Source organism: Vibrio sp. Y51_MX_L26 (assembly GCF_024181935.1).
GTDB lineage: Bacteria > Pseudomonadota > Gammaproteobacteria > Enterobacterales > Vibrionaceae > Vibrio > Vibrio diabolicus.
The window spans coordinates 173,015-230,685 of the sequence record NZ_JAMZAS010000005.1; the positions used below are offsets into that span (position 1 = coordinate 173,015).

Consider the following 57,671-nt stretch of genomic DNA (forward strand, 5'->3'; position numbering starts at 1 on the left):
GGTTTTGAATAATTCGACCTTCATGCTCGGTAATTGAACAGAAAGAACAACCACCAAAACAACCACGCATGATGTTCACAGACGTTTTGATCATGTCATACGCTGGAATTTTTGCTTTGCCGTACATAGGATGAGGAACACGCGCGTAAGGCAGGCCAAACACAAAGTCCATTTCTTCGGTCGTCAATGGGATTGGGGCTTGGTTTACCCAAAGTTCACGATCACCATGGCTTTGAAGTAACGCTCGACCTGAGTACGGGTTCGTTTCTAAATGCAATACACGACTTGCATGAGCATAAAGAATGCGATCGTTTCTTAGCTTTTCAAACGAAGGCAGGCGAACCGCAGTTGTCGCAGCATCGTGGCGTGATGGGCGAATCGTGATTGGTTGTGCAACTGGCTCATCTTTTTTAGTTTCACACTGAGTTTCTACTTCGTATGGGTTCTTTGGTACGAACGCTTCCTTACGAGGTTTTTCAATGCGAGAAGAATCGATAACTGTGTAGCCTTCTGGCGCGGCTGGCAAGTTCACGGCAGTACCACGAATATTGGTCATGGTGCTGATGTCTTCTCCATTTGCAATGCGATGCGCTACTTCTACAAGTGCGCGTTCTGCGTTACCGAAAAGTAGGATGTCTGCTTTTGCATCAAATAGTACCGAACGGCGAACTTTATCTGACCAGTAATCGTAGTGCGCAACACGGCGTAGGCTGGCTTCGATACCACCTAAAACAATAGGCACTTCTTTATAGGCTTCACGACAACGCTGAGAGTAAACCAAAGTCGCGCGGTCTGGGCGTTTGCCACCTTCGTTATGGGGGGTGTACGCGTCATCGTGACGAAGTTTTTTATCCGCGGTGTAACGGTTGATCATGGAGTCCATGTTACCCGCAGTGATCCCGAAGAACAGATTTGGCTTACCAAGCTGCATGAATGCATCTTTGTTTTGCCATTCTGGTTGAGCAATGATACCGACACGGAAACCTTGTGCTTCTAGCAGACGGCCAATGATAGCCATACCAAAGCTTGGGTGATCCACGTAAGCATCACCGGTTACGATGATAATGTCACAGCTATCCCATCCTAGGGCGTCCATTTCTTTGCGACTGGTCGGCAAGAAAGGTGCCGTACCAAAACACTCTGCCCAGTATTTTTTGTACTCATGAATAGGAGTGATGTTATTGGTCATATTTTGCTCTCTGTTCCAGGGAGCGCGAATTATAGCGATTTGAGGATCAGGTATCTATACCAAACTCATCTATTCAAGCTTAGTTCATCGAGTTTTATTTGGTTTGCAAAAATATCAAGGCTATATCGGCGATTTTATGTCTAATATCACCTTGAAAGCCTCATGGTTATAGGTCGAGTCGTGAAAAATGTCGCAATGTTAATACAACCAATAAGCAATGGTGTGCTTATTAAAAACAACGCCTATAATCAAATTAATGCATAGGAAAATGCAAAAAGCCGAACAAGCTCTGAAAAGGTTCTAAGTCGATTGGCTTACGTTGCCAGAATCTATTTTACAAGAGGATCAGCAGGTCCCAAATGGAATAAGGCACGTTGACTACGAACCCTGAGCATGAGGCTAATTAAAAAGGGGGCTAGGGAATGAGTGACTCAACAACAATAGCACATGAAAAAGTGCAACCGACATCCAATCCGACTCCAGTGATTGAATGGTCTTACAAGATTGATACTCGCGAGTTCGAATGCGACCAGCTAGGAATGGCAAATGCTTTTGGGTTAAATACGCCAGTCACCTGCTTAGATGATTTGTTTGAGCACATGCTGATGGGGCAACAGGAAACACTAAGACAACGAATTTTAGAAGTGGAGCTCCTAGGTGGGCAAGGTCGTTTTTCTTGTTGCATGATGCTTAATGAAGCTCGCTTAATACATGTTACAATTAGCTTTGAAAAGCTCAATGAGCGTATTGTTCAAGGCTCTATCATCCCGCAATTGACGATCACTGGCTGCGAAGAGTTAGCGAAAATTCTCGAAACGATTTTTGATTTACCGAATGTAGGGGTTTTAGTCGCGGACGAAGACACCCGAATCTTAGGTTGTAACCGTGCCTTTGAATTGCAAATGGGTTATCAAAACCGTGATTTGGTTGGACTTAAAACCTATATCTTTAGCACATCTCACCATAGTCAGGCGTTTTACGACCAGCTCTGGCAACATATTGATGATGAAGGATACTGGAGCGGTAATTTATTGAGTAGAACTGCAAATGGTAGTAATCAGGCGCATCATCTTTGTATCTATCGGCTAACATTTCATTCTGGACGGATTCTTTATCTCGGCTTCTCTACTGACATTTCGGCTTCCTTGTTGTGGATGAAAAATCGCTGTGAACAACAACATGATTGGTCAGCTTTTTTGCCTTCTAGAGAAGAGTTCGAACTGCAATTAGCTAATTTGGCGAACGAAAGTGGGAGTAAAGAACTCAATATCGTCATGACTCTCAGACCAAATTTTTCTGAAAAATGCTTACTTGAACAGCAACTAGGCTTCGCCGATTTTATTATGCGAAGCCGCTACACCAGTATAGCGGGTCAACTTTCTAGGGATGTGTTTGTTGTCTGTTTACAAACTCCTCACTGTCAATGGCTAAGTCCTTTACGTTTGATTCAAATTGCAATGAAAGGGTTCTTCACTGAGCTTAGGAATGAAATGGGAACAAAAATGCATACCACTATCGTCGAGGGACAAACGGGTGTGTCAATCCTCGGCTATGATACAAACAGGCCAAAGCAAGCGTTAGCGCATGCAGCCCAGGCGATGTTGTCCTCACTTTCTGGAGAAGGTGGCTATTTTAATTTTTATAATAGTGAGCTTCATTCTGAGTTAGTAAAACGCCAGCATTTAGAGGCGTTTTTGGAAGCGCAAATAGACAGTGGGCTGGTGGATGTTCATTTTCAACCAATCATTGACAGCCGAACTGGTAAAGTCGTTAAGTTCGAGGCCTTAGCGCGCTTTTATCATGAAAGTGATGCCTATAGCACTCAAGAGATGATTACTGTTATTGAAGATTTAGAGTTGATTGCGGCTCTGGATGATGAGGTTTGTCAAGCCGCGCTCAAGCACTTTCCGCGCTTGCAAGACATATATGGCGAGGAAATAGGGTTAACCATCAATCGCTCACTGAATACTAAATTGGATTCGCTCCAGGTTCTTCAGCGTTCGCATGACCTAATTAAAGCCAGTGGTGTCGATCCTAAACGAGTCACGATTGAGCTGACGGAAACTGCGTATTTTGAGCAAGACGAAGAGCATACGCAAGCGCTAGAGCAAGTGCGCAAAGAGGGCATTAAAATTGCGATTGATGACTTCGGTACAGGGTATTCTTCTTTTTCATACCTAGAGAAAGGGCAGTTTGATTTACTGAAAATCGACCGAAAATTCGTTAAGAACATTCAGCATGGCAATACCAGTTATAATATTGTCAAAATGGTCACTGATCTTGCTCAGCAAATGAATGTAAAAGTGGTTGCCGAGGGCGTGGAGTCAGAACAGGAGCTTAAAACATTGGCTGAAATAGGTGTGGATTACATGCAAGGCTTTTTGTTCTCTCGTGCTCGGCCTGTCGATTTGATGGAGAAAGCGGAAAGTTACGAACATTTGTTTTCGGGTGTTGCTGTCAAACCAAAACAAGATGATGTATTGCAATCACTGAGCCATGAAGAGGTAAGGCACCTTGATCCCGGGGAGCCATTATCGTTGGCGGTGGAATATATGAATTTAAGTCCAAGTTCGCCGTTGGTTGTCATTAACGAAAAGCGCTGTGTTGGCTTAGTTACCAAAGAGCAAGTTAACTTACACCTAACGCCTTCCATGGGGACAGAATTAGAGACTGAGCGAGAAAATTGGATTTGGAAACGCCCGGTGAACCAGATAATGAGCACGGAATTTGTGCTCGTCAATGCGCATTTGTCCGTCGCTGCTATTCGAGAGCTAATCAAAACAGGCATTCGCTTCCCGTGGGTTTTATGTGATGAAAAAGAAGAATACAGAGGCGTGTTAACTCAAGAAGATGCGTTGAAGTATCTCGCTTCTTGTTGAATAAAAAGTCTCGCTGTTCTAGTACATTTGGGGATAGACTTTCGGTGGTTTGACGATAGGTGATTTGCTATTATCGCCACCCCAAAATGACTTTTAAGCGTGCATTTAACATGATTCAACAATTGCTGGTTACTTTTCCTCCGATGCTATTTGGCGCGCAAGCGCTACTGACTTTGCTTCTCATCAAGGGCGATATTTGTCCGGGTCAGAGAGGCCGTCTTCATAAAATGTTGCCAGCAGTGGCGTTATTGTGGCTTGCGGTTGCTTCTCTTCGCATTGAAGCATTTATGATCGTGTTCGCTATTTTCTATTTCTACTCTCAGGTTCAAACCAAGAAAACGCGTGAAAAAGGCCCTCTTTGGGCGATGCATTTAGCGAATGGTTTGGCTTTTGCGTATGTAAGTATTCAAGCATTTGAACAGCCAAGCTGGCCTGCGTCTATTGCGATGGCAATAATGATATTTTTCCTTGGGGCGTCATTTTCTCAATTGCTTCTGACTATCGCTCGTAGCAGATTGCAGGCATTTCACCGCATTTTGCCCGTTACGGGCATTGTGTCTGGAATGCTGCTGGTAATCGCAACTCTATTTGCTTCTTACCAGTTAAATGAAGCGACATTGAGCGCCGCAACACAACCAATTTTATTGTCTTTAGCCATGCTCATTTCTTCAATCATTGTTTGGTGCTGGCATATCTTCACACATAAAAAACCGGAAAAGGTTCAACTGAGCGTCGCCCTGTTGCTCGCGCTTGCGTCAATGACGAGCCTACAAGGTTTATTCTCTCTGGCGGCTTAATCGCGAGTCGAGAAACAGAGCAATACTGCTTGTACTCAAGTCCTTTCTAGGTTGCTTGAGTATAAGGCACTCACGTTTTGGATCGCGCTCACTTTAAATTCACGTGATTACGTCTACGCTTGTTTATATACCTTGTCGAAGAGGAGAGTCGCGATGGATTTAAGCAATGTAGGTAATTTGGACAGCATTATTTTGCTAGGTATCGTCAATGAAAAGCTACGTTTAGAGTGCGACAGTTTTGACGAGTTAGTATCGGTGTATGAAATGGATGTAGAGTCCGTTGTAGGCAAGCTTGATATGCTTGGTTATCAGTACGATCCATTGACCAACCAATTTAAAGCATATCAACGCTAAACCTTTCTTAATCCATATCCCTAAGCCATCTTGATTCCGTCAAGGTGGCTTTTACATTGTAGCCTTGCGGTTGCGAAAAAGGCTTGTAAGTAACGTTTATCTTTCTCTGAGTGACGCGTTGCAGCAAATAAGCGACGCCATAAGCCTTGGCCAAAAGGTTTACTGGTAATAAGGCCTTGGCGAGAAAATTCAGAAATCGCCCAATTTGGCAGTGCTGCAACCCCTAATCCTGCGGAGACCATTTGCACTAACATCAGAGTATTGTCGGCTTGCTTCCATTTGGCGGGCTCTACACCCGCTGGCTGCAAGAAGTGTTTTACGACGTCTAGCCTTTGTTTTTGAACCGGATAAGAGAGCATGGTTTGATCTGCGAGATCTTGCGGATCAATAACTTCTTTTTCCGCCAATGGGTGGTTGGTCGCGGTAATTAAGCGCATTTCAAAGTCGAATAAAGGTTCATAATGTACTTCAGAACGAGGTTGAATATCTGACGTGATAACGAGATCTAACTCGCCAGCCAACAATGCGGGTAGGGGCTCAAACCCAAAGCCGGACGAAAAATCCAGTGTTACGCTAGGCCAGGCAAGTTGATATTCCCTAAGAGCAGGCATGAGCCATTGGAAACATGAGTGACATTCAATCGCCATATGCAACCGACCATTGACGTCTTCTTTCAAGCTTGCCAAATCATTTTCTGCTCTTGCGAGTTTGGGAAGAATATCTTCTGCAAGACGCAATAGGATTTCTCCCTCTGAAGTGAACTTCACCGGACGAGTTTTTCTAAGGAATAATTGTCCCCCAATCCGTGCCTCTAAATCTTTGATCTGGTGAGACAAGGCCGATTGAGTGAGATGCAACGCGGTCGCGGTCGCGGTTAGAGAGCCGGTGTCTCGAAGCGAAGTGAGTGTCCGCAAATGTTTTAGCTCTATCATGAATTCCTTTCATCCTTTGTTGCTCGCTATGAACAGAATAGCAATCGTATAAATAACTTAACGACAAAAAATGGATATGTAAACGTCTAGACGTCTATTTGTTGTATTTATTTGCGAATCATGTCGCCTCATGATGAATTTTTTTAATAAACAAGTTGAATAAATGGACGTTGTTCAAACCGCAGATGAGAGCGATAGTTTAGCCATCCAGACATCTTTTATGACGAAAGATACTCTGACCCAAACAAATTGAACAAGATTGAAAAAGGAATAGGGACATGGCTACAACAACGCACGTACTAGGTTATCCACGCATCGGTGAAAAACGAGAATTAAAATTCGCTCAGGAAAAATACTGGCGCGGAGAAATTGATCAAGCAGAGCTTAAAAAGGTTGGGGAAGATCTGCGCGCTAAAAACTGGCAAACGCAAACAGATGCTGGCTTGAGTTTTACCACCGCTGGCGATTTTGCTTGGTACGATCATGTACTGACGACCACGTTGTTACTGGGTCACGTGCCAAAACGTCACGCAGACGGTTTCCCTGATTTGGATACGCTATTCAAAGTGGGTCGCGGTCAATCTCAAGCGGGTTGCGGCTGTGCGGGCGCTGCAGCGTCGGATATGACTAAATGGTTCAACACAAACTACCACTACATCGTACCTGAATTTAGCAAGGACGATACATTTGAAGTGAGCTGGCCTCAACTGTTTGAAGAAGTCAACGAAGCAACCCAAGCTGGGCATAAAGTGAAGCCAGTTTTGCTTGGCCCAGTCAGTTACCTTTACTTAGGTAAAGAGGTAGAAGAAGGGTTCGATCGCCTGACGCTACTGCCGCGATTGCTTACGGCTTACCAAGCTATTTTGGCAAAGCTCGCGAGTCAAGGTGTTGAGTGGGTTCAGATTGATGAGCCAATTTTGTCACTAGAGCTTGAAAGTCAGTGGGCTGATGCGTTCAAGCTAGCGTACCAAGTGATTCGAAGCGATGTAAAAGTGCTGCTAACAACGTATTTTGACTCTATAAGCGATACGCTAGACAAAATTGTAAAGCTACCAGTGGATGGTTTACATATCGATTTATCTGCCGCGCCTCAACAGCTTGATGACGTGGTTGCCAAACTACCGGAGGGGTGGGTGCTGTCTGCTGGCGTGGTCAACGGTCGTAACGTGTGGCGCTCGGATTTGAGTGCGCAACTTGAACGTCTACAGCCAGTAAAAGAAAAACTGGGCGACAACCTTTGGGTTGCGAGCTCATGCTCTTTGCTACATAGCCCGGTTGATCTGGAACTGGAAACAGAGCTAAGTGAAGAAGTGAAAAGCTGGTTTGCGTTTGCAAAACAAAAAGTAACAGAAGTCGCCTTGCTTGGCCGAGCACTCGATGGTGATCAAGATGCGATTCTCGCTTGTGATACCTACAGCCAGCCAATCAAAGCACGTAAAACGGCAACGCATGTGAATAAGCCACAAGTTCAAGCACGTTTAAACAGTATTACTGCGTCACTTGCCGAGCGCAGCGCACCTTACGCGGAGCGTGCTGCGCATCAAGCTGAAGTATTGGGCTTGCCTCTGTTGCCAACCACGACAATCGGTTCTTTCCCTCAAACGGGTGAAATTCGTGTTCAGCGCAGTGCTTATCGCACTGGCCAGTTATCTGAGTCCGACTATATCCAAGCACTAAAAGGACATATTGCGGATGCCGTAAAACGTCAAGAAGCCCTTGACCTAGATGTGCTTGTGCATGGTGAAGCAGAACGTAACGACATGGTGGAATACTTCGCGGAGAACTTGGCGGGCTTCCAAACGACGAAATTTGGTTGGGTACAGAGTTATGGCTCTCGCTGTGTGAAACCAGCCATTGTGGTTGCCGACATTGAGCGTGAAAAGCCGATTACGGTGGAATGGTCGACGTACGCACAATCGCTAACCAGCAAGCAGATGAAAGGTATGCTGACGGGCCCGGTAACGATTTTATGTTGGACATTCCCGCGTGAAGACATTACTCGTCAAGAAATCGCCCAGCAACTGGCACTGGCACTGCGTGATGAGGTTTCTGATCTGCAAGATGCAGGCATCAATATCATTCAAATCGATGAGCCTGCGATTCGTGAAGGTCTGCCGTTGAAAAAGCGCGATCACAAAGCGTATTTAGAATGGGCGGTGGATGCATTTAAGATCTCGGCAGCGGGTGCAAAACCAGAGACTCAGATTCACACTCACATGTGTTACAGCGAGTTCAATGAAATCATCGATTCAGTCGCGGCGCTCGATGCGGATGTGATTACCATTGAAACGTCACGCTCAAATATGGAACTGCTTAAAGCGTTTGAAGAGTTCAATTACCCGAACGAAATCGGTCCAGGTGTTTATGACATTCACTCTCCAAACATTCCGACGGAAGAGTGGATTGAAGGCTTAATCAAGAAAGCGGCAGAAAAGATTCCGGTACAACGTTTGTGGGTGAACCCAGACTGTGGTCTGAAAACACGTAACTGGGCAGAGACAGAAGCGGCATTGGCGAACCTCGTGTCAGCGGCGAAGAAACTTCGTGCTGAGCTTGCGTAAGGCACCTTTTTAGCAAATAAAAACGGAGACCGTTGTCTCCGTTTTTCTATTCTTAGCCGTTCATTTTCGTCGTTATACTATCCCGCAATAGCGGATGAATTGCTCGTATCGAAAACAACGCACTCACTGTGACTATTTCATTTGAGTACAAGTTTGCTCGGAAACCAACTCATCTGCCATCAACTGGCCGCGAGAGTTACGCACTTTAATACGGTACATTAAGCCCATATCAATTTGCTTACGAATTTCCGGGTTACTGCAATAGGTGTAGATACTGGTATTCAGTACTTGATTTAACGGCTTTGCACCGAGTGCGTCATCGTTATAAATCATCATCATTTCAACAACATTTTTATTGGATGAGACACGCATTATCTGCAGTGGACCGTATTCCAAAGGGAGACCTGCGGACAAGACTCCCGCTCGGTTTGATGCCAATAGCTCAAGCTGGCGTTGATTATCATCAGTAGATGAACAGCCAGCTAACGCACCAAATGCCAAGAAAAGACACAGTAATTTTTTCATAAATTAAAACACTTTTTTGAACGGTTTCACGATGACATTATCGTAAACACCAGCCGCTACGTAAGGATCGGCTTCTGCCCACGCTTTAGCGTCTTCTAGAGAGGCGAACTCAGCGATGACAGTCGAGCCCGTAAATCCAGCTTCTCCTGGGTTGTCAGAGTCTATCGCAGGCATAGGGCCAGCAGTAAGAAGGCGACCTTCGTCTTGAAGCTTTTGTAAGCGCTCCAAGTGTTGCGGGCGAACGCTCATGCGTTTTTCCAGCGAGTTCTCGACGTCCTGAGAAAAGATGACATACCACATAGCATAGTTCCTTAATTGGTAGGGTAAAGTGTTAATTTAACGCCTTTTTTGTGTCTCTCACAAGTGAACAACAGAAAATGTGAGATCCTTTCTAACTGTTAGTGCTGTAGGTTGACTAATTCTGAACCGGGCGTGGCTTGCCTTCACTGTCAATGGCTACGTAGTTGAAAGTCGCATCACAAACCATGAAGCGCTCGCCGACACCGTGTGCTTTTACCGGCTTGACCCATACTTCCAGATCGACACTCATTGAGGTGCGACCAATCTTAGTGCATTCGCCATAGCAGCAAACGACATCGCCAACACCTACAGGCTTCTTGAAGGTAATGCTGGACACTGAAACGGTAACAACGCGACCAGAAGAGATCTCTTTGGCTAGAATCGCACCTGCTAGGTCGAGCTGAGACATAATCCAACCACCAAAAATATCGCCATTGGCATTAGTATCGGCAGGCATTGCAAGGGTACGAAGCAGCAGTTGACCTCTCGGAGAGCTAATTTCTTGACTCATTGTGACATCCTAAATCTTAAAGGCGCTCAAACTAAGCGCCAACATAGTAAATACCTAGAACCAAAAGTCCTTAAAAAAACCGCAGACACCGGACCAGAGAAAGTTGGTTTACAGCAGCAAGAATGGTCTGATTCCGGTATGCCGTTTGATCGGTTTAGTGATACATGGAGCAAAACAGCGACCCGAAGGTCGCTGCAAAGTGCGCGGATTATAGCAAAACTGAGTTTTTAATCATCAGTCGACACATCGGATGAGTTATTTTTTTGTTCTTTTGGCATGTGTTTGTAAATGTAGAAGCCAGTCGCAATCATGTAGGCAAATGTCGCAATCAACATTCCGAATACTTTGAAGTTGACCCAAACATCCAGTGGTAGCTCGTAAGCGATATAAATGTTCAGACCAGCAAAGAATGAGAAGAAGCCGACCCAAGCCCAGTTGATCTTCGCCCAAATAGCATCAGGTAGCGAAATTTCTTTGCCCAACATGCCTTTAATGGCCGATTTCCCCATTGCGTGACTCGCTGCTAAACCGATAGCTAGAATCACATAAATGATGGTGACTTTCCATTTTATGAAATTGTCGTCGTGGAAGAAAAGGGTCATGCTGCCAAATATCGTCACGATAACGAACGTAATTAGCTGCATTTTCTCGACTTTTTTATACAGAGCATAGGTGACGACAAGCTGAATTGCCGTTGCAACGATCAGCGCTCCTGTTGCTGCGTAGATGTCGTACATCTTGTACAAAGCGAAGAAGACGATGAGTGGGATAAAATCTAGGATTTGCTTCATGGTGGCAAAATCTACCTAATTAGTGAATTGAAGACAGTCTAACGGAATCTGACAAGATGTGAATACCGTCAAGGTTAGAGGTAAGAGAAGTAATCCCCTGACTGAATGATACAACAAGCAACATTTCGCAAAGATGAAGTAGCAAATTGAAGGCATAAAAATTGCCGCGATAAAGCGGCAATTGAGTTGATAGAATTTAAGATTCAAGCAACACGTTGATATTGAGAAATAAGCGTTTTGACATCTTCTAAATAGCCTTCACGTAACAGGTTATCAACGGTTGCTTCAAGCTCTTCGAGAGACATCGTAAAGCAAGTGGATTTGCCGGTCATTAGGCTCAAATACTGATGGTATTCTTCTTCTGTATAGTGGCCTAAGCGATCGAGTAGTAGTGCTTTGATTCCATGATGAATCAAGCCGTAGTATGTGTGTCGATGAAGTAACATGGCGATCTCCTTATCAAGCTCATCCGCTAACCATTTGCAGCTTGCTTGACCCTCTGGATAATTCGATTTACTTCAGTAATGCACATCTAGTGCCAGTTTTATCTTCGCAAATTAGAAAGTGTTGGAAGTAGCAAAACTCTCATGTTGCAACCAGCGCTTGATGACGGTTTGGAGCGCATTTAACGTGGTTGGCTTTTCAAGTCTGTCATCCATGAGTTTCGCAATGAGATCCAGCTCTTTGGCTCCAGACTCTCCAGATAGTGCGATGATCGGAACGGAAGACGCAATTTGCTTAATTCGTTGGCTTGCGTCAAATCCATTCATCACTGGCATCTGTACATCCATAAGCACCAAATCAATCTTGTGCGACTGAAATAGCTCCACCGCAGAAGCGCCATTATTTGCTTGTAAGCTGTTGACTCCCAGCCTTTTTAAGTACATTTGAACCAAAGTACGCTGCACCTCTTTGTCATCAACAATGAGCACTGTTGGTGCATCGTTACTTACTTGTACGTGTTGGGCTGTGCGAGGTTCAGAATGTGGTGCATTTACTTTCCAGCCATTGAAGTCCGGTGTTCTCAACGTCTCTGGTTTGGGTGCGTTTGGGACGACCGGGAAATACAAGTAGAACTCAGTAAATTCGCCCAATTCAGACTGGCACTCAATTCGTCCGCCAAAAGAGCGCATAACGCGTTGACAGTAGCCCAAGCCAAGGCCGCTGCCGCCACTTTTTTGATACGAGAAGAAGTCGTCAAATATCTTGTGTAAGATACTGCTATCTATGCCAGGGCCACTATCTCGGAAGACCAGAATGTTTTCGTAGGCCCCCGTTTGGCTACGAATCTCAATTTGACTATCGGGATAAGAATCAAAATAGTAGATAGCATTGCGAATCAAATTGAAAATGACAAAGTTAAACAGAGTTTCGTTTAATTTCGCGACAAAATCGTGCTCTTGGGGCAGATTGATCCTTTCAATTATTTGATCGTTTTCAAAGCCATAACGGCTGACCGCTTGAGCGACAGCTTTATGTATAGACGTAATAGTTAAGGGTTCGTGCTCAGGTGAGCTGTCGCTGACTTCTCGCAAAATAATGTCGATGAGTTGGCGACCACGCTGAATCGCTGCTTCTCCTTTATCAATCTCACTCTTTAACGTCTCAAGTGAAGCGTTTGATTCGATATGCTGTTTTAAAGCTTCAAATCGTAATTGCACTTGAGCGAGAGGGTTACGCATTTCATGCGCAATAGAGTTAGCGAGCGCACGGCTTTGGCGTACTTTTCTATCGGCCTCGATGGTGCTCTGGATGCGAACTAATAAGGTTTGCAATGCTGAAATTTCTTCATTAGAAAACAGCTTATTATCCATTTTGTGTGAAGAAATCAGTAAGTGCGTAACGGACTTTCCACGACCAAAAAGAGGCATTACGAGCGCCGTATTGCTGGATCGCATACGTTCGTAGAGCTTGCGCATTGAGCCTTTAGACGAGGAGGCATAATCAATTTCTTCAGACAGTTCATCAAGCACGAGAACAGACTTGCTTGACGGCAGATAATCTTCATAAAACGTTTCGGTGTAACTGCTGGTGACGAGCTGCAATTTATTATTTGGTATATTCAGTAACGCTGCTAACTGGCGCATTGCATCATCTATTGAGCGTTTAAATTCCTCTTCTAATCCAAGAATTTGTTGAACGGGTGTATGTCGTTTCCCATAAATAAAATAGGACGCGAAACGACTGACGCGTTTGTAAAGCAAGTGCCAAGTGATACCGATGAGTGCGCATAAAGGCACCGCTACAAGCCATTGGTTATCTTCCGAGATAGGAATAAATATTGCGCCCAGCGGGAGGACGAAAATGGCACAGACAAACAGCGCGCTAACGGTTAAGTATGTGAGGTATTTAGCGCTATAAAAGCGAGAGGTAAGCAGGGCATAGCCTACAAACAACATTTCACTAATTGAAAGTGCTGGTGGTAACCAGGTTAAGGAAAAGTCACCAAGGAAGTAAGTCATTCCAAGGTGTATCACTGCAGTTGATAACATGAAGACCAAAATGCCGGCGATCATATAGTTACTTTTTGCCAGCGTGAGTTTGCTGCTGTTCGCTCGCATGGTAATCAAGTTCAGCAGGGTTAATACCACAAATGTCAGCAAACTAATAAAGAAATATGAGGTATGGGGACCAAACTCGATCACGAACTGACTTGGGCCGCTAATGGTGACATTTTCGACAGTAAGGTTTGGTACTAAGTTGATGTAAAGCGAGTACGTTGCTAGTGCCACAAAGACGATTTTTTGCCAGGCTTTGACCGCAGTTTTTTTGATATCAGCCGCTAGCTGGCAAGAAAAATAGAACGCGAATGCAAAGGCAAAGAATGACGCTAAGTTCGCCAACTTAGCCATAAAAATACCGCCAGCGGAGCCCAACTCCGGCAATAAGTCGGTATGGAAGTATGCGTTGCTGCTGATCCAAACGATGATGCAACTAGAATAAGCAATGTACGGCGCATGATGCGAGCCTAAAATCGTTTCACTCTTCTGTTTTAGGCGATAGCAGTAATATAACAACCAAGCGAACACCACCAGTACAGTGGCGTATAGCGTCATTGCTTTTGGATAAAAAAGGCCGTGAAGATGAATATCAAGCATGTTCATTCACCTTTTCATCAATTCTTTTTGTTCGTACGCGGTGTTTGTAGTCGCGAAACTGTATGTCTTGAAATGCTTCAACCATCATACCTAAATTCCAGAAACCGCGGTATGTCTTGGTACCGTCACCGTTAATGTCGCGGTATCCTGAGTGAAAGTAGGCCTCTAAATCAATAGATTGATAGAAATTTAACATAAATATTTGTTCAATAATGGTAAAGCTGAGCTTATAGCCTGCTTTATATAGCTCACTCATCAATGCTTTTTGTGCCAAATACAAAAAGTACAGTTTTTGTTGGATGTTGCCACCCACTGTCAGACGCAGCACTTCGCAAACCGCTTCAGTGTTTTTCAAGTGAGATTGGAACTGCGCATCAAATTCAATAAGAGTCCGTTGGCGAGTTAGAGTGTTACCTCCCCAAAGGCCTAATTGATTAAGAGTAATGTAGCCATAATCAGGAAGGCAAAACTGCCATTGCTCACTACTAAATGGAGATGAATAGCTGAGCCAGGTATTTCTTTGGTGCCAGTTTTGCACCAAAGCGGAGGAGACCATGATTGGTGTAGATGACTGCTTGAACAATAGCACAAAGTGTTGACCTTTCTGCGAGAGTGATAATAGAGGCAATATCTCAAACCATTGTTCAGTTTGGACGAAGAGCTCAAGATTGCTCAGTGTGATTGCTTCGGAAATCGGCATTAATGCAGCGTGATTTGGCAGTGTTACCTTTAGGTCGCATTCGGCAATATCTTCGATCAATATGCTTGAATAGTCGCGGTCGTCAAACGAGAGCTGAGTTGGTCTTGTCGCTTCATTTAAAGGGTGCTTTTGCTTGATCGCAGCAATCTCACATTCACACCAGAAAACCATCCAATGCGGGTAACAATCTGCGGCAATTTGTTCAATTAAGAGCGCCTCTTCGGAGAAAGGCGTTGGATACTGCTGTACTAAATCTCGATAATCCATTAATTCAAACAGTACGGACAGACTCTTAGATGCGTATTTAGGAAAGAGGGACTTAAGAAGCTTTATTCTATACAAAGCAACTTGTTGAAAAAGAGAAGACCTTTCTTGCGGTGTAAGAGTAAGAAGAACCGTGTCAACCAGCGCCTGTTGTTTTGACTCGATCGGCAAATCTGTACTGGCGAGGGGCTCCAAAGACAGCTTAAGACTCATGATATAACCTAGTTCTGACGTTTTTTTATATTTTGTAATGGTTTATATCATTTTGATAAATTTATGCTATTGGTTTCTATTTATATAGTTACGTAATGCAAGAAAAGACAAAAAAACCGCTCATAGTGAGCGGTTTTTAGTTCATTCGAGAAAGGACTAAGCTTCTTGCTTTTTAAACTCAGCTTCTGCCGCTTCCTCTTCAATTAGCGCATCAACGATAACTGCACATGCTGCATCACCTGTGATGTTTAGTGCTGTACGAATCATATCGAAAATACGGTCAAGAGCGAATAGCAGTGGTAGACCTTCAATTGGAATGCCAGCGGCAAGAAGTACGGCAACCACTAGGAAAGAAGGACCAGGAACACCCGCTTGACCAACCGCACCCAATGTAGACGTTACGATAATTGCAATGTAAGCGCCCATACCTAGGTCGATATTGAACAGTTGAGCAAAGAAGATAGCAACCAAGCCATAGTAAATCGCATTACCTGACATGTTGATCGTTGCGCCTAGAGGCAGAACAAATGACGCGGTTGAATTTTTTACGCCCAGTTCTTTTTCACAGGTGTCCATTGTGACAGGCAGTGTTGCCATAGAAGAGGCCGTTGAAAGCGCAACAGCTTGTGGCTTTTTCATTGAAGACAGGAACTTCTTCGCTGATGTCTTGGTGAAAATATGCACCATTGCTGGGTAAACAACGAAACCGAAGATTAGGATTGCGGCAACGTAAACAACGAACAGTTTGAATACCACCATTAGTGCGCCAAAACCGAATGTACCGACTGCTTCTGCCATTAGACCGAACACGCCGATAGGGGCAATGATCATCACTTTGTTGATCATCCAAACCATTGCGTCAACGATGCAGTTAACACCATTAATGATTGGCTCACGACGCTCTTTTGCTTGCTTAGAAATTGCAATACCAAAGAACATACAGAAAACGAGGATCTGTAGGATGTTTGCTTCATTTAGTGATTGGAAAACGTTGGTTGGGATCATACCAGTGATGGTTGCCCAGAAAGTAGGTAGTTCACCTTTTGAAGCGTATTCTGCTGAGAACATGCCTTCAACGCCAGAGACGTCGATCCCCATGCCTGGTTGGAATACTTCGCCCATAAATAGTGCAAGCGCAACGGCTAGGGCGGATGTTAAACCGAAATAACCTAGAGTGACGATGCCAACTTTGCCTGCTGACTGGCTGTTCCCAAGACCAGCTGCGCCAGAAATCAAGGCTACAGCGACCAAAGGAATAACCAACATTTTGATTAAGTTGATAAAGATAGCACCTAAAGGAGCGAACACTGTCGCATCATGACCCATCATGGCACCAACGGCTGTGCCGACGATCATGGCGATTACGACTTGTACGCCAATGTTGTTTAGCAAACTCTTTTCTTTTAACACTTCCATAACCTCTGTGCTAATAAAATGTAAAATCCTAAAATTACCCACTAACCATAAATGGTTTTATGGATAATTATCTCGCCTTGCTTTTTACACTTATCGTTTACAATTGGCAATATGCAGCAAGGTATTATTGATGGATTAATCGATATTTTATTGACGAACGATAAAGTTTTGTTCAATAGCAAACGTTTGCTATTGATTTTTGTTATGCCTATTAGCTGTGTAATTGTTTTTGTTTATTTCTTTTTCTTGTTTGTTTTTTGTTAACTGAGATGGATTTTGTGTTTGCGAGCGTAGTCTGCGTCTTGCGTGACTTGGATTGATATTTATAACAATTAATTTCTTTCAAGCTCACACTTTTACCAATTAGCTTTGTGAAATGTTAATTGTTTTACATTCTTAGTTTTGATTGCATTGTAAACATAATGTTAATCAGAAATGGGCGAGACAAATATTAAGTACCAACATTTTAGTGTAGGGGAGTGCTCTCTCTGTTAATGCTCCCGAGCCGATAAAACGAAAATCAACAAGTAAGAGGTGAAGCGATTATGATGAATCTTGCTGCTGCATTACAAAGAAATGCTGCGAGTAAACCAGATAAGACGGCGTTGATATGTGGTGATGTCGAGATAACTTATGCGCAGTTTGATGCGATTACCGGAAAGATCGCGGCATCTTTAATCAACAAAGGGGTCGTTCCGGGCGATCGTATTGCGCTCTCATGCCCAAACATTCCTTTTTTCGCGTTTGTTTATTATGCGATACAAAAAGCTGGCGCGGTTGCTGTCCCATTAAATGTGCTTTTGAAAGCGCGAGAAATTAAGTATCACTTAGAAGATTCAAAAGCGAAGTTTTACTTCTGTTTTGAAGGGACAGCAGAACTGCCAATGGCAAAAGAGGGGGTTAAAGCGTTTGAGCAGGCTGATATATGTGAATGTATGGTCGTGATGACTCAATCTCAAGTTGAAAACGAATGGAATGGTGTGCCAACTCTCAATGCGTTTATAGCGGATGCAGAACCATTGTCAGATTATGTACCGCGTAATGCGGATGATACTTGTGTTATTTTGTATACATCAGGGACGACAGGCTTACCAAAAGGAGCTGAACTGACGCAGCAGAACATCATAATGAATGCTCTGGTGGCACAAAACATTATGGGTAGCCAGGCCGACGATATTCACTTAGTAACTTTGCCTTTATTTCATACCTTTGGTCAAACCGTCCACTTAAATGCTAGTGTTTTGGGCGGGGCAACCTTGGTGTTAGTGCCTAGGTTTGAGCCTAAACATGTTCTTGAGCTGATGGAAAAACACAAAGTGACGTTGTTTGCTGGAGTGCCAACGATGTATATCGGCTTGCTTCATGTCCAGCACCAATTTGATACATCCTCACTACGTGTTGCTATCAGCGGTGGAGCCCCGTTGCCAACCGAAATCTTTAGATCCTTTGAGGAACAATTTAATGTCCCAATTCTTGAAGGATACGGGTTATCAGAAACAAGTCCTATTGCATGTTTTAATCATTTAGATCAGGAACGTATACCAGGATCGGTAGGTCAACCGATTCAAGGCGTTGAAGTAAAAGTTGTCGACATTGAAGGCAATGCGCTACCGATTGGTGAAGAAGGTGAGATTGTTGTGCGTGGGCATAATGTTATGAAGGGATACCTTGACCGCCCGGAAGTCACTGAATCCGCGCTACAAAATGGTTGGTTCCATACTGGTGATGTTGGCCGTTTTGACAGTTCAGGTAATCTATTTATCGTCGATAGAATGAAAGATCTGATCATTCGAGGTGGATTTAACGTTTACCCTAGAGAAATTGAAGAAGTGTTTATGACTCATCCTGCAATCTCAATGGTAGCGGTGATAGGGATTCCAAATGAAGAGTATGGCGAAGAGATAAAGGCTTACGTTGTGCTTAAACCGGGAGAGTACATTGACGCGGAAACATTACAAAAGTGGGGCAAAGAGCAGTTAGCCTCTTTTAAATATCCTCGTTATGTTGAAATTCGTGAGCATCTCCCGATGAGTGCGACAGGAAAGATTTTAAAGCGTGAATTGAAATCTGAATTGAATGTGGCTTAGTCAATTCAATGAACTTCGGGTCACAGCGCCACTTGTCTGGAGCGAGTGGTGTTGTGCACGTTACTCAAGAATAGAAGATGGCAATCTCTCGCTAGCGTGTACACATGAACTATCTGTTTACTCTATTGTTCGAGTTGTTTTATGTGCGCTTCTAAGCGTTTTGGATTGGTAATGATCACTGAACCATATTTCAGTTCTAGCATCCCAATACTCTCTAAGTTTTTTAGTACTTTATGAACACTTTGACGCGTTAGCCCCATCATGTTGGCGATATGCTCTCTAGTCACTCTCACGACACACGGCTGAGTATTGATAGCTTGGTTGTGTTGGTATTCAGCAAGCAACAGCAACCTTCTTGCAATCCGCTCTTCGATTCCTCTAATCGCATCATCTTCGATAACAGAAATGGCAGACCATAAGCGGCGGCTAAGTAAGTCGAGAATCGTAGGGTAACTTTGAGGATATTTGGCGAGTAATTGGCGAAACTTATCACCAGGTAGTTCCAGTAAGGTCACTCCCGAATGCGCGGTTGCGCCAAAAATACGGGGCATGCCGGGAGAAAAAACATTGTCTCCAAACCAGCCTCCTGCCTCGAAAATCATTAATGTGACTTCTTTGCCTTTTGAACTCATCGAATTAATTCGTACGGCACCCTGTGCTATGACCATAAGAGAAGATTGAGGTTCCCCTTTATTGCAAATCAGTGCTTTTTCGTCGAAACAGCGAACTTTAGCTATTTGCGCTGCTTCACTAAGTCCTTTCTCGGGCAGCCCTGATAATACAGGACATTTGGCTAATAATGCTTTGACTTCTTCCATGTGCAACCTTACTGCATCCTGCTCTAGTTATTATTTGTGCTGGTTAAGTGGCAAAGTTTATCACTCTTTGATTGCTCTACTTTAGATTGGTTTGGAAAGTGCGGGCGTTGAATAAAAAATGATATGGTATAAACGCCATACAAGAAAACGCCCGCTAAACAGAATGTTAAGCGGGCGCTATAGCGTTACATCAAATGGAAATTATTTCTGAGTGGCAGCTTTCATCGCTGACACAAAATCACCAAGTTTATCGAGCATAATTTGTGGCTGCTCGACATTCGCTTCAATGATTTTCACCACAGCTGAGCCGGAGATGGCCCCTGCTGCGCCAGACTCTATTGCTTGTTTCACCTGTGCTGGTTCAGAAATACCGAAGCCAAGCAGCGCTGGTGGTGCATCGAACTGGTTTAATCTATCTAACATGTGACCAACTGGCATATTTGCTTTTGTCTCTGCGCCTGTCACGCCAGCACGAGAAAGCAAGTAAGTGTAGCCACCACCCAGTTCTGATACTTGCTTCAGTGTTTCGTCACTTGCCGTTGGCGGTGCGATGAAGATTGGGTGAATACCAAACTTCTCTGCTGCTGCAACAAACTCTGCACTTTCATTGGTTGGTACGTCTGCAATCAAAACAGAATCGATGCCTGCTTTTGCACAGCGCTCGTAGAAGTTTTCGACACCGCGTGAGTAAACTAGGTTCGCGTACATCAGAAGGCCAATAGGCAGAACTGGGTATTTAGCACGAATCTTACCAATTTCTTCAAAGCAGATATCTGGTGTAGCGCCTGAATCTAGCGCACGAATGTTAGCGCCTTGGATGGTTGGGCCATCTGCAAGCGGATCTGAAAATGGAATACCAAGTTCAAGGGCGTCTGCGCCAGACTCAACGAGGGTTTCCATGATCTTGTAAGATTGTTCTGCGTTTGGATCGCAAACCGTTACGAACGGTACAAATGCGCCTTGGTCTTTTTCGTTTAGGCGCGCAAACATCTTCTCATAACGGCTCATTAAATCACTCCTTTTTCTTCTAGGATGGCGTGTACGGTGAAGATGTCTTTGTCACCACGACCAGATAGGTTTACGACCAATAGTTGTTCTTTCTCAGGATTCTCACGAGCCATGCGCAATGCATGAGCTAGAGCGTGAGAAGACTCTAGAGCTGGGATGATCCCTTCGCTGCGAGCCAGTGCTTGGAATGCCTCGAGCGCTTCGTCGTCCGTTACGTTGTCGTATTCTGCACGGCCAATTGCGTTTAGGTGTGCGTGCTGTGGACCAACTGAAGGAAAATCAAGACCCGCAGATACAGAGTAAGACTCCTCAACTTGGCCGTTTGGATCTTGCATCAATGGCGCTTTCATACCAAAGAAGATGCCCGTTTTGCCATGTTTAAGTGGTGCACCGTGTTGGTCAGTATCGATACCTTTACCTGCTGGCTCAACACCAATGAGGCGAACGCTTTCTTCTTCGATGAAGTCAGCAAACATACCAATCGCGTTTGAACCGCCGCCCACACACGCGATAACGGCATCAGGAAGACGACCTTCACGTGCCAAAATCTGATTCTTAGTTTCTTCACCGATCATTCGTTGGAAATCACGCACGATGGTTGGGAATGGGTGAGGACCAGCTGCTGTACCTAGTAGGTAGTGCGCATCTTCATAAGTTGCAGACCAGTCGCGCAGCGCTTCGTTACATGCGTCTTTAAGTGTCGCTGAACCTGAGTGAACCGGAATGACTTCCGCGCCCATTAGCTTCATACGGAATACGTTTGGGCTTTGACGCTCAACGTCTTTTGCACCCATGTAAACGCGACACTTAAGGCCAAGTAGTGCACACGCTAGTGCGGTTGCAACACCGTGTTGGCCAGCGCCTGTTTCTGCGATGATCTCGTTTTTACCCATGCGTTTCGCAAGCAGAGCTTGACCTAACACTTGGTTGGTCTTGTGCGCGCCACCGTGAAGCAGATCTTCACGTTTTAGGTACAGTTTGGTTTTCGTACCTTTGGTTAGGTTACGAGTTAGAGTTAAAGCCGTTGGGCGGCCCGCATACTCTTGAAGAAGCGTCATGAACTCACTGCGGAATTCTGGATCTTCTTGCGCGTCGATAAACGCTTGCTCTAGTTGCTCCAGTGCTGGAACTAGAATTTGCGGAACGTACTGACCGCCGTATTCGCCAAAGTAGGCATTCAGTTTTGCCATCGTTATATTCCTTCTCGTATTTTTCGCTACGAATAGCTTTAAATTTTTTAGCTGATATCCAGCTTTAGTAGTTGCGAATGGCGGTGAATGCCGCAAGCAACTTCTGTGAATCTTTTTTGCCTGGTGCACTTTCTACACCAGAGTTTAAATCTAATCCCAAGCAACCTAGTGTCGCTGCTTGTTGAGCATTTTCTGGCGACAGTCCGCCCGCTAGCATAATTTGACTTGGGTCGCCGATCAGTGACCAGTCGAACACTTGACCAGTTCCGCCAGTTTGAGTGCCAACTTGCGCATCTAATAGATGGCGGTCAATGTGGTCTACAAGCAGTTCTGGCTTGGCATCAGTCACGCCATAAGCTTTCCAAATTTCTACTGTTGTTGGCAGTTCGGCTTTGAGTTGGTTTACGTAAGCTTGGTCTTCTTGACCGTGCAGCTGAACTGCTTTTAAACCCAAAGAGGTTGCGACTGAAGCAACAAAATCGATATCGTGATTTTGGAAAACGCCAACGTAATTCAGTGGAGCACCGCTCATGGTTAAGCGCGCACCTTCAAGGTCAACCGCACGCTTCGACTTCTCGACAAAAATCAGGCCACCAAATACCGCGCCAGCTTGATATGCTTTTGCTGCGTCATCTGGGTGCGTTAAGCCACACACTTTGTTTTCGCCTAACGTCACTTTACGTACAGCAAGTTCTAGGTTGTCTTCCGCCATCAGTGAACTACCAATCAAGAAGCCGTCTGCGTATTCCGCTAAATCACGAACTTGTTGATGTGTATAAATGCCAGATTCTGAGATTACTGTTGCGTTAGGAGCCAGTTCACGAATTGTCGGTGCCAGTTCTTTAGTACGATTCAAATCAGTACTTAGGTCGCGAAGGTTACGGTTATTGATGCCGATAACGCGTGCGCCTAGCTTAACAGCACGATGAAGCTCTTCTTCGTTGCTGACTTCGGTCAAGATACCCATGTTCAGGCTGTGTGCTGCTTCTTCTAGCGCTTTGTACTCTTCGTCATTGAGGACAGAAAGCATCAGTAGCACGGCATCAGCACTGTAATGACGTGCTAGGTAAACTTGGTAGGTATCTACCATGAAGTCTTTGCACAGAACCGGTTGTTTGACTTGATCACGCACTTGAGGAAGAAAGTCGAAGTTACCTTGGAAGTACTTCTCGTCTGTTAGTACTGAAATCGCATCAGCATGGTTGTTGTAAACCGATGCAATGTAATCCAAGTCGAAGTGATCACGAATCAAACCTTTAGAAGGAGATGCCTTCTTACATTCGGTGATGAATACTGTCTTTTCGCCACTCAGAGCGTCGTAGAAGCTGCGGTCCGATGGCAGCAAATCAGACTGAAATGTGCTTAGCGGTTGAGACACCTTACGGTCTGCTACCCACTGATATTTGTCGCGGACAATTTTCGCCAGTACTTCTGCCATTTCTGCTTCTTTCTTAGAAACGTGTTCAGACAGGTTGTCAGCTTGCTGAGTGTTGAAGTCAGTCATCTTCTTCAATTCCTTAAGCGTGTGCGGCAAGTCGTTGTACCAATTGGTACGACTTGCCTGAATTCATTGCCTCAATCGCTTGTTGCGTGTTGGCTTTTAAATCTTCGTGGCCGAATAGACGCATTAGCAGAGCTACGTTCACTGCCACTGCGCCCAATTGTGCGTCTGTACCTTTACCTGTCAGAATATTGGTAATGATCGCTTTGTTTTCTTCAGGATCGCCACCTTTGATCGCTTCTAGTGGGTGTGCTTCTAGACCGAAGTCTGCAGGCGTTAGTTTGTATTCTGTGATCTTACCGTCTTTGATTTCGGCAACGGTTGTTTCACCGTGAATCGCCACTTCATCCAAGCCACTGCCGTGTACTACAGCGGCGCGCTTCATACCCATTTGTAGCATGGTTTCCGCGATAGGACGAACCAGTTCTTCACTGTAAACACCCATCAATTCGATGTTTGGACGAGCTGGGTTAATCAGCGGACCAAGAATGTTAAAGATGGTTCGTGTTTTCATAGTTTGACGCACAGGCATCGCATGGCGCACACCACCGTGGTATTGAGGTGCAAATAGGAAAGCAACACCGATATCGTCGACCGCTTTACGTGTATCTTCTGCGCTCATGGCTAGGTTGATACCAAATGAATCAAGAAGGTCAGAAGAACCAGATTTGCTTGAAACGCTGCGGTTACCGTGTTTTGCTACTTTTAGACCACATGCTGCAGCAACAAACGCCGCAGTGGTTGAGATATTGATGGTGTTGTGACCGTCGCCGCCGGTACCTACGATATCTGCGAAATCGTAATCTGGGCGAGGAAATGGGTTTGCGTTTGCCAGCAGTGCTTTTGCCGCGCCTGCAATTTCATCTGGCGTTTCGCCTTTGATTTTTAGTGCAGTCAGTGCTGATGCCATCAAAATTGGGTCTAGTTCACCACGGATGATGATGTCAAACAGCTGTTGGCTCTCTTCCTGAGTAAGCGATTCTTGCTCGTACAGTTTGGTAATAATAGGGTTGATGATTGCTTCCATATTTCCTCTCCTAAATTTCTTATGTGCCAAGTGCTTTTTAAGCAGTGAGTGGGTTCACTGAAGTTGATTCTTCAAGCGCCCATTCAATGGCATTGGCCAACAGTGTTGCTCCGTAGGTCGTCATAATAGATTCCGGGTGGAACTGGAACCCGCAAACTTTATCTTCTTCATGTACAACAGACATCACCAAGTCATCCACTTCTGCCGTGATGGTTAGACTCTCAGGAACCTTGGTCGCAACCAGCGAGTGGTAACGTGCAATCGCAAGTGGTGATGGTAGGTTTTGGTAAATCGCATGGTTTTGGTGCTCCATCATAGACACCTTACCGTGAATGATTTCGCCTGCACCAGCGACGGTGCCGCCGTACGCTTCAACAATCGCTTGGTGACCAAGACAAATACCGATCATCGGAACTTTGCCTTTCATACGTTGGATAAGCTCTGGCATTGAGCCTGCTTCTGAAGGAGCACCAGGGCCTGGCGATAGCAGAACCACTGGGTTTTCAAGCTCGTTTACCGCTTGTTCGATGGTTTCTGCTGGGATGTTGTTTCGGTAAATCTTGACTGAGTGACCTAGCGAGCGGAACTGATCCACAAGGTTGTAGGTGAACGAGTCAAAGTTATCGATGAATACGATGTTCGCCATGTCTGCTACTCCTTGATCGTAGGTTGAGAATGCGCTGCTTGAATAGCAGAGATTACCGCTTGTGCTTTACCGCGCGTTTCGTCTGCTTCCGCTTGTGGATCAGAGTCGAACACCACGCCAGCACCAGCTTGAACTTGAGCAATGCCGTTCTCAACGTAAGCTGAGCGAATTACGATACAGGTGTCGAGTGTATCTTCACCAGTTAGGTAGCCCACAGCACCGCCGTAGCTACCGCGTCGTGCGCCTTCTACATCGCGAATCAACTGCATTGCACGAATCTTTGGTGCGCCAGTGAGCGTGCCCATGTTCATACAAGCTTGGTATGCGTGCAGGGCGTCTAGGTCTTCACGCAGTTGACCAACCACACGAGATACTAAGTGCATTACGTGGCTGTAGCGGTCGACTTTTAGTAGGTCTGCTACGTGGCGAGTGCCAGCTTGAGCAATACGAGCGACGTCGTTACGTGCTAAGTCAACCAACATCATGTGTTCTGCGTTTTCTTTCATGTCGGTGCGCAGTTCAAGTTCGATGCGGCTATCTAGGTCGAAATCGATCTCTCCATTCGGGCGTTTACCACGGCGACGTGTGCCTGCAATTGGGTAGATTTCAATTTGGTTGGTGTCGGTTTCGTACTTAAGCGCGCTTTCTGGTGATGCGCCAAATAAAGTGAACAGCTCATCTTGCATGTAGAACATGTAAGGGCTTGGGTTACTTTGTTTCAGTTCTTTGTAAGCCGCGAGTGGAGAAGGGCAAGGTAGAGTGAATCGGCGAGATGGTACAACTTGGAACACATCGCCTTTCACTACGAACTCTTTTAAGTCGCGAACAGTTTGGCAGAAGTCTGCATCAGACACGCTAGGCTCTACCGTTACATCTGTTATTTGCTCTGCATTTGGCAGCAGTTTTGGCGCTGCGCATTGTGCACAGATTTCTGCAATGCGAGTCTCTAGCGCTAGTTTTTCTGAATCATCCACAAACAATGTAGCTTGAAGCTGGCAAGATTCCGTTTGATGGTCGACAACAAGTAGTGTTTCCGCTACGTAGAAAACGTAATCTGGACATTGATTGGTTGCTTCTGCATTACCAAGCGGCTCGAAGTTTGCGACTAAGTCGTAGGCAAACAGACCGCCAAGGAAAATAGCGTGTTTGTCTTGCTGTGAAATATCGAAGCTGTGTTGCACTAAACGTAGCGCGTCAAAAGAAGAAGCTTCACGTAGTCGAGAGTCTTCATCTAACGTGTCGCATGGCTGGCTAAACTCCAAAGTCAGCGTTTCGCCATCGAACTTACTCTCAACGTCACCACGGATGTTCTGGTTTAGGTGAGACAGTAGGTTTTTACCGTTGTTGGTTAACGCCTGCATGTTTACAGTGTGGCCGTAACAAACGATGCGCACCGCTGAATCGACGATTAAAAGTGATTTTAGATTCTGTTTCGAATCAATTTCAGCGGATTCGAGAAGTAAGCTATCTCTTTTGTTCTCACAAATGGTATGGAACAAACGTGTTGGGTCTTGAGTGTAAGGAACCGAAGTCTTTAATACTTCTAGGCATCCAAGTTTCTTGATTTCTATGGCCTTATTCACAAGACCTCCTTGTAGCTGTCTAAATCTTCCTGCCGTACATAGTCGCATAAAGCAAACGTTCTCCCAATCTAGAGTTAGCCATATTCGATTAATGTTTAGGCAGTTGAATGTGAAATGAGCAACAAAACAAAAAAGCCCGCTTAAGTAGCGGGCTTTACAACGTTTGGTTCTATAAACTAGAAGTATACGTTCGCCCACCAAGAACTATTCCAAGTGCGCCACCAAGCAAGATCTGATGAGTTTGCCTTATTAAGACAAACCGCAACTTTCGCTTTTTGGTTTTGGTTAAATTCTTGTAACATGGTGAACCTTAAATTACGCACTTTGTATTTGTGTACTAGTTAACTAGTGCGAGAGTAAAAAGTCAACCCCAAAACAGCATTAAAACGATAAAAATATGAGAATTGATTTACATAGTCACACCACTGCATCGGACGGTCGGTTAGAGCCTAAAGATTTAGTGGAAAGGGCGCTGAGTTTTGATATCGAGGTTTTGGCGATCACTGATCACGATACGGTTGACGGCTTGGCGTTAGCCAAGCAACACGTTCAAGACAATAATTTGCCGATCAAAATCATCAACGGCATTGAGATATCGACTGTCTGGCAAAACAAAGACATTCATATTGTTGGTTTGAATATCGATCCGGAAAATGAACAATTATCCGCCCTCATCGAGCAGCAGAAGCAGCACCGCATAACAAGGTCAGAGTTGATTGCAGAGCGACTACAAAAAGCAACTCGGGAAGGTGTGCTCGAAGAGGTAAGGCAGATCGCCGGTGATGCGCCTGTTACGAGAGCGCACTTCGCGAAATGGTTGGTGGATAATGGTTACGCAAAAACCATGCAAATGGTGTTTAAAAAATACCTAACGCGTAATAACCCAGGTTATGTACCACCGAATTGGTGCTCGATGAAAGATGCGGTTGATGCTATCCATGCTGCTGGTGGTTTGGCGGTATTAGCGCATCCTGGAAGATATAAGTTGACAGCGAAGTGGATTAAGCGTCTTCTAGCAGCGTTTGTAGAAGCAAACGGCGATGCGATGGAAGTTGCACAGCCACAGCAAGCGCAACAAGAAAGGCGCAACTTGGCTGATTATGCTATACAATACAAACTATTAGCGTCTCAAGGCAGTGATTTTCACTACCCATCCCCTTGGATGGAGTTAGGAAGGAACCTTTGGTTGCCCGCAGGCGTCGAACCAGTTTGGAAAGATTGGGGTATTGATCCTTCGTTGGATATATCAAAGTAACCTCAAAGCGTGGGTTTCAGCATCAAATAACTGGAAAGTGTATATTAGGTATTAATGTGGCTTTCCTTGTCGTTGGAACTGAACAACACTTTGAATCTTGAAGTCACTTGATAAAGCACAACAAGGCGGCATTCAAGCTCCACATAAGAATATAGAGCCGAGAGGCTCGATAATGAGGAATTACAATGAGCCAGTTTTTTTACGTTCACCCAGAAAACCCACAGGCTCGCTTGATTAATCAAGCAGTAGCAATCATTCGTAACGGCGGCGTTGTGGTGTACCCTACCGATTCAGGGTACGCACTTGGCTGTCAGTTGGAGAACAAACAGGCACTGGAACGAATCTGTCAGATCCGTCGTCTGGATGATAAGCATAACTTTACATTACTGTGTCGTGATTTGTCGGAACTTTCTCTATATGCGCGAGTGGATAACTCTGCATTCCGACTACTGAAAAACAACACACCAGGTCCTTACACCTTCATCTTCAAAGGCACGAAAGAAGTGCCGCGTCGTTTGATGAACGCGAAACGTAAGACCATCGGTATCCGTGTTCCAGACAATCAAATTGCCTTGGACTTGTTGGAAGCATTAGGTGAACCGATGATGTCTACGTCGTTGATCCTACCTGGCAGTGACGTAACAGAGTCTGATCCGGAAGATATTCGCGATAAACTAGAACATGCGGTTGATGTGATTCTTAATGGCGGTTACTTAGGTGAACAACCTACGACCGTCATTGACTTTAGCGAAGGTGAACCTGTTGTGGTGCGTTTGGGGTCAGGTGACCCGGCACCATTCGAATAATTCGATTAATAGACGTACACCACCGTCAAACAAAATAGGAGGCATCGCGCCTCCTATTTTAGTTTCTTATTATTGAGTATCTCAGCGAACTTCGCTGATTGAGATTAAGCGAAATCGAAAATGTCGATACCATTTTGTTCAGCATAGTTGATGTATGCAGAGCTCACGCCGTTTAGTGTCACTTCAACATTGTATTCATCACTAGAGAATACCGCCCAACCACACTCGTTGTAAGATAAAGTAAGATCATCCGCTGAATCTAAGAACGTATCGCGAATGCCATCATTGTCGGTGTCTCTGCCCATATCGAAGACAAGTTTGTCATGAAAAATATTAAAATCGACAATATCGGCTTTAATATCAATATCGTTGGAAGATACAGGTTGATCGGGTACACCAATAGCCAGGCGGTTTGTAAGCACGAAAGTGTCGTCTCCACAGCCGCCGCTCAGTACTGATTCACCATCGCCAACGACGAGCGTGTCGTTACCCCAACCCCCACTCAAGTAGTTGTTGCCTGAGTAATCAAAAATTGTATCATCGCCACAACCACCAAAGAGCTTGTCATTTCCTAATCCGCCCGATAGGAAGTCGTTGCCAAAGCCGCCAGAAACAAAGTCGTTCCCTCGGCCACCGAGCAAGGTATCGTCTCCCCAGCCCCCGAAGACAACATCATTGCCTCCGTATCCTACGAACTTATCATCACCACAGAAGCCGAAGAAAATATCGGTTGTTTCAGACCCTTTTGTACCGGTCATATCGTCATCTTGAGATGTCCCAAAAATCCAATTTAGGTCTAGATTTAGCATAGACATTGTTCTATTCCTTTTTGTCTGATTTATGCCAATCGCCGAAAATGCAGAGCTAATCTAGCTAGTTAAAATACACGATAACGTTAGTGTCATTTTTAATAGTAAATAGTGACTTACCGATGCTTCTTTCTTGCTATGAGTGCTCATTTATCCACGATGATTGGTATTACTTAGCAGCAAACAGGGACGGCTTATTCTTCGTTGTTTTTAAAGCAACACGAACAGTAAACACACCCCAAGTGGTTATCGTTGTAACCCTGACAATTTTATCAGGTACTGCACGGTTAAAGTGGCTCGGGAAGACCGATATTAGTGGGATTCTCGCTGGGCAATATCAGCATTAAGTAGGAAAAAAGTTGCAGAATAGAGTAAATATTTTCGATGTTTTAAAGTGAATTTTGGGTGTGGAGAATGGCGCCGATTTAGCTTACATTAACTGAGAAAGTTACGTATAATGTCGGACCGAAAAATCCCACTGAAATGGGTAATTAGCAAAATACAGACCAATCCTGGTCTAGACGTCTGTGAAGACGACACATAGGTAGATAAATGAGCGAAAAGTTACAAAAAGTATTAGCACGTGCTGGTCACGGTTCTCGTCGTGAGATTGAATCGTTAATTAAATCTGGTCGCGTTAGCGTGAACGGTGTAGTCGCTAAGCTTGGTGAAAGACTTGAAGACGAGAGCAGCGTAGTTCGTATCGATGGTCACATTGTCTCTGCAAAGATTCAAGAAGAAGTGATTTGTCGTGTACTTGCGTACTACAAACCTGAAGGTGAACTGTGTACTCGTCACGATCCAGAAGGTCGTCGTACTGTTTTTGATCGTCTGCCAAAAATTCGTGGCTCTCGTTGGATTTCAGTTGGTCGTCTGGATGCGAACACTTCTGGTCTTCTGCTTTTCACAACGGATGGTGAACTGGCGAACCGCTTAATGCACCCAAGCCGCCAAGTTGAACGTGAATACCTAGTACGTGTGTTCGGTGAAGTAACTGAACAGAAAGTTCGTAATCTAGTAAAAGGTGTTGAACTGGAAGACGGTTTAGCTCGCTTCGAAGATGTTGTTTACGCGGGTGGTGAAGGCATGAACCACACGTTTTACGTTGTTATCAACGAAGGTCGTAACCGCGAAGTTCGTCGACTATGGGAATCGCAAGAGTGTACCGTTAGTCGTCTGAAACGTGTTCGTTACGGCGACATCTTCTTAGACAAGAAACTGCCTCGTGGTGGTTGGATGGAGCTTGACCTGAAAGAAGTAAACTACTTGCGTGAGCTTGTAGAGCTTCGTCCAGAAAAAGAAACCATGCTTGATCTGAACAAAGACAACACGTCACGCAAACGTGAGCGTGCACGCAGCCAAAAAATTCGTCGCGCAGTTAAGCGCCATGAAGAGCGTGTTAACACGCCAAAAGGTCGCAGTAACAACCCTTCTCGTCGTAAGCCGAAGAAGACTGCTGGTGACCAAGGCGCACGTAACAAGCATCGTTAATCGATAGCAAAACATCAGAAAGGCTTGCCAATTCGGCAAGCCTTTTTCTTATCTGTTACATAGCGAAAGGATCTAAAGCCGATACAGAGAAGGGTGTTTGGATAAACAAATATCGCAGCTAAGCAAAAACAGCAGATAAAAAAATACCAGCGCTAGGCTGGTATTTTTTATCATGATGAAGAAACGTTAATCGCGTTTCCAAAGCATATGGCAGAACTTATGTTCAGGGTCTCGGCTGATTAGCATACGAGCAAATACGTCATCAAGAACGTCATTTTCCTCATTTACTAGGCCGATACGAACCTCTGCATATACTTCTTTGTCGATCTCGAAGCCAACATGTTCAACCCAGTCATCACCAGTTTCAACAAGTTCTGCGGCACCACGATCTTCAAATTGCGCAGTAAACAGAATTACGTCAGCAGGCTCTAGATTATCTGGAGCCATTTCAAGGAAAATGTCGTACGCTGCGTCGATGACGTCGTCGTAAGAAATCAAATCAGACATGCTTATGCTCGGCTCATGTATTTACGTTCAGCTGTGTTAATGATAACACGGTCACCAGTTGCAATGTACTCAGGAACCTGGATGACAAGACCTGAAGCGAAGCGTGCTGGTTTAGTACGAGCAGATGCAGAAGCACCTTTGATTGACGGGTCAGTTTCTTCAATCACTAGCTCAACAGAAGATGGTAGTTCAATACCCACAGCAGCACCGTTAACAAGGATAATGTGGATACCTTGTGTATCTTCGTTGATGAACAGCATGTCGTCTTCAACTTCATTGTGCTTGAATGTGTATTGTGAGTAGTCTTCGTTATCCATGAAGATGTGCTCATCGCCGTCAGCGTATGAGTACACAACTGCACGTTTGTTCATTTCTACCGTTTCAACAACGTCATCAGACTTGTAACGCTCATCTACACGTGCGCCCGTGTTTAGATCTGTACAACGCATTTTGTAGATTTTAGCGCCGCCACGACCGCCAGGAGTCGTTACTTCGATGTCTTTAACTAGAAGAGTTTTACCATTAGACTCGATTGCGAAGCCTTTTTTGATTTCACTTGCCTTTGGCATTGTATATTCCTATTCATACTTATTAAGCAAAACTCGGTGATTATAGCGCTAAGTTAGCCGCCTAGCATTAAAATTCATTGCAGAAATTTGTTGTTACTCCCATGACTAAACACCTGAATGGACTTGATTCAGTGAGTCGGCTAAGAGAACATATAGTCCAACTTCTTGAACCATCTGAGAACACGTTTTAAGTCATGTCTCTGCCTGTTATCGATCCTAAACAACCATTTCAACCAGAGTTTGCGTCTTTAATTAGGGAAGTCACCGCTTGTCTCAAAGGTGGATTGGGGCAAAACTTACACAGCGTTTATGTATACGGTAGTGTTGCTCGTAAAACAGCGATCGCAGGAAGGTCGAACTTAGACCTGGTTGTCGTTACTCAATCATCCTTTGAGCACAATCGCGCGACTTTGCTCAACACAATTAAGTGGCGTGCGCAGCAGAGTTACCCTCACGTTAATGGTGTATCGGTCCGTACTGCCTTAGTGAGCGAAGTAGCTAATTTAGACAGTATTTTCACTTGGGGCTTTATGCTTAAGCATTGCTGTGTCTGTGTTTATGGTGATGATCTAGCAGACTGTTTTGGTGATTACGTCCCAAGTTGGGAAATTGCTAAGCACTGGAATATGGATGTGGAAGATTGGATTACGGTGTATCGCAAAAAAATCGTACAAGCGAAGACGATAGAAGAGCAAGTGGCCGCTCAGCGCGTGATTGCTAAAAAGCTACTAAGAGCGTCATACTCTTTGGTGATGTATCGAGATAAACGTTGGTTTGATGATCCTATACAATGTGGCAAGGTATTCTTAACTTATCATCCTGAAAAGCAGCTTGAGATCGAGCGGCTAGAAATTTTACTTTCTGGCCGGGGTATTCCCAAGCGTTCTGTTATCGGGCTAATTGATGCGTTTGGTGATTGGTTAGTCAAACAGTACCAGAAAACAGAGTTTCGTATCGGCTAAAACAACCCCATTTGTGGTGCTGAAAGCCTGTCAAAATCCGTCCCAATGAAAGGGAGAATCGCATCTGCAACGGGTTTGAGTTGTTTATCAATGTAATGTTGATAATCAATCGGGCTATTGAGGTACTCATAAGGTTCAGGACCGTTCACGGTTATAATGTATTCAATTCGTCCTTTGTTTTGATACTGTAATGGGCGTCCAAGCTTGGCATTTATCTCATCCGCTAAACGAGCTGCACGCACTTGTGGCGGGACGTTCTTCTGATACTCATGCAGCTTTCTGCGTAGTCGCTTTTGATACACTAACTGTTCATCAAATTCACCGTTGTTGGTTTTCTCAACCATCTCTCGGACATAGTCGCTTGGGTCTTCACCATGGAAAATCATGCTATAGAGCGTATTTTGAAATTTCTGTGCTAACGAGGTCCAGTCAGTACGGGCACTTTCTAACCCTTTAAATACAATCCGCTCTTGCTCTCCTTCACCGATTAAACCCGCATAGCGCTTTTTCGAGCCAGTTTCTGCGCCACGAATCGTTGGCATAAGGAATCTGCGATAGTGGGTTTCATATTCAATTTCCAACATAGATGTTAGGTTGTACTCAGAGCGTAGATGTTCTTGCCACCAAGAGTTGATGTAATCAACTAATTGATTTCCAACAGCGTCGGCTTCTACTTGACTGTATGGTCGATTCAACGACACAAATGTGGAATCCGTATCGCCGTAAATCACTTGATAGCCTTGTTCCTCAATCAGCACTTTAGTTTGCTTCATGATCTCATGTCCGCGCATGGTAATACTAGAAGCTAATCGAGTATCAAAGAAACGACATCCCGATGAGCCCAGTACGCCATAAAAGGAGTTCATGATGATTTTGATTGCCTGAGAAAAAGCTTTTTCATTGTTCTTTTTCGCGACATCACGTGCCGCCCAAAGCTTTTCAATCATTTCTGGCAAAAAGTGTTTCGTACGATGGAACTGACCACCGCGAAAGCCAGGTACTGCCTGATCATCTTCTTTACCAATATCGAGTAATAACCCCTCAACCAAACCCATAGGATCAATCAAGAAAGAGCGAATAATCGATGGGTATAGACTCTTAAAGTCCAACACTAAAACGGAATCATATAGGTTAGGGATGGAGTCCATCACGTAACCGCCGGGGCTCGCAATCCAATTTTCTGGGTGTAGATTCGGGGCAACATAGCCTGCGCGGTGTATTTGCGGCATGTATAAGTTAGTGAATGCCGCTACCGAGCCACCGACACGATCCAGTTCTACACCAGTGAGGCGAGAGCGTTCAATTGCAAAGTCGAGCAGGTGAGTGTGATTGAAAATCTTGTTCACCAACACGCAGTCTTGTAAGTTATATTTAGCCAGCGATGGTTTGTCGGAGCGGTACATACGATTGATCTCATCCATACGGTCATGAACGTTGTGGATTTCTTTACCTTCCCCCAAGAGTTCTTGAGATACAGACTCTAATGACCAAGATCGAAAGTGGTAAGTAGCCGTTTTTAGCGTATCGATACCATCCATCACAACTCGCCCGGGAATGGAGATAAACCCTTGTTGGCTTTGAGATGAACTTCTAAAAAAGCTGGCTTGGTCTGCTCTGCCAAGCATTAGCTTCATGTTGTGCCATTCTGCTCGTTTGTGTAACAGACGAAAGTCAAAATCAATGACATTCCAACCGACAATGACATCGGGGTCGAATTTTTTAAACCAATCGATGAGTGCTTCTAGAAGCGCCTTTTCATCCTGGACCCATTGTATCGGTGTATCCGAAGGTTCTGGTTCTCCGATCATGATAACGCGGGAATCCATGACGCTGTCTAACCCGATGGAGTAAAGAATGCCTTTCTCAGAGCATTCTAGATCTAACGAGACAACGTTTAACTTCGGCTCATATTGCCCCGCACGGCATTTTGCGTTCTGGACGCGTTGGTAGCCATTGGTACGAGTCACATTGCCTGTAAACTCAATACTGCCTTTAATAAAACGCTCCATGAGGTAGCGATCGGCGAGGCGAATATCACTTTCGTAAGTGGTGATATCATTTTGAGCGAACGTGTCTTTAAGTGTGAGAGCGTCTCTGGTTACGTTGGTATAGCATGCAGAAAGAGGCTTATGTTCAAACGTTTTGAGATCCAAAAGGCGGATGTCGACGGGTATGTTTTTTTCTCGCGCGAGTGTTTTTGCTTGCTCTGAGTGTTTCTGAGCGATGAAAAATACTGGCTTCTCACCATTAATAAGTAACTGAGTAGGACCTGCTTCTGTCGAAAGCCACAGCTCGATTTGAGTTTGACCTTTGATGTCTCGTGCCTGTCGAGTAAGCAGAAAGCCTTGTTGGATATTCAAATGTGAGAAACCTTAGAAAACTTGAAGAACGCTAGTTTAACATTAAGAACTGTAAAAATAACCAGTAAAGAAAACGGTTCAAATTTTTGCTGGAATTAGTGATTACAAGTTAGCCTTTGGTGCAAGAGGGGCAGTGTCATTTTAAGTTATAGCGTGTTTCTCTGGGCAATATGAAACCTAGTTACTTGATTTATTGTACTTAATGTTGTTAATTGTCTTTTCTTAGATTTCGGTTCTGCTCATCACGCTCTAAAATAATAGAGTGGTTTATGAATAAGTTCTTGCTAAAGTTTGCGTTTCAGCACATATTCATAGAAAGCAATTTTTTGTCGATTACGTTAGTATATAGGCAGTCATACTGATATCCACATTTAACAAATAATGGTTATGTGGGTGCAGAACCAATACAAAGTGTGGAGATACAAGTTTGATAAATGTTTTCCTTGTAGATGATCACGAGCTGGTTCGCACAGGGATACGACGTATTATTGAAGACGTCCGTGGAATGAACGTAGCAGGAGAAGCTGACAGCGGTGAAGATGCAGTAAAATGGTGTCGCAGTAATCATGCTGACGTCGTTTTAATGGACATGAACATGCCAGGAATTGGTGGCTTGGAAGCCACTAAAAAAATTCTTCGCGTGAATCCTGATGTGAAAATCATCGTACTTACCGTTCATACAGAAAACCCGTTTCCAACCAAGGTGATGCAGGCAGGTGCGTCTGGTTATTTAACCAAAGGTGCTGGCCCTGATGAAATGGTGAATGCGATTCGTGTAGTTAATAGTGGGCAGCGTTACATCTCACCAGAGATTGCGCAGCAGATGGCATTGAGTCAATTTTCTCCAGCCTCTGAGAACCCTTTTAAAGACTTATCCGAACGTGAATTGCAGATCATGCTTATGATCACCAAAGGCCAAAAGGTAACGGATATTTCTGAGCAACTTAATTTAAGTCCAAAGACAGTCAACAGCTATCGCTACCGACTCTTTAGTAAATTGGACATTAATGGTGACGTTGAGTTAACTCACTTAGCGATTCGCCACGGAATGCTGGACACCGAGACCCTTTAGTGTGAATCCTCCCTTCGATTCGGCTTCCTTTCTCAAGACAGTAACTCATCAGCCCGGCGTTTACAGAATGTACAACGCCGAAGCTGTTGTAATCTACGTAGGTAAAGCCAAAGACCTAAAAAAGCGCCTTTCAAGCTACTTTCGAAAAAAAGTAGACAGTGAGAAAACTCGCGCGCTTGTCAGTAATATCGCCAAAATAGACGTCACAGTGACTCACACTGAGACAGAAGCGCTCATCTTAGAGCATAACTACATCAAGCAGTATTTACCGAAATACAATGTTTTGCTGCGAGATGATAAGTCTTACCCTTATATCTTTATTAGCGGTCATAAGCACCCACGGCTTTCTATCCACCGTGGCGCCAAGAAGCGCAAAGGTGAATATTTTGGCCCCTACCCAGATTCTGGTGCAGTAAGAGAAACATTGCATTTGCTGCAAAAGATATTTCCTGTGCGCCAGTGTGAAGACACTGTCTATTCCAACCGAACGCGCCCATGTTTGATGTACCAAATTGGCCGTTGTGCAGGGCCATGCGTTGATACCATCATTTCTGATGAAGAATACGCAGAGTTGGTTGGCTTTGTGCGCATGTTTTTGCAAGGCAAAGACCAGCAAGTACTCAAACAACTGATCGAGAAAATGGAAGTTGCCAGTCAGCAATTGCGCTTTGAAGATGCCGCTAAATTTCGCGATCAAATCCAAGCGATTAGACGTGTTCAAGAGCAGCAGTACGTCTCAGAAGACAGCATGGATGATATGGATGTACTAGGGTTTGCTCAGGAGAATGGTATTGCGTGTATTCATATCCTGATGATACGCCAAGGTAAAGTGCTTGGTAGCCGTAGCCATTTTCCGAAAATCCCACAAAATACAAGCCAGCAGGAAGTGTTCGATAGTTTTCTGACTCAATACTATTTGAGCCATAACGAAGCGCGCACGATTCCTTCTCGTATTATTTTGAATCAAGAGTTGGCAGAAGATATTGCGCCAATACAGAAAGCGTTAAGTGAAGTGGCAGGTCGTAAGGTTCATTTCCATACCTCGCCAACTGGCTCTCGAGCAAGGTATCTCAAGCTTTCGAACACGAATGCACTAACGGCGATTACCACCAAAATCAATCACAAGATGACGATTAATCAGCGTTTTCATGCGCTTCGCGAAACATTGAAGTTGGAGTCTATTGCTCGGATGGAGTGTTTTGATATCTCCCATACCATGGGGGAAAGTACGATTGCATCGTGTGTGGTGTTCAACAATGAAGGCCCCGTTAAGCAGGAGTATCGTCGCTATAACATCACTGGGATTACTGGTGGTGACGATTACGCTGCAATGGGACAAGCGTTGGAGCGCCGTTATTCGAAGCAATTGGACGTAGAGAAAATTCCCGACATCATCTTTATCGATGGTGGTAAAGGCCAGTTAAATCGTGCGCATGACATCATTTCGCAATATTGGGGAGATTGGCCAAAGCGTCCCATCATGATTGGTATTGCAAAAGGCGTTACTCGCAAACCAGGTTTAGAAACGCTGATTACAGTCGATGGGGACGAGTTTCATTTACCAAGCGATGATCCAGCGCTGCACCTTATTCAACATATTCGTGATGAAAGCCATAACCATGCTATAGCGGGGCATCGTGCTAAGCGAGGTAAAACCAGACGTACTAGTGCACTTGAAGGGATTGAGGGAATTGGCCCTAAACGACGTCAGGCGTTACTCAAGTACATGGGTGGGTTACAAGAACTTAAACGTGCAAGTGTCGAAGAAATCGCCAAAGTACCGGGAATAAGTCACTCTTTAGCAGAAATTATTTTCCAAGCATTGAAACAATAAGGAAAATCGCGCAACATTAAGCCGCAATGTGTAAGAGAATAATAAAATGCGTTTGAATATCCCGAACATTCTGTCTCTTCTTAGACTGTTCCTAATCCCTGTTTTTGTGGTTGTCTTTTATCTACCTTATTCATGGGCACCGTTTGCAGCTGCAATGGTGTTTTGGGTAGCGGGTTTTACTGACTGGCTTGACGGTATGTTGGCCCGTAAACTTGGCCAAACTTCTCGTTTTGGTGCGTTTATTGATCCTGTTGCTGATAAAGTGCTAGTGGCAACGGCATTGATTTTAATCACGGAACATTACCATTCAATTTGGGTGACCATTCCTGCGGTAACGATGATTGCGCGAGAAATCATTATCTCAGCATTGCGAGAATGGATGGCTGAAATCGGTAAGCGAGCGAGTGTTGCGGTATCTTGGGTTGGCAAAGTAAAAACTGTTTCGCAAATGTTCGCCTTATGGGTGTTGATATGGCGTTACGATGAATGGATGGTTTGGCTAGGCTTTGCGGCCTTGTATGTGGCAACTTTCTTGACATATTGGTCAATGATTCAATATTTAGCTGCTGCGAAAGATGATCTGTTGAATGAAGAGCATCATTAAATTCTGATATTAGAAAGCAGGCTTAATAGCCTGCTTTTTTGTATCTAAGATAATCTACAGCATTTCTTTGCTTCTCACGTTTTTTAATGCTTGCTAACGGTCATGCTTGAAATTTCTATCTGAGTTCCTGTTTCGATAGAATTCCATATGTGATCTAAGTCTTGTTTTTGCCCTTGGAGAGTCTCAGAGAAGCGAGTCTCCTGATTGTTAACGCTTCAATACACGTAACGCACGGCCAGCAGTGTAAGGCGTAGCCAAAGTTTTATGATAAACAAGTGTATTTAAGCGATTTTTAGTATTAAAACTAAGCAATCTACCGTCTTTCGCACAAATTCTAGTCAAACGATTTAAAAAAATAAAAATAGTGTTGACTCGATCGCTCGAATCCGTAGAATGCATCCCGTACCCAAGAGAGCGCAGCTCAAAAGGGTGGTGAAAAAGCTTAGCTTTATTCACAAATGAGGCGCCTTGGCAGAGTGGCTATGCAGCGGATTGCAAATCCGTGGACCTCGGTTCGACTCCGGGAGGCGCCTCCATTATTCTTTTGAGAGTGAATGGCTTTCGAGAATAAATGCGACACTAGCTCAGTTGGTAGAGCGCAACCTTGCCAAGGTTGAGGTCACGAGTTCGAACCTCGTGTGTCGCTCCAAATTTTATTGATATGGCGTTAGCGGTATCAGATGGTGTTTTACTTTTCTGTAAAGGCATCACAAAGAATATTTGTGTGCCCTGGTGGTGGAATTGGTAGACACAAGGGATTTAAAATCCCTCGACGTTCGCGTTGTGCCGGTTCAAGTCCGGCCCGGGGCACCATCTCATATTAAATGCGACACTAGCTCAGTTGGTAGAGCGCAACCTTGCCAAGGTTGAGGTCACGAGTTCGAACCTCGTGTGTCGCTCCAGATTTAAGGCCCAGCATGAAAATGTTGGGCCTTTTTTGTATTTCTTAAAATCTTAAATTTCTTCTCTGTGATGGATTTCGTTAAGCACTGAGCTCCTTCAGCGTACTAACTTAACTTCTTGTTAATTTTAGCCATAGCAACGTCACTTCATGGCCATACCCATCCAGCTAGTTTAAGTTTAGTCAATCAAAGTTCTGTGAATAAAGACTCATCGCTTTAGGCTGAGCAGTAACGTAAATACTAGCTCTGTTAAATACCTTGGATACTGAAAATAATGTTCTACGATTAAAGAGTGGTATGTTCATAAACCGTTTTGGTTCATGGTGCTGATATTGTAAGGATATTTGTTTAAATAACAGGTATTTGAGAAAAGAAGAAAAGCGTTGTAGATGAGTATGAATGTACAAATATCACTAGGGGGAACTTTGTTGTGATTTGCGTCACTGTTACTAATATGAAAAATCGTTGCCAGAAGATTTTATTTTGTGATAAATTCGCGCGCAATCTCGGAGCGTAATTAACAACGTTTGATCTCTGGGGGATACGCGTAGTGACCATTCAAGCTGATTGTGACACTGCGTAGGGTAGGTATCGGCAAAGCCTTTTGTCGATAGACGGGATACTAATGCTGTAAAAGCGGCATATTAATGGGAAACCCAACATTGAAACCTTTGAATAAACACACACTAATCAGCTTCATACTGCCGAAATGTCCTGTTTTACAAAACGGGTGCATTACGGAACCTTGATTAATCCCTTTTACATATAAAGTCACGAATATCGTGGCAGATGATCTGTATTTGTCATTTTGCACTGACAAATGCGGAGGGGTATACACACCTCCTGTAACTTCATTCCAATGATTATTAATACAGGATATAGAATTATTATAATTCAAGGGATTATGTAGTATGAGCACTGCCTTTGAAGTCGATAGCAATATCGCAAACATTTTTTCGTCTCAGGTTCCTATCGTTGAGGGAACGTATGACTTAACGCCAGAGCAAGTATTGATTGATCAGGCTGAGCATGAATCTGAAGTGCGTTCTTATCCACGTCGCTTGCCAATCGCAATCAAACAAGCTTTTGGTTGCTTGGTTGAAGATACACGTGGACAGATCTTTTTAGACTGCCTTGCGGGGGCGGGCACTCTAGCTTTGGGGTATAACCATCCTGAAATAAACCAAGCTCTGAAAGAGCAATTAGATTCGGGTCTGCCATATCAGACGCTAGATATTGCAACATCAGCAAAAACGACGTTTATTCAATCTGTTAAATCTTTTCTTCCTCAAGAGTTAAGTGAGAACAGCGTTATCCAATTTTGTGGTCCGTCTGGAGCCGATGCAGTTGAAGCCGCGATCAAGCTCGCGAAGCAGACTACTGGTCGCAACACCATGTTTGCTTTTCGTGGCGCATATCATGGTATGACTAACGGCACAATGGGAATGATGGGCAACCTAGGTACGAAAGCGCGTCGAACTGGTTTAATGTCAGACGTGCACTTTATGCCTTTCCCATACAATCTGCGTTGTCCATTTGGGCTTGGCGGTGATGAAGGTGCGAAAGCAAGTATTCGCTATATCGATCGTCTTTTAAACGATGATGAATCGGGCATTATGAAGCCTGCTGCGATCATCGTTGAGCCAGTGCAAGGTGAGGGTGGTGTTGTTCCTGCGCCAGCATTCTGGCTGCGAGAGTTACGTCGTATTTGTGATGAACACGGTATCTTACTGATCTTCGATGAGATCCAGTGTGGTGTTGGTAAAACTGGCTACAATTTCGCATTTGAAGAGTCGGGCATTGTTCCAGATATCCTGTGTTTATCAAAAGCTATTGGCGGTGGCTTACCAATGTCGCTATTGGTTATCAACAAGCAGCATGATACTTGGAAGCCGGGCGAACACACAGGTACGTTTCGTGGCAATCAGTTAGCCATGGTCTCTGGTGCGAAAGCATTAGAAATCATCCAGCGTGACAATCTGGTTGAGCATGCCAATATTGCGGGCCAGTATTTGCGCTATGGTCTTGAAAGCATTCAAAAGCGCGTGAACTGTATCGCAGAAGTACGTGGCAAAGGTTTGATGCTTGGTGTGGAGATTAAAAATCCAAACGGTGAGCTCAATAAATTTGGCGAACCTCAAGCGGATAGTGAACTCACTCTTTCCATTCAACGCGCAGCACTTGAGCGTGGCTTGATCGTTGAGAAAGGCGGACGTGAAGGTGCAGTAATTCGCTTCCTTCCTCCTCTTATCATCTCGTTTGAGCAAATCGACTTTGCTTTACGTGTATTTGAAGACGCGATTTTAGCAGCCGGCGGTAGTCACATCGAAACTCAGCCACAAGATGAATGGAAGAAGCATTTCATCCACACTGGAGAGTTGGGCAGCAATGAGTTTGCTTCGGTGATGAATCACACTACGACAGCAATGAAATCAGTGTTTGAACAGGTTGCTGCACCATACTCAGGTATGGATCCAAAAGCATTGGAAGCAGCGATTCACGACGTTGATCTTGATAATGGAAATGCGCCTCTTAAATCCGTTATCGACGATGCTGCTGAGCTGGTCGCGAAAAACGCAATTTTTACTCAACATCCAGATTGTATTGCTCACCTACATACTCCACCGTTGATGCCTGCTATTGCCGCAGAGGCAATGATTGCGGCTTTGAACCAATCAATGGACTCATGGGATCAAGCTTCATCAGCGACTTATGTTGAACAGAAAGTTGTGAACTGGCTATGCGATAAATACGAGTTAGGTGAAAAAGCGGACGGTATCTTCACGAGCGGCGGCACGCAAAGTAATCAAATGGGTTTGATGCTTGCGCGTGATTGGATTGCTGACAAACTCAGTGCGCACTCAATTCAAAAGCTTGGGCTTCCTGAATACGCAGACAAGCTGCGTATTGTATGTTCGAAAAAATCCCACTTCACGGTTCAAAAATCAGCGTCTTGGATGGGATTGGGTGAAAAAGCGGTTATGACCGTCGATGCTAATGCCGATGGAACGATGGATGTCACTAAGTTAGACGAAGTTCTAAATCAGGCAAAAGCAGAAGGTTTGATCCCATTTGCAATTGTCGGCACAGCGGGCACAACGGATCACGGTGCTATTGATGACCTAGACTTTATCGCCGATATGGCAGCGAAACATGACATGTGGATGCACGTCGACGGTGCATACGGTGGAGCTCTGATTTTAAGTAGCCAAAAAGCCCGTCTGAAAGGTTGTGAGCGTGCACACTCCATCAGCGTAGACTTCCACAAGTTATTTTACCAAACCATCAGTTGTGGTGCGCTGTTGGTGAATGACAAGTCTAACTTTAAATTCCTGCTTCATCATGCAGATTACTTGAACCGCGAACACGACGAACTACCGAACTTGGTGGATAAGTCTATTGCTACAACTAAGCGTTTTGATGCGCTAAAAGTGTTTATGACGATGCAAAGCGTGGGGCCAAAAGCCCTAGGCGATATGTACGATCATTTACTTGATCAGACGCTTGAAGTTGCGGACATGATTCGAGATAACAAACACTTTGAGTTGTTGGCTGAACCATCACTATCTACGGTTCTGTTCCGCGCGACACATGAATCAGCGGATCTTGATGAACTGAATAAAACGTTGCGCTTAGAAGCGTTAACACGCGGTATCGCGGTATTGGGTGAAACCATTGTCGACGATAAAACCGCATTGAAATTTACGATTTTGAACCCGTGTCTGACGACGGCGGACTTTGAATCTTTGCTCTCAAAAATCAATAAGCTAGCGGCAGAGCTAGTTTAACAAAGGTAACGGAAAACTATGGCAATTCTACAGATTGGTGCAGGCGGCGTTGGCTGGGTAGTTGCACATAAAGCAGCACAAAACAACGACGTTCTGGGTGATATCACAATCGCATCACGTACCGTAGGTAAGTGTGAGAAAATCATCGAATCGATTCAGAAGAAAAACAATCTGAAAGATTCAACTAAGAAACTAGAAGCTCGTGCGGTAAATGCGGACGACGTAGATTCTTTAGTTGCTTTAATTAAAGAAGTGCAGCCTGACTTAGTGATCAACGCGGGTCCTCCTTGGGTGAACATGTCTATTATGGAAGCATGTTACCAAGCTAAAGTGTCATACCTTGATACATCTGTTGCGGTTGATTTGTGTTCTGAAGGCCAACAAGTACCTCAAGCTTACGATTGGCAGTGGGGCTACCGTGAGAAGTTTGAAGAGGCGGGTATCACAGGTATTCTTGGTGCCGGTTTCGATCCGGGCGTAGTATCGGTGTTTGCTGCATACGCGGTGAAACATCTGTTCGATGAAATCGATACTATCGACGTAATGGATGTAAACGCAGGTGACCACGGTAAGAAGTTCGCAACTAACTTTGACCCAGAAACGAACATGCTTGAGATTCAAGGTGATTCCTTCTACTGGGAAAAAGGCGAGTGGAAACAAGTACCTTGTCACTCACGTATGCTTGAGTTTGAATTCCCGAACTGTGGTTCACATAAAGTGTACTCAATGGCGCACGACGAAGTTCGATCTATGCAAGAGTTCATCCCGGCGAAACGCATTGAGTTCTGGATGGGGTTCGGTGACCGTTACCTGAACTATTTCAACGTAATGCGCGATATTGGTCTACTCAGCCCAGACCCACTGACGCTGCACGACGGCACGGTAGTCCAACCTCTACACGTATTGAAAGCGCTACTGCCGGACCCAACATCTCTCGCACCAGGTTACACAGGCTTAACGTGTATCGGTACTTGGGTACAAGGTAAGAAAGACGGTAAAGATCGCAGCGTATTTATCTACAACAACGCAGATCACGAAGTTGCATACGAAGACGTTGAGCACCAAGCGATCTCTTATACTACTGGTGTCCCAGCAATCACAGCAGCTCTGCAATTCTTCCGTGGTAAGTGGGCAGACAAAGGCGTGTTCAACATGGAGCAGCTAGATCCAGACCCGTTCCTAGAAACCATGCCATCGATTGGTCTAGATTGGCATGTTCAAGAACTGGAGCCAGGACAACCTGTTATCCATAAATTGAAGTAAGAATTTAGCGACTCTTATTCGTACGTTTAAGCCGATGCACTTGCGTCGGCTTTGTTCGATTTTATAGTGCCTTTGCTAAGGCGAAGGGACGTAAGGTATCAAAATGCAACAAAACGAACTAAAAACGCCATACTTCATGATTAATGAAGACAAGCTGATTGAGAACCTAGAGAAAGCAAAACAGCTAAAAGACATCTCTGGTGTGAAGCTTGTATTAGCACTGAAGTGCTTCTCAACATGGGGTGTATTCGACATCATCAAGCCTTACCTAGACGGAACAACCAGCTCTGGCCCGTTTGAAGTGAAGCTTGGCTACGAAACGTTCGGTGGTGAGACACACGCATACAGTGTGGGTTACAGCGAAGATGACGTTCGCGATGTGGCGAACATCTGTGACAAGATGATCTTTAACTCTCAGTCACAGTTAGCGGCTTATCGTCATATTGTCGAAGGTAAAGCATCGATTGGCTTGCGCCTAAACCCTGGTGTGAGCTACGCAGGGCAAGACTTAGCAAACCCAGCTCGTCAATTCTCTCGTCTTGGTGTTCAGGCTGATCACATCAAACCGGAAATTTTTGATGGTATTGATGGCGTAATGTTCCACATGAACTGTGAGAACAAAGACGTGGATGCGTTTATCGGCTTACTCGATGCTATTTCAGAGCAGTTTGGCGAGTACCTAGATAAGCTGGACTGGGTAAGCATGGGTGGCGGCGTGTTCTTCACATGGCCGGGATACGACATCGAGAAGTTGGGTTTAGCGCTTAAAGCATTCTCAGAGAAACACGGCGTACAAATGTATCTAGAGCCGGGTGAAGCGATCATCACTAAGACAACCGATCTTGTTGTAACAGTGGTTGATATCGTGGAGAACGTGAAGAAGACGGCGATTGTCGATTCAGCAACAGAAGCCCACCGTTTGGATACACTTATCTACAACGAGCCAGCGTCCATTCTTGAAGCATCTGAAAACGGTGAACATGAATACGTGATTGGGTCGTGCTCTTGTTTAGCTGGTGACCAGTTTTGCGTGGCGAACTTCGAACAGCCTCTCGAGATCGGACAGCGTCTGCATATTCTAGATAGTGCAGGTTACACCATGGTGAAACTGAACTGGTTTAACGGTCTACGTATGCCTTCGGTTTACTGTGAACGCTCGAATGGTGACATTCAAAAACTGAATGAATTTGACTACTCTGATTTCAAACGTTCACTGTCTCAGTGGTCAGTGGAATAAAACGTATTGAGTATTAGAACGACAAAGAGCAGCTGAATTGCTGCTCTTTTTCATTGGAGAAGCGTTAAAGGTATGCAGTTAGCTTTCTACAATTACACGAGTGTCTTCACTCAGAGATTCTAACTCATTAGCCACGTCCTCTATCTCTAGCTCGCTAGGCAATTTAATCGCCATTTTTGCGCTGAATAAGCTGGAGCTTACCCCACCGCCGCCTGCAATGAATACGCGTTGGCAATCCATATCTAGAATTGAAATGCCTTGATTATCGAGAACGTGAGTAATTTCATTCACAATACCTGCTCTATCGTTGGCATCTAAGCGAAGCTGAAAGATGGTGTCTTCACGATGCGAGTGAGGATCCGAGTCAACGAACCTAACCACAAGAGTTTGACATGAAGAGAACGCCTCTTTAACGATGTCGGCATTTTCTCTTGGAAGCTCTACTTTGATGACACCTGCAACTTGATCTTCGATAAAGTTTACTTTGCTTATCAGCCATTTACCGCCATTTTCATGAGTAATTGCTGCGAGTTCTTTGATAGTTGCGGGTGACGCTTGTCCGACAAAATTAACAATAAATACGGTGTTCATAATGTCCCCTCCTGGAATAAGGTTTGGACGCAGTACGAATAAACGTGCTACTTAAGTTATTGGAATAAATCCTTTTATTTAGTGTAGGTGCTAGGAGAGGGTTATGTTTGATGAAAGTCAATTTTTGACACTAATTCGTGAAGCAAATAATTAAAACGATGTTTAGGGCACAAAAAAGCAGCCATCATAAGGCTGCTTTTCTACTGAGTATCAACTCAAGTCAAGGCTAAAATGTTACTTTTAGTTCGACACCGTAAAATTGGCTATCGTAGTTGGCGCCTGCGTCCATTGCGAATTTTGCGACGTCTTGATTACCAAACCAAGGTGATGAATTAAATTGTAGTTCTGCACTACCGCCCCATGCACCGGTTACCCAATAATGGATATGCCCAACAGGGTTTAGGAAGAAGAGTGATACATCACCGACGGTTTCAGAGCCCATGACTTCGCCGCCGTTTGCTACAATATCTTGCTCAGCAGTGAGCATCATTTCGCCAACCACAGCACCAAAGAATGGTGTGATAAAAATATCCTGCCAAGATGGCACTTCTGCAAATGCCTCTACTCCGTACTCCCAAAAGAACGTTGACATGGTTGCGGAGTACAAGAATGACTGAAACTCGTTATAGCCAGCGTGGCGTGCGGCTGTGTAGTAAACGCCGCCAAAATAAGGATGCATGATGTAGTTGAGGACATGTTCATCACGATCCCAAACAGGCCCGTCAGAGACATTATCTTTCCATTTTTGACCCAGCTTACTCATGTCTCGGTCTTCTTCGTCCCATTTAGTGATACTTTCTGGAAGGAAAGTCATCATACCAACGGTTGCGATACTCAGGCCAAGAATGGTGTAGGTTTGACCCATGAGGTAATCCCAGTCTTTACCTTGAGGGATAATGAGATGTTTAGGCTGAAGCCCTGCATCAAGATTTAATGAATCATCATTATTCTGTTCAAACATAAGACCGCGATTTTGAGACTCGAAGGTGTACAGAGTCGTCGTTTCGCAGTAACCTGACAAGCAATCAGGTGTGTAAGAAAACTCCGTATGACTGGTCATATCATACTGATTTGCGTGCGCAAGCGCTGACGAAGTCAAGCAAAGGCCAGTTAGAGTTTTCTTGAACATCGATGATTTTGACACAAAGGTCTCCGAGTTGATGGTGTGATGATCGGGCTCGCAATTATCCCTCAAAACATCAACCATTTAAATACTTGATCCTTATTTAGTCCCAATATATCTCGTCGAGATTCGTCCAAATAAAAAGAAAAATAAGCACTATAACGAATAATAGGATTGTGCTTATGTTCAGGAGGCAGTTGTGAAAATAGCAATGCTTAGTACCGGTGAGGAAGTGCTCCACGGTGATATTGTTGATACTAATGCGGCATGGTTATCTAGCCTGTTTTATCAACATGGATTTGGCTTAACAAAGCGCTCAACGGTTGGTGATAGCCTGTCGAGCTTGGTTGAAGAGTTTTTAATGTTGAGCTTCAACAATGACGTGGTGATCGTGAATGGTGGTTTAGGGCCAACGACCGATGATATGAGTGCGGCCGCCGCAGCGAGAGCTGCTGAGTGTAAACTCGTGCTTTTCAAAGAGTGGTTGCAGCATCTAGAAAGTTTGTATGCTCGACGTGGCATCCCAATGCCAGACAGTAACTTAAAACAAGCCATGCTACCAGAAACGGCTGAGATTCTGGATAACCCGATAGGCACGGCCTGTGGTTTCAAGATGCTGATTAATGATGCCATTTTTTATTTTACGCCGGGTGTGCCAAGTGAATTTAAGCTTATGGCAGAGACGCAAATTTTGCCTGATCTGAGAAGAGCTTTTCCAGAGGTGCAAGGTTCATGTTGTAGTCGAATCTATACGTTCGGCCTTTCCGAATCCGGCATCTCGGACAAGCTTGATCAGCTAAAACTTCCTCAAGGGTATGAGCTTGGTTATCGCTCTTACTTACCTTTTATTGAAGTGAAACTCTTTGGCCCTTCTGACCAGCTTGAACAGCGTTTGAAGTTGGTACAGATGATCAATAAGCATCTTGAAAGCAATACCGTTAGTATTGATTTACCTATGGTTGAAAATGTCGGCCAGCTGTTGGTGGATAAAGAGTTAACCGTGTCGGTTTCCGAAAAAAGCAGTGGTGGATACTTAACTTATTGGTTAAATAGTGATGAAAAAGCTGAAAGGCAACTTGGACATGGTTGGGTACTACCAAGCCAGACTCAAGCGATGAGCAACAGCGGAGACCCATTAGCAGAAACGTTTGCTCTGGCAGGAGCGACGCGAGAGAAGTGTGGGACGGATTTATCACTCGTCACTGGCGATATTGAAGAGGGTGTTTTTTCCGTCGCTTTATCGACACCGTCAGGCGAGTGGGGAGCGTTATATAAACTCTCGAAAAAGTATCAGCGCAATGATCAAGTTAAAGTGATCAGCACGGCAGCACTAGACTTGTTGCGTCGTTACCTAGAACGTAAACCGATGTTTGCACATTATGCATTTTTAGAGAAAGTTAAAGAGATGCATCTCCCAGGTAGTGCTTTATAACCAGAGACCTATAACAGCCTGAGAGATAAAACACGTAGATACAAAAAAGCCAAGGTAATCACCTTGGCTTTTGCGTTTTATACCGTCGAGTCACGTTATGCGCGCTGCTTTTCTTTCATCGCGTAGTTAACGCCACTGAGTGACAAATCCGATTTTGCTTTACAGATACAAGGTAATATCTCATCACTTTGCGTGTAAGCCATGGCAAAACCAACATACTCCACTTCACCAGATTCCAACTTGCAGCGACAAGCGCCACAGTGCCCATCACGACAGTTGTATTCTGGTAATAAGCCAGCTTGCTCCATTGTTTCCAAAATTGTATTGGAAGGGTTGGATTCAATACTGATGAGTTTGTTGATTTTGAGTGTTGCCATTACAGCTCGAATCCTTCGAAGTCGTCTGCGCGAACTTCATTGTCAATTTGCCCCACAAGGTAAGAAGAAATTTCCGCTTCTTGAGGTGCAACTTGAACGTTATCTGAAGACAACCAAGCGTTAATCCATGGGATTGGGTTGGTTGTTGCTTCTGGATAAGCTGCAGGTAGACCTACTGCTTGCATACGGATGTTGGTGATGTATTCAACATATTGGCTTAGGATGTCTTTGTTTAGACCGATCATCGAGCCATCTTTGAATAGATACTCTGCCCACTCTTTTTCTTGCTCAGCCGCTTCTTTGAATAGGTCAAAACAGTCTTGTTTTGCTTCTTCTGCGATTTGCATGAAAGTGAAATCATCCTGACCGTTACGTAGCAGGTTGATCATGTGTTGCGTACCGTTCAGGTGAAGCGCCTCATCACGTGCAATCAGTTTGATGATTTTCGCGTTACCTTCCATTAGTTCGCGTTCTGCGAAAGCGAAAGAACATGCGAAACTTACGTAAAAACGAATCGCTTCTAGAGCGTTCACAGACATCAGACAGATGTACAGTTTCTTCTTCAGATCGTACAGACTAACCTTAACCGTTTCACCGTTAAGGACATGCTCACCTTCACCGTAGCGATGGTAATCATTCGTCGCTTGAATCAAATCGTCGTAGTAGTGCGCGATGTCTTTTGCACGCTTCAGGATGTGCTCGTTCTCAACGATATCATCAAATACCACCGCAGGGTCATTCACGATGTTACGAATAATGTGCGTGTAAGAACGAGAGTGAATCGTTTCAGAGAAAGACCAAGTCTCAATCCAAGTCTCTAGTTCCGGCAGAGACACAAGCGGCAGCAGTGCCACGTTAGGGCTACGACCTTGGATAGAGTCTAGAAGCGTTTGGTACTTCAAGTTAGAGATGAAGATGTGCTTCTCGTGATCTGGCAGTTTGTTGTAATCGATACGGTCGCTAGATACGTCTACTTCTTCTGGACGCCAGAAGAAAGAAAGTTGTTTCTCGATAAGCTTTTCGAAAATCTCAAACTTTTGTTGGTCGTAGCGTGCAACGTTTACTGATTGACCTAGGAACATTGGTTCCTTCAATTGGTCATTCTTTTTTTGGTTAAAAGTACTGTAAGCCATAATGCCTCAATTCCTTTTAAACCTCCCCATAAGGGGAGGTTATCGATAGTCTGTCTTTACGGAGTGTTAGGTGCGGGTAGATTAAATCTTGTTATGCCGCGAGTTTTGAATGTAACATCGAGTGGGTGGGTCGGTATCATATCATTCAGCCCATGTGCGGTACATAATTAAACCTATCTAGCCCACCTCTTACAACCCTATAGCAGCAAGGTAATGTATAATGTTGTTATTGTAACATGAACCTTACCCATAATATAAACATAAATTGACTAAAATCAGATGTTATCTCTCCCAAGTATGTTACTCGAATGTCGGTAAGAACAAACTTGCATATTTGCCAGTTCTCAGGAAAAAATGTTACATATTTGAAGATAAAAAGTGTTGTGCGTAAAAGGAGTGTATCTCCTCGTAACATGGAGCTATCCCGTTAAAAGTGTTGGAGTGACTCAATGTTTGAAACATTTGTGCTATTCGATGCTTTATTTACTAATTCGAGTTCAGTTAAAAACGAGCCTAATATGACGAATTCTTAGGCAATAACTATCGCTTCAGGAATACCTAGCGTCGTAGCATCAATGACTAGATGCAGGACTGTTCCTTTAGTCTTTGTTTTGAATGCGACGTTAACTGTTTTGGCTCGCTTACTAATACATGAGTAATGAGGGCATGACAACGGCAGTTGTGCGAGCTTGAAAATAGACTTTATGAACCCTTGCAGACCTCTCGACTGCATTGAAAATACTCATTTAATCATAAGAGCAGTCGTAATCACTAAACAAACGAGGCCTCCCACGCTACCTTGTCTGATTTGCTTCCATAACTGGATAGCTTCTTCATCAATCTAAAATGTCAGTGAACTGCAATTGATTAAAGCCTGGTGATAGTGTTTCCAATTGGTTGTTTTGTAGTGAGGCTTGGCCATTGGTCTAAGTATTTGAATGAACTTAGCTGATCAGATCGTAGGTTGATGATATAGGTGATGTCTCCAGCCCATTTTTCATTCGGAGCCGATGCGCTAAAGTTCTGAGCCAACAAGTTTGGAGCAACAGGCATTTGATGCTTGCTGTCCGTAGTGCACTTAAACTTGCGTGTAGCTTTCGGCGTTAAATCTTGACGTTTCATACTGGCAGCAATGGTTTTAACATTGTAGTTATCACCGCTCTCAGACAGTTCTTATTGGATGGCCTTATGGCGATGCTTAACCCAGTAATAAAACCCACTTCGGGATACCCCGAACACCTTAGCCATACGCACAATACTGAAGCTCAGCAGGTGTTCGAGCATAAATTCATAGCAATTTACTTTAGATTTTTCGCGAAGTAGGTGGCGGCCTTTTTTACAATTTCTAGCTCTTCTGCTTGCTCAGCCAATTGCCTTTTTAGCTTGGCAACCTCTGCGGCTAGCTCTTGCTCTCGCTGACTAGTATTGGTGTCTTTCTTCGAGTTCTTCCGCCACCCGTAGATTTGAGATTCATGTAAAGAAAGCTGTTTTGCTGTCGCAGCTACTCCCACTTTCTCTGCTAGCTTCAGGGCTTCTGCCTTAAATTCAGGGGAATGTTTAATTCTAGTTTTCTTAGTTGTCATTGTTCACCTCGTTAGTGATTGTACTCACTTAACTCGGTGTCCAAAACTGCTGGGACGGATCATTCGTAAGGACATTCGTTTGAACTTAATAACGATACTACTTTTCTCTTTATAAAGTCCGATACTTCATTAGTCGTTTTAGAAGAAGTGAAGGTGTAACCTATTTCGTTAGCTACCGCTATAAAATCCTTCTTTGTTTTAAAATCTATACTCCAATCGTAACTCGATGTAGTCAGAGTAGAGAACAATTGATTCATCGCCACACCTTATATTTACAATAATATCAAAAACTTGCCAAATTATATGGTACTAAGTCAGAATACACCTTTTAAACTCACAGAGCGAGATAGATAGTGCCAGTGAACCAAATAAGGAAGCCCTGATAGGCCTTTTATCTATTCATTACTTTATGTACGTCAAAACTCAGTATCGTGAGCTGCACTGAGTATTAACATTAACTTGGAATGGGGCTGCCACTTTTCTGCATTGGCAAACCATTAATTAACTCAGGAATGGAAAGTCTCTTAACTCTCACCTCTAAGGCGATAAGCTAACCTCCCGTATTTCATGTGGGCAAATGAAGCAGCAACGAATAGAGTTATCTGCAACACGCCGACCCATTTACTAGGTTGCATTAAAGCAACAACATAAATCGTAACGCTAATTGCTGACATCACACTGGTAACCGTCATAAACCAATCAAGACCAACTTCGTTTAGCTCGCCATGATACTTTCTAGTAGCACTTCGAACATTGATAATTGAACTTGAATAAATCATCGCACTAGCAATAGACCAATCGCCTGTAAGCAACAAATCATCATACTTCCCCGTCAAGACCTTAACCAAGACAAGCAAGATGAATGGGGTGATAATGAACAGATAAGATGTAGCTACCGCCTTAAACTCATTCTGATGTTGGTATTTCATTCTGAGTTCCACGATAAGTAATGACTTCTTTGATCTCTTTTATCTTTGCATTTTTGATACGTTCTTCACCTTTCTCAACGACAACGTCATACTCTGCGTGAACTCGCAGATAGTCACTTCCCCCCAGACGAACCTCAGAGTTCAGATATTCATCCAACCACTCTTTGTGTGTAATTTCTGCGCTGTATCTCTTATGAGTCCTAGTGCTAATTACTTCCCACTTAGAAGTAGCCTTTTTACAAGGTTTAAAAACTTCAACGATTTCTTCACCGTCAAAGTGACCTCGGTCACTAGAGAACATCTTTTTGACATTACCAGTGAATCTAAAGTTAGGATCAAAAGGGATTACCTCAGCTAACTTAGCACCTTCATTGCAAACTTTAAGATACTCATCAGGTAACAGCTTTTTATTGCCCTCAGACCACTTCTCAGCAACTAAAGCAACATCTAAATCACTAATGTAAGGATCAAGGCGACTTGAACGACCTCTTATAGCCATCTCATTCTTCAGTCTATCTCTTTCATTATTAGTGACGTGTTGAACCTGCTCTTTTTGAGACATCTCACCAGTCAACTCCCTGAAAAGGGAGTCAGGCCTTGTCCACTCCTCAACCTTTAATAACAACTTAGCGAGAATGCAACCATGAGTAACCTCTTGCAACTCAACATCAAAAATCATCTCTGAATCAACAGCCTGAGCAATAATTTGCCCCATCTCCTGATACGCTGAAATGAAATCCCCCATAGCGTGAAATACTTCCGCAGGATTCTTCCTGTTAGAGTTGTATTCAAGGTGAAACTCTAAAACCGTTGCTTCCATTGCCTAGTCCGTTAATCATTATTGTTCATATGGTTATGAATTTTACATCATATTTAAGTGCCAACAAATGTTTGACCTCACCATTAGCTAGACTAAACATGTTGGCTTCTTAACTTGCCTACCAGAATCGACCTCGATTTTTTAAAGTCATATGTGATCAAACTTCATTGTTATCCGACTTACCTCACGCTTATTGGATAACATTTAGTAGGGCAAATTAGCACTAACGATTAACAGGACATAAAAGTGCGATATGACTAAAACGGTTTGGGGCGTGCGATGTGAGGTCGTATGAAGCGCTGTTCACCGCTCAATGTGTGAACCATCAGTATCACCAGATGAACCTAAGAGCCTGAATAAAGTAGCGGATCCGACAATGTAACGAAGGTTGGCATTCGCCAATCGGGATCTAAATCGTGAGAGGACGATCCTCCTGATAACCACAAAATTGGGTGAGTGCTAGGTAATCAGCATGATGAGCATACGTGAATTCGCATAAGGTGCGTTATACGTTGAAACAGCGGAAGTGGTTAATACGCTGTAGCCAAAAGGCAAGAGAATCGAAAGAGATTACCCCATGATCTTTCGTTGTCATTGAACTCTCCGCAACATAGCTGTGAAAAACAGCCCTATCCCTAAAATAAACTCCAATCGATTCAGTCCGAACTGCATACAAACCTAACTCATTAAGGCAGAAGTTCCTTCACATCACAGCCCAAAGTGTCTGCAATCTGATACAACTTTTCAAGCGTGATATTGATTTTACCGCGTTCTATGCGGCTCATATAGCTTCTATCTATCTCAGCGAGAAGGGCTAGTTTCTCTTGAGGTAAACCTTTGGATCTTCTCATTTGTACAATACGTTGGCCTACAGCTTCGGCAAGTTTCGTGTTCATGTTTTTTATTTATGAAATTAATTTCCTGAACAATGCACACTTGCGGACTATATGACCACGGATTATAATCCTCAAAATCAACTCAATTGGTCATTTTTTATGCAAACGAAGGTAAGAATCAGAAAAGAGCTATTTCTCGCCATTTATTACAATGAACACTTCTCTGCCAACGACCTAAAATCCTTTCCATTAGACAGTGATGAAAAAGAATACTTATCGGATGAATACGTCGAAAAAAAATTGAAGGAAATGTCGTTGATCGGCGCAGTCCTTTCATGCGGTTTCGACAAGCATGGTGATGAAGAATTTTCCAAAGGTTTTATGTTTAACCATATCGACTGGGAGGTCGTGGATTGCGACAATTACAGTGAGGACTCCAACTGCCTTTCTTTCAAAAGAGAAAGTCTTTTGACGATTTTGCAAGATAAACAGTCAGAGCTGTCAGAGTCCTATTCTCTTCATAAAAGGACATGGAAGCATTTCAATCAGTTGTGTGCTCAACACTCAGAACTTCGGCTGTGTTTAGACGAGTATATATCCGAGTATGACAATCGTAGATTGGATCTCAAAGCCGAAATGCTTGCAGTAGAAAACGCAATTACCTTCTACAAAAATACAGCCCACCCAGTAGAAAGTGGGAGCTAATTTGCACAATTCTATACTTTACGCACATGCCACAAACAACAACATGCTCGTGGGGCAGTTTGTCCAACAGTCGAAGACCTACTGGTCATTTTCATACTCTGATGAGTGGTTAGCATATGATTCAGCTTTCCCTATCTCGTTGAGCCTGCCGCTCGTAAAGGGACAATGCTCATCATTTAATACACTGAATTTTATTCACAACCTGCTTCCTGACTTGAAAGAAGAACGATTAAGCCTTGCTCACTCGGTAGGTGTGCAATCCAACGATGCATTCAATTTACTCTCCAAGATAGGTCATGATTGCACGGGCGGCATTTCATTTAGTCAGAGTAGGGAGCCGCCAAAGATAGGATGGAAATATCGAGAGATCTCGGCAAGTGAATTAAATGAACTCGTTACCCAGCGTAAGTCATTTCTTCCATTTTTTGGGGATTATCGACCTTGTATTTCGGGAACACAGCGAAAAACAACTCTAACTAGGTTGAACGGTAAATGGTATGTACCTCAAGAGAAATCACTAAGTAGCCACATTATCAAATACCCAATGGATGCAATTGCGCAAAGCAACTCAGTACTGGATATGAGCAGCAGTGTTGAGAATGAATTCATCTGTACTCAAATAGCGAAGGAACTTGGTTTTAAAGTGCCCGATATGGAGATAATAACGACTGAATCAGGAGCTAAAGCCCTTGCAGTAAAACGGTTCGACCGATGTTTTGGTGACGGAGTTGTGACTCGTAGACACCAAGAAGATTTCTGCCAGGTTTTTGGTGTACCTGAACATCAAAAATATCAATCGGAGAACAACCTAAGTGTCTCCAAAATTGTTGATGCTTTAAGTCTCTCTGCGGAAAGTAAGGCGAACAATCATGACTTTTTTAAGTTTATGGTTTTTCAGTATTTTATTGGTGCAACTGACGGTCATCTCAAGAACTTTTCCGTACATATTGCTCCTAGCGGACACTATCAACTTACACCGTTCTACGATTTGCTATCAGCTTACCCCGCTATCGGTAATAGAGGCTTAAATAAGCGTAAGCTAAAGCTAGCAATGGGACTGAAAGCATCACGAGGATACAAATATCATATCAGCAAAATTTGCTTACGGCATATAGAGCAGACAGCTAATCAGTTCGGTATCAGCAATACGAACTGTCATGAAATCGTCTCTGCCTTTCTCGCTCAATTTAGTAGCGCACTTAGCTCTGTAGACAATCGATTTCCTGAAAAGGAATTTTCGCTAGTAAAGGACGCAATATTTCAACATGCCACTAAGATCGTCGAAAAGTTAAACAGATCAATTAAGTAAACATCTCGGGTAACAATTATTGCCCATTTTGTAAACATACTCGTTAGCAGTGAGGGAAAGATGGCTGAAACCACGACCAATGGAAGTAACACGACTCTTGATTTGAAGCAGTCTTTCGCTCTGTTAAGTGTCGATAAGAATGGAATCGTAACGATGAAATTTGGTGATGAAGTAACGGTTTTTATGAACGACAAATGCCCAGCAATCGCAACAGATTTGTTAAAAGTGATCGCGTCAATAAAAACGGAAGCAGCTAACAATGGAACGTGAGGAAGATAAGAGTAAAGAGCTAACAGAACCTTCTTGTGAGAACCTGGGCGTAGCTCGCTTTTTAGCCTTGCTCGAAAAAGACATCGAGCAGCATACAGATAAATTAGTCGTTCCTTCTCATGAAATGAAAGAAGAATTAGATGAGAGCGTCGGTGATTATTCAGTCGATTTAGATGGCGACTATTAGGAGTGAGGATAGTATGAAAGCAAAAATCGGCATTCTATCAGAAGAGCTTGCTCGTAAGCGCATGATTCGGATTGCAGAAGGAAAAGTGACGTCTAAAGAACATTATCCTCAATTTTTGTTTGAGTCACTGGCTGTGCTTTCACAACTGTTGTCTAACGAAAATGTTGAGCTGCTGAATTTGATTGCTCGCGAAAAGCCAAACAGTCTTGATGAGCTTGCTGAAAAGAGTGGGCGCAGTATCAAGGATGTTACTGATACTTTCGAAGCTCTTTCATCTAAAGGTTTTGCTTGTATAGATACGAAGAGAGGTCAATCTCGACCAATTGCGTTGTTTACAACGTTCGAGATCGTTATGGGCAGGTCTCTTTTACTTTGAATTGCTAACATACAATTGGACAAAATCGAGTTAGATACAAAACTCTAACTTGTCCGCCTAGGGTTAGGGAAAGTATGTCAATGATCTGCTCCACTCAGATTGGACACTTCATTAAGCTAATAGGCGAAATTTGTCTAGAAGATCGGTGGCA

At 44.0% G+C, this 57,671-nt stretch carries 50 protein-coding genes, 4 tRNA genes, 2 pseudogenes and 1 other annotated feature (1 of these 57 cut by a window edge); of the genes and pseudogenes, 25 read left to right on the forward strand and 31 right to left on the reverse strand.

Translation table 11 applies throughout. The features are described 5' to 3' along the window. Positions 1–1,189, reverse strand: partial view of a YgiQ family radical SAM protein gene (locus NL645_RS13485; RefSeq protein WP_253651843.1) — the 5' portion only. It extends 1,151 nt beyond the left edge of the window; only the first 1,189 of its 2,340 coding nucleotides appear in the window; its start codon is at positions 1,187–1,189; the stop codon falls past the left edge of the window. A gap of 422 nt (positions 1,190–1,611) precedes the next feature. On the opposite strand from NL645_RS13485, the gene NL645_RS13490 reads away from it, so the two are divergent. From NL645_RS13490 to NL645_RS13500, 3 genes are all read left to right on the forward strand, one after another. Then, positions 1,612–4,068 carry an EAL domain-containing protein gene (locus NL645_RS13490; RefSeq protein WP_253651844.1) on the forward strand — a complete coding sequence of 819 codons (2,457 nt, stop codon included), beginning with the start codon at positions 1,612–1,614 and terminating at the stop codon, positions 4,066–4,068. Between the two features lie 86 nt (positions 4,069–4,154). Further along, the gene (locus NL645_RS13495; protein WP_065646058.1) at positions 4,155–4,865 is read left to right on the forward strand and encodes a hypothetical protein; all 711 of its coding nucleotides are present in this window, start codon (positions 4,155–4,157) and stop codon (positions 4,863–4,865) included. Between the two features lie 153 nt (positions 4,866–5,018). Further along, positions 5,019–5,219, forward strand: coding sequence for a DUF4250 domain-containing protein (locus NL645_RS13500; protein ID WP_005392843.1), 201 nt, complete (start codon positions 5,019–5,021; stop codon positions 5,217–5,219). Between the two features lie 20 nt (positions 5,220–5,239). Here the strand turns inward: NL645_RS13500 and metR are convergent, their stop codons facing one another. Continuing rightward, the gene (gene metR / locus NL645_RS13505; protein ID WP_005392844.1) at positions 5,240–6,151 is read right to left on the reverse strand and encodes an HTH-type transcriptional regulator MetR; all 912 of its coding nucleotides are present in this window, start codon (positions 6,149–6,151) and stop codon (positions 5,240–5,242) included. 278 nt (positions 6,152–6,429) lie between these two features. Here metR and metE point away from each other — a divergent pair, with 278 nt between their 5' ends. Continuing rightward, positions 6,430–8,712 (forward strand): 5-methyltetrahydropteroyltriglutamate--homocysteine S-methyltransferase, encoded by a 2,283-nt coding sequence (gene metE / locus NL645_RS13510; RefSeq protein WP_253651845.1) that lies wholly within the window; start codon positions 6,430–6,432, stop codon positions 8,710–8,712. A 132-nt stretch (positions 8,713–8,844) separates the two neighbouring features. On the opposite strand, the gene gspS2 is transcribed toward metE, so the two are convergent. From gspS2 to NL645_RS13550, 8 genes are all read right to left on the reverse strand, one after another. Next, positions 8,845–9,237, reverse strand: coding sequence for a GspS/AspS pilotin family protein (gene gspS2, locus NL645_RS13515; protein WP_243328336.1), 393 nt, complete (start codon positions 9,235–9,237; stop codon positions 8,845–8,847). Between the two features lie 3 nt (positions 9,238–9,240). Continuing rightward, on the reverse strand, positions 9,241–9,537 hold the full coding sequence (locus NL645_RS13520) for a YciI family protein (RefSeq protein ID WP_005392847.1): 297 nt from the start codon (positions 9,535–9,537) through the stop codon (positions 9,241–9,243). A 115-nt stretch (positions 9,538–9,652) separates the two neighbouring features. Next, positions 9,653–10,048 (reverse strand): acyl-CoA thioester hydrolase YciA, encoded by a 396-nt coding sequence (gene yciA / locus NL645_RS13525; protein WP_005392848.1) that lies wholly within the window; start codon positions 10,046–10,048, stop codon positions 9,653–9,655. A gap of 227 nt (positions 10,049–10,275) precedes the next feature. After that, entirely contained in the window at positions 10,276–10,839 is a 564-nt protein-coding gene (locus tag NL645_RS13530) for a septation protein A (RefSeq protein WP_005392849.1), read from the reverse strand. Between the two features lie 203 nt (positions 10,840–11,042). Next, positions 11,043–11,285 carry a hypothetical protein gene (locus NL645_RS13535; RefSeq protein WP_005392851.1) on the reverse strand — a complete coding sequence of 81 codons (243 nt, stop codon included), beginning with the start codon at positions 11,283–11,285 and terminating at the stop codon, positions 11,043–11,045. Between the two features lie 111 nt (positions 11,286–11,396). Beyond that, positions 11,397–13,937: a hybrid sensor histidine kinase/response regulator gene (locus NL645_RS13540; protein WP_253651846.1), complete on the reverse strand. Its 2,541-nt coding sequence runs from the start codon at positions 13,935–13,937 to the stop codon at positions 11,397–11,399. After that, on the reverse strand, positions 13,930–15,114 hold the full coding sequence (locus NL645_RS13545) for an acyl-homoserine-lactone synthase (RefSeq protein WP_253651847.1): 1,185 nt from the start codon (positions 15,112–15,114) through the stop codon (positions 13,930–13,932). The genes NL645_RS13540 and NL645_RS13545 overlap by 8 nt, the downstream gene beginning before the upstream one ends. A 156-nt stretch (positions 15,115–15,270) precedes the next feature. Then, positions 15,271–16,530 carry a dicarboxylate/amino acid:cation symporter gene (locus NL645_RS13550; RefSeq protein ID WP_104971915.1) on the reverse strand — a complete coding sequence of 420 codons (1,260 nt, stop codon included), beginning with the start codon at positions 16,528–16,530 and terminating at the stop codon, positions 15,271–15,273. A 545-nt stretch (positions 16,531–17,075) separates the two neighbouring features. Here NL645_RS13550 and NL645_RS13555 point away from each other — a divergent pair. Continuing rightward, a complete protein-coding gene (locus NL645_RS13555) occupies positions 17,076–18,617 on the forward strand; it encodes a long-chain fatty acid--CoA ligase (RefSeq protein ID WP_253651848.1) in 1,542 nt (513 codons plus the stop codon). A 122-nt stretch (positions 18,618–18,739) separates the two neighbouring features. Here NL645_RS13555 and NL645_RS13560 read toward each other — a convergent pair whose 3' ends face one another. The 8 genes from NL645_RS13560 to NL645_RS13595 form a co-directional block, all read right to left on the reverse strand. Next, positions 18,740–19,435, reverse strand: a complete 696-nt coding sequence (locus NL645_RS13560) for a Crp/Fnr family transcriptional regulator (protein WP_253651849.1) — start codon at positions 19,433–19,435, stop codon at positions 18,740–18,742. A 201-nt stretch (positions 19,436–19,636) separates the two neighbouring features. Then, positions 19,637–20,443, reverse strand: coding sequence for a tryptophan synthase subunit alpha (gene trpA / locus NL645_RS13565; RefSeq protein ID WP_237312287.1), 807 nt, complete (start codon positions 20,441–20,443; stop codon positions 19,637–19,639). After that, positions 20,443–21,633 (reverse strand): tryptophan synthase subunit beta, encoded by a 1,191-nt coding sequence (trpB, locus tag NL645_RS13570; protein ID WP_253651850.1) that lies wholly within the window; start codon positions 21,631–21,633, stop codon positions 20,443–20,445. The genes trpA and trpB overlap by 1 nt, the downstream gene beginning before the upstream one ends. 64 nt (positions 21,634–21,697) lie before the next feature. After that, complete coding sequence (gene trpCF, locus NL645_RS13575; protein WP_253651851.1) at positions 21,698–23,137, reverse strand: bifunctional indole-3-glycerol-phosphate synthase TrpC/phosphoribosylanthranilate isomerase TrpF; 1,440 nt, start codon at positions 23,135–23,137, stop codon at positions 21,698–21,700. A gap of 13 nt (positions 23,138–23,150) precedes the next feature. Then, positions 23,151–24,161, reverse strand: a complete 1,011-nt coding sequence (gene trpD, locus NL645_RS13580) for an anthranilate phosphoribosyltransferase (RefSeq protein WP_253651852.1) — start codon at positions 24,159–24,161, stop codon at positions 23,151–23,153. A gap of 37 nt (positions 24,162–24,198) precedes the next feature. Next, complete coding sequence (locus tag NL645_RS13585; RefSeq protein WP_243328342.1) at positions 24,199–24,807, reverse strand: aminodeoxychorismate/anthranilate synthase component II; 609 nt, start codon at positions 24,805–24,807, stop codon at positions 24,199–24,201. Positions 24,808–24,812: 5 nt separating this feature from the next. Further along, positions 24,813–26,390 carry an anthranilate synthase component 1 gene (locus NL645_RS13590; RefSeq protein ID WP_253651853.1) on the reverse strand — a complete coding sequence of 526 codons (1,578 nt, stop codon included), beginning with the start codon at positions 26,388–26,390 and terminating at the stop codon, positions 24,813–24,815. Between the two features lie 126 nt (positions 26,391–26,516). Continuing rightward, positions 26,517–26,620: a sequence feature (Trp leader region), on the reverse strand. Next, entirely contained in the window at positions 26,567–26,692 is a 126-nt protein-coding gene (locus NL645_RS13595; RefSeq protein ID WP_046874477.1) for a Trp operon leader peptide, read from the reverse strand. It overlaps the preceding feature by 54 nt. Positions 26,693–26,787: 95 nt before the next feature. Here NL645_RS13595 and NL645_RS13600 point away from each other — a divergent pair, with 95 nt between their 5' ends. Together NL645_RS13600 and NL645_RS13605 are read left to right on the forward strand one after the other, a co-directional pair. Then, the gene (locus tag NL645_RS13600; protein ID WP_005394817.1) at positions 26,788–27,645 is read left to right on the forward strand and encodes a PHP domain-containing protein; all 858 of its coding nucleotides are present in this window, start codon (positions 26,788–26,790) and stop codon (positions 27,643–27,645) included. Positions 27,646–27,830: 185 nt separating this feature from the next. Then, complete coding sequence (locus NL645_RS13605) at positions 27,831–28,451, forward strand: L-threonylcarbamoyladenylate synthase (protein ID WP_005376791.1); 621 nt, start codon at positions 27,831–27,833, stop codon at positions 28,449–28,451. A gap of 104 nt (positions 28,452–28,555) precedes the next feature. Here the strand turns inward: NL645_RS13605 and NL645_RS13610 are convergent, their stop codons facing one another. Continuing rightward, positions 28,556–29,266: a calcium-binding protein gene (locus NL645_RS13610; protein WP_005394815.1), complete on the reverse strand. Its 711-nt coding sequence runs from the start codon at positions 29,264–29,266 to the stop codon at positions 28,556–28,558. Positions 29,267–29,812: 546 nt separating this feature from the next. Here NL645_RS13610 and rluB point away from each other — a divergent pair. Further along, positions 29,813–30,751: a 23S rRNA pseudouridine(2605) synthase RluB gene (gene rluB, locus NL645_RS13615; RefSeq protein WP_005376798.1), complete on the forward strand. Its 939-nt coding sequence runs from the start codon at positions 29,813–29,815 to the stop codon at positions 30,749–30,751. A 186-nt stretch (positions 30,752–30,937) separates the two neighbouring features. Here rluB and NL645_RS13620 read toward each other — a convergent pair whose 3' ends face one another. After that, complete coding sequence (locus tag NL645_RS13620; RefSeq protein ID WP_005376800.1) at positions 30,938–31,258, reverse strand: HI1450 family dsDNA-mimic protein; 321 nt, start codon at positions 31,256–31,258, stop codon at positions 30,938–30,940. Between the two features lie 2 nt (positions 31,259–31,260). Then, entirely contained in the window at positions 31,261–31,827 is a 567-nt protein-coding gene (yeiP, locus tag NL645_RS13625; protein ID WP_005376801.1) for an elongation factor P-like protein YeiP, read from the reverse strand. 194 nt (positions 31,828–32,021) lie between these two features. Between yeiP and NL645_RS13630 the strand changes: the two genes are divergently transcribed. Next, positions 32,022–32,789 (forward strand): nucleotidyltransferase domain-containing protein, encoded by a 768-nt coding sequence (locus tag NL645_RS13630; RefSeq protein WP_253651854.1) that lies wholly within the window; start codon positions 32,022–32,024, stop codon positions 32,787–32,789. Here NL645_RS13630 and NL645_RS13635 read toward each other — a convergent pair. Next, positions 32,786–35,149 (reverse strand): DNA polymerase II, encoded by a 2,364-nt coding sequence (locus NL645_RS13635; protein ID WP_253651855.1) that lies wholly within the window; start codon positions 35,147–35,149, stop codon positions 32,786–32,788. The two genes, NL645_RS13630 and NL645_RS13635, sit on opposite strands and share 4 nt — an antisense overlap. A gap of 427 nt (positions 35,150–35,576) precedes the next feature. Between NL645_RS13635 and uvrY the strand changes: the two genes are divergently transcribed. The 10 genes from uvrY (at position 35,577) to nspC (ending at position 45,849) form a co-directional block, all read left to right on the forward strand. Continuing rightward, positions 35,577–36,221, forward strand: a complete 645-nt coding sequence (gene uvrY, locus NL645_RS13640; RefSeq protein ID WP_005386783.1) for a UvrY/SirA/GacA family response regulator transcription factor — start codon at positions 35,577–35,579, stop codon at positions 36,219–36,221. Position 36,222: 1 nt separating this feature from the next. Then, complete coding sequence (uvrC, locus tag NL645_RS13645) at positions 36,223–38,055, forward strand: excinuclease ABC subunit UvrC (RefSeq protein ID WP_085343495.1); 1,833 nt, start codon at positions 36,223–36,225, stop codon at positions 38,053–38,055. 46 nt (positions 38,056–38,101) lie between these two features. Continuing rightward, positions 38,102–38,659: a CDP-diacylglycerol--glycerol-3-phosphate 3-phosphatidyltransferase gene (pgsA, locus tag NL645_RS13650; protein ID WP_005394805.1), complete on the forward strand. Its 558-nt coding sequence runs from the start codon at positions 38,102–38,104 to the stop codon at positions 38,657–38,659. Positions 38,660–39,121: 462 nt separating this feature from the next. Next, positions 39,122–39,195, forward strand: a tRNA-Cys gene (locus tag NL645_RS13655). 37 nt (positions 39,196–39,232) lie between these two features. Next, a tRNA-Gly gene (locus NL645_RS13660) sits at positions 39,233–39,308 on the forward strand. A 77-nt stretch (positions 39,309–39,385) separates the two neighbouring features. Then, positions 39,386–39,472 (forward strand) — tRNA-Leu (locus NL645_RS13665). Positions 39,473–39,485: 13 nt separating this feature from the next. Further along, a tRNA-Gly gene (locus NL645_RS13670) sits at positions 39,486–39,561 on the forward strand. Positions 39,562–40,472: 911 nt separating this feature from the next. Beyond that, complete coding sequence (locus tag NL645_RS13675) at positions 40,473–43,349, forward strand: pyridoxal phosphate-dependent class III aminotransferase (RefSeq protein WP_253651856.1); 2,877 nt, start codon at positions 40,473–40,475, stop codon at positions 43,347–43,349. An 18-nt stretch (positions 43,350–43,367) separates the two neighbouring features. Continuing rightward, complete coding sequence (locus NL645_RS13680; protein ID WP_253651857.1) at positions 43,368–44,612, forward strand: carboxynorspermidine synthase; 1,245 nt, start codon at positions 43,368–43,370, stop codon at positions 44,610–44,612. A gap of 103 nt (positions 44,613–44,715) precedes the next feature. Further along, a complete protein-coding gene (gene nspC, locus NL645_RS13685) occupies positions 44,716–45,849 on the forward strand; it encodes a carboxynorspermidine decarboxylase (RefSeq protein WP_253651858.1) in 1,134 nt (377 codons plus the stop codon). Positions 45,850–45,927: 78 nt separating this feature from the next. Here nspC and NL645_RS13690 read toward each other — a convergent pair whose 3' ends face one another. Together NL645_RS13690 and NL645_RS13695 are read right to left on the reverse strand one after the other, a co-directional pair. Beyond that, positions 45,928–46,440, reverse strand: coding sequence for a glycine cleavage system protein R (locus NL645_RS13690; protein WP_005394795.1), 513 nt, complete (start codon positions 46,438–46,440; stop codon positions 45,928–45,930). 226 nt (positions 46,441–46,666) lie between these two features. Beyond that, a complete protein-coding gene (locus NL645_RS13695; protein WP_253651875.1) occupies positions 46,667–47,569 on the reverse strand; it encodes a DUF3943 domain-containing protein in 903 nt (300 codons plus the stop codon). A gap of 193 nt (positions 47,570–47,762) precedes the next feature. Here NL645_RS13695 and NL645_RS13700 point away from each other — a divergent pair, with 193 nt between their 5' ends. Then, positions 47,763–48,995, forward strand: coding sequence for a CinA family nicotinamide mononucleotide deamidase-related protein (locus tag NL645_RS13700; RefSeq protein WP_170902993.1), 1,233 nt, complete (start codon positions 47,763–47,765; stop codon positions 48,993–48,995). Positions 48,996–49,090: 95 nt separating this feature from the next. Here NL645_RS13700 and yfaE read toward each other — a convergent pair whose 3' ends face one another. The 7 genes and pseudogenes from yfaE to NL645_RS13735 all read right to left on the reverse strand — a co-directional run bounded on the left by yfaE (position 49,091) and on the right by NL645_RS13735 (position 54,733). Beyond that, complete coding sequence (gene yfaE / locus NL645_RS13705; protein ID WP_005376817.1) at positions 49,091–49,372, reverse strand: class I ribonucleotide reductase maintenance protein YfaE; 282 nt, start codon at positions 49,370–49,372, stop codon at positions 49,091–49,093. Further along, positions 49,372–50,505: a class Ia ribonucleoside-diphosphate reductase subunit beta gene (nrdB, locus tag NL645_RS13710; protein WP_005376818.1), complete on the reverse strand. Its 1,134-nt coding sequence runs from the start codon at positions 50,503–50,505 to the stop codon at positions 49,372–49,374. Before nrdB ends, yfaE begins: the two co-directional genes overlap by 1 nt. A gap of 553 nt (positions 50,506–51,058) precedes the next feature. Beyond that, positions 51,059–51,427, reverse strand: a pseudogene (locus tag NL645_RS13715) (transposase); the annotation flags it as partial. Then, positions 51,394–52,088 (reverse strand): annotated as a pseudogene (locus NL645_RS13720) (transposase); the annotation flags it as partial. The pseudogenes NL645_RS13720 and NL645_RS13715, both read right to left, overlap by 34 nt. Positions 52,089–52,612: 524 nt before the next feature. Then, positions 52,613–53,017 carry a hypothetical protein gene (locus tag NL645_RS13725; RefSeq protein WP_039453131.1) on the reverse strand — a complete coding sequence of 135 codons (405 nt, stop codon included), beginning with the start codon at positions 53,015–53,017 and terminating at the stop codon, positions 52,613–52,615. Then, entirely contained in the window at positions 52,995–53,837 is an 843-nt protein-coding gene (locus tag NL645_RS13730; RefSeq protein WP_039453133.1) for a hypothetical protein, read from the reverse strand. The genes NL645_RS13725 and NL645_RS13730 overlap by 23 nt, the downstream gene beginning before the upstream one ends. A gap of 686 nt (positions 53,838–54,523) precedes the next feature. After that, positions 54,524–54,733 (reverse strand): helix-turn-helix domain-containing protein, encoded by a 210-nt coding sequence (locus NL645_RS13735; RefSeq protein ID WP_039453138.1) that lies wholly within the window; start codon positions 54,731–54,733, stop codon positions 54,524–54,526. 99 nt (positions 54,734–54,832) lie between these two features. Here NL645_RS13735 and NL645_RS13740 point away from each other — a divergent pair, with 99 nt between their 5' ends. From NL645_RS13740 to NL645_RS13760, 5 genes are read left to right on the forward strand one after another with little or no spacing between them, the layout of a single operon-like run. Then, entirely contained in the window at positions 54,833–55,378 is a 546-nt protein-coding gene (locus tag NL645_RS13740; protein ID WP_039453146.1) for a hypothetical protein, read from the forward strand. Position 55,379: 1 nt separating this feature from the next. After that, the gene (locus tag NL645_RS13745) at positions 55,380–56,687 is read left to right on the forward strand and encodes a HipA domain-containing protein (protein ID WP_223976035.1); all 1,308 of its coding nucleotides are present in this window, start codon (positions 55,380–55,382) and stop codon (positions 56,685–56,687) included. 60 nt (positions 56,688–56,747) lie between these two features. Then, positions 56,748–56,957 (forward strand): hypothetical protein, encoded by a 210-nt coding sequence (locus NL645_RS13750; protein ID WP_047725754.1) that lies wholly within the window; start codon positions 56,748–56,750, stop codon positions 56,955–56,957. After that, a complete protein-coding gene (locus tag NL645_RS13755) occupies positions 56,947–57,144 on the forward strand; it encodes a hypothetical protein (RefSeq protein ID WP_047725753.1) in 198 nt (65 codons plus the stop codon). Before NL645_RS13750 ends, NL645_RS13755 begins: the two co-directional genes overlap by 11 nt. A 13-nt stretch (positions 57,145–57,157) precedes the next feature. Beyond that, positions 57,158–57,520: a transcriptional regulator gene (locus tag NL645_RS13760; protein WP_068864088.1), complete on the forward strand. Its 363-nt coding sequence runs from the start codon at positions 57,158–57,160 to the stop codon at positions 57,518–57,520. Positions 57,521–57,671 lie beyond the last annotated feature (151 nt).

Coding starts and splice junctions, on each gene's coding strand:
- NL645_RS13490 (WP_253651844.1), top strand. CDS start 1,612: ATGAGTGACTCAACAACAATAGCACATGAAAAAGTGCAACCGACATCC.
- NL645_RS13495 (WP_065646058.1), top strand. CDS start 4,155: ATGACTTTTAAGCGTGCATTTAACATGATTCAACAATTGCTGGTTACT.
- NL645_RS13500 (WP_005392843.1), top strand. CDS start 5,019: ATGGATTTAAGCAATGTAGGTAATTTGGACAGCATTATTTTGCTAGGT.
- metR (WP_005392844.1), bottom strand. CDS start 6,151: ATGATAGAGCTAAAACATTTGCGGACACTCACTTCGCTTCGAGACACC.
- metE (WP_253651845.1), top strand. CDS start 6,430: ATGGCTACAACAACGCACGTACTAGGTTATCCACGCATCGGTGAAAAA.
- gspS2 (WP_243328336.1), bottom strand. CDS start 9,237: ATGAAAAAATTACTGTGTCTTTTCTTGGCATTTGGTGCGTTAGCTGGC.
- NL645_RS13520 (WP_005392847.1), bottom strand. CDS start 9,537: ATGTGGTATGTCATCTTTTCTCAGGACGTCGAGAACTCGCTGGAAAAA.
- yciA (WP_005392848.1), bottom strand. CDS start 10,048: ATGAGTCAAGAAATTAGCTCTCCGAGAGGTCAACTGCTGCTTCGTACC.
- NL645_RS13530 (WP_005392849.1), bottom strand. CDS start 10,839: ATGAAGCAAATCCTAGATTTTATCCCACTCATCGTCTTCTTCGCTTTG.
- NL645_RS13535 (WP_005392851.1), bottom strand. CDS start 11,285: ATGTTACTTCATCGACACACATACTACGGCTTGATTCATCATGGAATC.
- NL645_RS13540 (WP_253651846.1), bottom strand. CDS start 13,937: ATGCTTGATATTCATCTTCACGGCCTTTTTTATCCAAAAGCAATGACG.
- NL645_RS13545 (WP_253651847.1), bottom strand. CDS start 15,114: ATGAGTCTTAAGCTGTCTTTGGAGCCCCTCGCCAGTACAGATTTGCCG.
- NL645_RS13550 (WP_104971915.1), bottom strand. CDS start 16,530: ATGGAAGTGTTAAAAGAAAAGAGTTTGCTAAACAACATTGGCGTACAA.
- NL645_RS13555 (WP_253651848.1), top strand. CDS start 17,076: ATGATGAATCTTGCTGCTGCATTACAAAGAAATGCTGCGAGTAAACCA.
- NL645_RS13560 (WP_253651849.1), bottom strand. CDS start 19,435: ATGGAAGAAGTCAAAGCATTATTAGCCAAATGTCCTGTATTATCAGGG.
- trpA (WP_237312287.1), bottom strand. CDS start 20,443: ATGAGCCGTTATGAGAAGATGTTTGCGCGCCTAAACGAAAAAGACCAA.
- trpB (WP_253651850.1), bottom strand. CDS start 21,633: ATGGCAAAACTGAATGCCTACTTTGGCGAATACGGCGGTCAGTACGTT.
- trpCF (WP_253651851.1), bottom strand. CDS start 23,137: ATGACTGACTTCAACACTCAGCAAGCTGACAACCTGTCTGAACACGTT.
- trpD (WP_253651852.1), bottom strand. CDS start 24,161: ATGGAAGCAATCATCAACCCTATTATTACCAAACTGTACGAGCAAGAA.
- NL645_RS13585 (WP_243328342.1), bottom strand. CDS start 24,807: ATGGCGAACATCGTATTCATCGATAACTTTGACTCGTTCACCTACAAC.
- NL645_RS13595 (WP_046874477.1), bottom strand. CDS start 26,692: ATGTTACAAGAATTTAACCAAAACCAAAAAGCGAAAGTTGCGGTTTGT.
- NL645_RS13600 (WP_005394817.1), top strand. CDS start 26,788: ATGAGAATTGATTTACATAGTCACACCACTGCATCGGACGGTCGGTTA.
- NL645_RS13605 (WP_005376791.1), top strand. CDS start 27,831: ATGAGCCAGTTTTTTTACGTTCACCCAGAAAACCCACAGGCTCGCTTG.
- NL645_RS13610 (WP_005394815.1), bottom strand. CDS start 29,266: ATGTCTATGCTAAATCTAGACCTAAATTGGATTTTTGGGACATCTCAA.
- rluB (WP_005376798.1), top strand. CDS start 29,813: ATGAGCGAAAAGTTACAAAAAGTATTAGCACGTGCTGGTCACGGTTCT.
- NL645_RS13620 (WP_005376800.1), bottom strand. CDS start 31,258: ATGTCTGATTTGATTTCTTACGACGACGTCATCGACGCAGCGTACGAC.
- yeiP (WP_005376801.1), bottom strand. CDS start 31,827: ATGCCAAAGGCAAGTGAAATCAAAAAAGGCTTCGCAATCGAGTCTAAT.
- NL645_RS13630 (WP_253651854.1), top strand. CDS start 32,022: ATGTCTCTGCCTGTTATCGATCCTAAACAACCATTTCAACCAGAGTTT.
- pgsA (WP_005394805.1), top strand. CDS start 38,102: ATGCGTTTGAATATCCCGAACATTCTGTCTCTTCTTAGACTGTTCCTA.
- NL645_RS13675 (WP_253651856.1), top strand. CDS start 40,473: ATGAGCACTGCCTTTGAAGTCGATAGCAATATCGCAAACATTTTTTCG.
- NL645_RS13680 (WP_253651857.1), top strand. CDS start 43,368: ATGGCAATTCTACAGATTGGTGCAGGCGGCGTTGGCTGGGTAGTTGCA.
- nspC (WP_253651858.1), top strand. CDS start 44,716: ATGCAACAAAACGAACTAAAAACGCCATACTTCATGATTAATGAAGAC.
- NL645_RS13690 (WP_005394795.1), bottom strand. CDS start 46,440: ATGAACACCGTATTTATTGTTAATTTTGTCGGACAAGCGTCACCCGCA.
- NL645_RS13695 (WP_253651875.1), bottom strand. CDS start 47,569: ATGTTCAAGAAAACTCTAACTGGCCTTTGCTTGACTTCGTCAGCGCTT.
- yfaE (WP_005376817.1), bottom strand. CDS start 49,372: ATGGCAACACTCAAAATCAACAAACTCATCAGTATTGAATCCAACCCT.
- nrdB (WP_005376818.1), bottom strand. CDS start 50,505: ATGGCTTACAGTACTTTTAACCAAAAAAAGAATGACCAATTGAAGGAA.
- NL645_RS13725 (WP_039453131.1), bottom strand. CDS start 53,017: ATGAAATACCAACATCAGAATGAGTTTAAGGCGGTAGCTACATCTTAT.
- NL645_RS13730 (WP_039453133.1), bottom strand. CDS start 53,837: ATGGAAGCAACGGTTTTAGAGTTTCACCTTGAATACAACTCTAACAGG.
- NL645_RS13735 (WP_039453138.1), bottom strand. CDS start 54,733: ATGAACACGAAACTTGCCGAAGCTGTAGGCCAACGTATTGTACAAATG.
- NL645_RS13740 (WP_039453146.1), top strand. CDS start 54,833: ATGCAAACGAAGGTAAGAATCAGAAAAGAGCTATTTCTCGCCATTTAT.
- NL645_RS13750 (WP_047725754.1), top strand. CDS start 56,748: ATGGCTGAAACCACGACCAATGGAAGTAACACGACTCTTGATTTGAAG.
- NL645_RS13755 (WP_047725753.1), top strand. CDS start 56,947: ATGGAACGTGAGGAAGATAAGAGTAAAGAGCTAACAGAACCTTCTTGT.
- NL645_RS13760 (WP_068864088.1), top strand. CDS start 57,158: ATGAAAGCAAAAATCGGCATTCTATCAGAAGAGCTTGCTCGTAAGCGC.